At 73.3% G+C, this 46632-nt stretch carries 46 protein-coding genes, 1 other RNA gene and 1 pseudogene; 22 read left to right on the top strand and 26 right to left on the bottom strand.

Annotated elements, in window-relative coordinates; translation table 11 throughout:
• The coding region (locus ABD946_RS11990) for a winged helix-turn-helix transcriptional regulator (protein WP_345282789.1) at positions 1-227 on the top strand (227 nt) is incomplete at its 5' end.
• 13 nt (positions 228-240) lie between these two features.
• Positions 241-642, top strand: an RNA gene (rnpB, locus tag ABD946_RS11985) — RNase P RNA component class A.
• Between the two features lie 131 nt (positions 643-773).
• Here rnpB and ABD946_RS11980 read toward each other — a convergent pair.
• A complete protein-coding gene (locus ABD946_RS11980) occupies positions 774-1736 on the bottom strand; it encodes a hypothetical protein (RefSeq protein ID WP_345282785.1) in 963 nt (320 codons plus the stop codon).
• Between the two features lie 215 nt (positions 1737-1951).
• Positions 1952-2917: a hypothetical protein gene (locus ABD946_RS11975; protein ID WP_345282782.1), complete on the bottom strand. Its 966-nt coding sequence runs from the start codon at positions 2915-2917 to the stop codon at positions 1952-1954.
• A 339-nt stretch (positions 2918-3256) separates the two neighbouring features.
• Here ABD946_RS11975 and ABD946_RS11970 point away from each other — a divergent pair, with 339 nt between their 5' ends.
• The gene (locus ABD946_RS11970) at positions 3257-3574 is read left to right on the top strand and encodes a hypothetical protein (protein ID WP_345282779.1); all 318 of its coding nucleotides are present in this window, start codon (positions 3257-3259) and stop codon (positions 3572-3574) included.
• Between the two features lie 108 nt (positions 3575-3682).
• On the opposite strand, the gene ABD946_RS11965 is transcribed toward ABD946_RS11970, so the two are convergent.
• The 5 genes from ABD946_RS11965 to ABD946_RS11945 form a co-directional block, all read right to left on the bottom strand.
• On the bottom strand, positions 3683-4804 hold the full coding sequence (locus ABD946_RS11965) for a serine hydrolase domain-containing protein (protein WP_345282776.1): 1122 nt from the start codon (positions 4802-4804) through the stop codon (positions 3683-3685).
• A gap of 44 nt (positions 4805-4848) precedes the next feature.
• On the bottom strand, positions 4849-5439 hold the full coding sequence (locus ABD946_RS11960; RefSeq protein ID WP_345282773.1) for a DUF4097 family beta strand repeat-containing protein: 591 nt from the start codon (positions 5437-5439) through the stop codon (positions 4849-4851).
• Positions 5440-5629: 190 nt separating this feature from the next.
• Positions 5630-6103, bottom strand: coding sequence for an NUDIX domain-containing protein (locus tag ABD946_RS11955; protein WP_345282771.1), 474 nt, complete (start codon positions 6101-6103; stop codon positions 5630-5632).
• 73 nt (positions 6104-6176) lie between these two features.
• On the bottom strand, positions 6177-6422 hold the full coding sequence (locus ABD946_RS11950; protein WP_345282769.1) for a hypothetical protein: 246 nt from the start codon (positions 6420-6422) through the stop codon (positions 6177-6179).
• A 50-nt stretch (positions 6423-6472) separates the two neighbouring features.
• Positions 6473-7090 (bottom strand): TetR/AcrR family transcriptional regulator, encoded by a 618-nt coding sequence (locus ABD946_RS11945; RefSeq protein WP_345282767.1) that lies wholly within the window; start codon positions 7088-7090, stop codon positions 6473-6475.
• 113 nt (positions 7091-7203) lie between these two features.
• On the opposite strand from ABD946_RS11945, the gene ABD946_RS11940 reads away from it, so the two are divergent.
• Positions 7204-8202: an ABC transporter permease gene (locus ABD946_RS11940; protein WP_345282765.1), complete on the top strand. Its 999-nt coding sequence runs from the start codon at positions 7204-7206 to the stop codon at positions 8200-8202.
• A gap of 113 nt (positions 8203-8315) precedes the next feature.
• Here the strand turns inward: ABD946_RS11940 and ABD946_RS11935 are convergent, their stop codons facing one another.
• Genes ABD946_RS11935 through ABD946_RS11925 form a run of 3 tightly spaced genes read right to left on the bottom strand, consistent with a single transcriptional unit; the run spans position 8316 to position 11062 of the window.
• Positions 8316-9665 carry an MFS transporter gene (locus ABD946_RS11935; RefSeq protein WP_425558590.1) on the bottom strand — a complete coding sequence of 450 codons (1350 nt, stop codon included), beginning with the start codon at positions 9663-9665 and terminating at the stop codon, positions 8316-8318.
• The gene (locus ABD946_RS11930; protein WP_345282763.1) at positions 9662-10225 is read right to left on the bottom strand and encodes a TetR/AcrR family transcriptional regulator; all 564 of its coding nucleotides are present in this window, start codon (positions 10223-10225) and stop codon (positions 9662-9664) included. The genes ABD946_RS11935 and ABD946_RS11930 overlap by 4 nt, the downstream gene beginning before the upstream one ends.
• A gap of 48 nt (positions 10226-10273) precedes the next feature.
• Positions 10274-11062 (bottom strand): SDR family oxidoreductase, encoded by a 789-nt coding sequence (locus tag ABD946_RS11925; protein WP_345282762.1) that lies wholly within the window; start codon positions 11060-11062, stop codon positions 10274-10276.
• Positions 11063-11141: 79 nt separating this feature from the next.
• Here ABD946_RS11925 and ABD946_RS11920 point away from each other — a divergent pair, with 79 nt between their 5' ends.
• Complete coding sequence (locus tag ABD946_RS11920; protein ID WP_345282760.1) at positions 11142-11765, top strand: TetR/AcrR family transcriptional regulator; 624 nt, start codon at positions 11142-11144, stop codon at positions 11763-11765.
• Between the two features lie 6 nt (positions 11766-11771).
• Here ABD946_RS11920 and ABD946_RS11915 read toward each other — a convergent pair whose 3' ends face one another.
• On the bottom strand, positions 11772-13091 hold the full coding sequence (locus ABD946_RS11915) for a S28 family serine protease (RefSeq protein WP_345282758.1): 1320 nt from the start codon (positions 13089-13091) through the stop codon (positions 11772-11774).
• A gap of 177 nt (positions 13092-13268) precedes the next feature.
• Here ABD946_RS11915 and ABD946_RS11910 point away from each other — a divergent pair, with 177 nt between their 5' ends.
• Both ABD946_RS11910 and ABD946_RS11905 read left to right on the top strand, forming a co-directional pair.
• Complete coding sequence (locus ABD946_RS11910) at positions 13269-14450, top strand: MFS transporter (RefSeq protein ID WP_345282755.1); 1182 nt, start codon at positions 13269-13271, stop codon at positions 14448-14450.
• A gap of 209 nt (positions 14451-14659) precedes the next feature.
• Positions 14660-16084 (top strand): DUF8189 domain-containing protein, encoded by a 1425-nt coding sequence (locus ABD946_RS11905; protein ID WP_345282753.1) that lies wholly within the window; start codon positions 14660-14662, stop codon positions 16082-16084.
• 94 nt (positions 16085-16178) lie between these two features.
• Here ABD946_RS11905 and ABD946_RS11900 read toward each other — a convergent pair whose 3' ends face one another.
• Entirely contained in the window at positions 16179-16733 is a 555-nt protein-coding gene (locus ABD946_RS11900) for an isochorismatase family protein (protein WP_345282751.1), read from the bottom strand.
• A gap of 238 nt (positions 16734-16971) precedes the next feature.
• Between ABD946_RS11900 and ABD946_RS11895 the strand changes: the two genes are divergently transcribed.
• Positions 16972-19299: a glycosyl hydrolase family 18 protein gene (locus ABD946_RS11895; protein ID WP_345282749.1), complete on the top strand. Its 2328-nt coding sequence runs from the start codon at positions 16972-16974 to the stop codon at positions 19297-19299.
• Between the two features lie 249 nt (positions 19300-19548).
• Positions 19549-20805 carry a serine hydrolase domain-containing protein gene (locus ABD946_RS11890; protein ID WP_345282747.1) on the top strand — a complete coding sequence of 419 codons (1257 nt, stop codon included), beginning with the start codon at positions 19549-19551 and terminating at the stop codon, positions 20803-20805.
• 61 nt (positions 20806-20866) lie between these two features.
• Here the strand turns inward: ABD946_RS11890 and ABD946_RS11885 are convergent, their stop codons facing one another.
• The 3 genes from ABD946_RS11885 to ABD946_RS11875 form a co-directional block, all read right to left on the bottom strand.
• A complete protein-coding gene (locus ABD946_RS11885) occupies positions 20867-21985 on the bottom strand; it encodes a glycoside hydrolase family 19 protein (RefSeq protein WP_380150170.1) in 1119 nt (372 codons plus the stop codon).
• 222 nt (positions 21986-22207) lie between these two features.
• Positions 22208-23239, bottom strand: coding sequence for a hypothetical protein (locus ABD946_RS11880; protein WP_345282745.1), 1032 nt, complete (start codon positions 23237-23239; stop codon positions 22208-22210).
• Positions 23236-24474, bottom strand: coding sequence for an MFS transporter (locus ABD946_RS11875; protein ID WP_345282744.1), 1239 nt, complete (start codon positions 24472-24474; stop codon positions 23236-23238). The genes ABD946_RS11880 and ABD946_RS11875 overlap by 4 nt, the downstream gene beginning before the upstream one ends.
• A 274-nt stretch (positions 24475-24748) precedes the next feature.
• Between ABD946_RS11875 and ABD946_RS11870 the strand changes: the two genes are divergently transcribed.
• The gene (locus ABD946_RS11870; protein ID WP_345282742.1) at positions 24749-26230 is read left to right on the top strand and encodes a CBM96 family carbohydrate-binding protein; all 1482 of its coding nucleotides are present in this window, start codon (positions 24749-24751) and stop codon (positions 26228-26230) included.
• A 58-nt stretch (positions 26231-26288) separates the two neighbouring features.
• On the opposite strand, the gene ABD946_RS11865 is transcribed toward ABD946_RS11870, so the two are convergent.
• Positions 26289-26690, bottom strand: a complete 402-nt coding sequence (locus tag ABD946_RS11865) for an ACT domain-containing protein (RefSeq protein ID WP_345282741.1) — start codon at positions 26688-26690, stop codon at positions 26289-26291.
• 231 nt (positions 26691-26921) lie between these two features.
• Complete coding sequence (locus tag ABD946_RS11860) at positions 26922-27254, bottom strand: hypothetical protein (protein ID WP_345282739.1); 333 nt, start codon at positions 27252-27254, stop codon at positions 26922-26924.
• On the opposite strand from ABD946_RS11860, the gene ABD946_RS11855 reads away from it, so the two are divergent.
• The 3 genes from ABD946_RS11855 to ABD946_RS11845 all read left to right on the top strand — a co-directional run bounded on the left by ABD946_RS11855 (position 27235) and on the right by ABD946_RS11845 (position 28636).
• Positions 27235-27642 (top strand): hypothetical protein, encoded by a 408-nt coding sequence (locus ABD946_RS11855; protein ID WP_345282738.1) that lies wholly within the window; start codon positions 27235-27237, stop codon positions 27640-27642. The two genes, ABD946_RS11860 and ABD946_RS11855, sit on opposite strands and share 20 nt — an antisense overlap.
• Before the next feature lie 85 nt (positions 27643-27727).
• Positions 27728-28228 (top strand): sigma-70 family RNA polymerase sigma factor, encoded by a 501-nt coding sequence (locus ABD946_RS11850; RefSeq protein ID WP_345282736.1) that lies wholly within the window; start codon positions 27728-27730, stop codon positions 28226-28228.
• Between the two features lie 9 nt (positions 28229-28237).
• Positions 28238-28636, top strand: a complete 399-nt coding sequence (locus ABD946_RS11845) for a hypothetical protein (RefSeq protein ID WP_345282735.1) — start codon at positions 28238-28240, stop codon at positions 28634-28636.
• A gap of 21 nt (positions 28637-28657) precedes the next feature.
• Here the strand turns inward: ABD946_RS11845 and ABD946_RS11840 are convergent.
• Positions 28658-29556: pseudogene (locus ABD946_RS11840) on the bottom strand (aminoglycoside phosphotransferase family protein).
• Between the two features lie 50 nt (positions 29557-29606).
• Positions 29607-30305, bottom strand: a complete 699-nt coding sequence (locus tag ABD946_RS11835) for an SMI1/KNR4 family protein (RefSeq protein WP_345282733.1) — start codon at positions 30303-30305, stop codon at positions 29607-29609.
• A 127-nt stretch (positions 30306-30432) separates the two neighbouring features.
• Here ABD946_RS11835 and ABD946_RS11830 point away from each other — a divergent pair, with 127 nt between their 5' ends.
• Entirely contained in the window at positions 30433-31161 is a 729-nt protein-coding gene (locus ABD946_RS11830; RefSeq protein WP_345282731.1) for a hypothetical protein, read from the top strand.
• 45 nt (positions 31162-31206) lie between these two features.
• On the opposite strand, the gene ABD946_RS11825 is transcribed toward ABD946_RS11830, so the two are convergent.
• Complete coding sequence (locus ABD946_RS11825) at positions 31207-31599, bottom strand: hypothetical protein (RefSeq protein WP_345282729.1); 393 nt, start codon at positions 31597-31599, stop codon at positions 31207-31209.
• An 86-nt stretch (positions 31600-31685) separates the two neighbouring features.
• Positions 31686-32363, bottom strand: coding sequence for a hypothetical protein (locus tag ABD946_RS11820; protein WP_345282727.1), 678 nt, complete (start codon positions 32361-32363; stop codon positions 31686-31688).
• Positions 32364-32675: 312 nt separating this feature from the next.
• Here ABD946_RS11820 and ABD946_RS11815 point away from each other — a divergent pair, with 312 nt between their 5' ends.
• Positions 32676-33098, top strand: coding sequence for a PadR family transcriptional regulator (locus ABD946_RS11815; protein ID WP_345282725.1), 423 nt, complete (start codon positions 32676-32678; stop codon positions 33096-33098).
• Between the two features lie 7 nt (positions 33099-33105).
• Here the strand turns inward: ABD946_RS11815 and ABD946_RS11810 are convergent, their stop codons facing one another.
• Positions 33106-33354 carry a hypothetical protein gene (locus ABD946_RS11810; RefSeq protein ID WP_345282723.1) on the bottom strand — a complete coding sequence of 83 codons (249 nt, stop codon included), beginning with the start codon at positions 33352-33354 and terminating at the stop codon, positions 33106-33108.
• A 353-nt stretch (positions 33355-33707) separates the two neighbouring features.
• On the opposite strand from ABD946_RS11810, the gene ABD946_RS11805 reads away from it, so the two are divergent.
• Positions 33708-34409 (top strand): bifunctional DNA primase/polymerase, encoded by a 702-nt coding sequence (locus ABD946_RS11805; RefSeq protein WP_345282721.1) that lies wholly within the window; start codon positions 33708-33710, stop codon positions 34407-34409.
• Positions 34410-34479: 70 nt separating this feature from the next.
• On the opposite strand, the gene map is transcribed toward ABD946_RS11805, so the two are convergent.
• Complete coding sequence (gene map / locus ABD946_RS11800; RefSeq protein WP_345282719.1) at positions 34480-35337, bottom strand: type I methionyl aminopeptidase; 858 nt, start codon at positions 35335-35337, stop codon at positions 34480-34482.
• Between the two features lie 95 nt (positions 35338-35432).
• On the opposite strand from map, the gene ABD946_RS11795 reads away from it, so the two are divergent.
• Positions 35433-35660 carry a hypothetical protein gene (locus ABD946_RS11795; protein WP_345282718.1) on the top strand — a complete coding sequence of 76 codons (228 nt, stop codon included), beginning with the start codon at positions 35433-35435 and terminating at the stop codon, positions 35658-35660.
• Positions 35661-35667: 7 nt separating this feature from the next.
• Here ABD946_RS11795 and ABD946_RS11790 read toward each other — a convergent pair whose 3' ends face one another.
• A complete protein-coding gene (locus ABD946_RS11790) occupies positions 35668-36990 on the bottom strand; it encodes an MFS transporter (RefSeq protein WP_345282716.1) in 1323 nt (440 codons plus the stop codon).
• 79 nt (positions 36991-37069) lie between these two features.
• A complete protein-coding gene (locus ABD946_RS11785; RefSeq protein ID WP_345282714.1) occupies positions 37070-37660 on the bottom strand; it encodes a hypothetical protein in 591 nt (196 codons plus the stop codon).
• 47 nt (positions 37661-37707) lie between these two features.
• Here ABD946_RS11785 and npdG point away from each other — a divergent pair, with 47 nt between their 5' ends.
• From npdG to ABD946_RS11765, 4 genes are all read left to right on the top strand, one after another.
• Positions 37708-38406, top strand: coding sequence for an NADPH-dependent F420 reductase (gene npdG / locus ABD946_RS11780; protein WP_345282712.1), 699 nt, complete (start codon positions 37708-37710; stop codon positions 38404-38406).
• Between the two features lie 88 nt (positions 38407-38494).
• Positions 38495-38680: a hypothetical protein gene (locus tag ABD946_RS11775; protein WP_345282710.1), complete on the top strand. Its 186-nt coding sequence runs from the start codon at positions 38495-38497 to the stop codon at positions 38678-38680.
• A gap of 66 nt (positions 38681-38746) precedes the next feature.
• Positions 38747-39412, top strand: coding sequence for a ThuA domain-containing protein (locus ABD946_RS11770; RefSeq protein ID WP_345282708.1), 666 nt, complete (start codon positions 38747-38749; stop codon positions 39410-39412).
• Complete coding sequence (locus ABD946_RS11765; RefSeq protein WP_345282706.1) at positions 39409-40509, top strand: Gfo/Idh/MocA family protein; 1101 nt, start codon at positions 39409-39411, stop codon at positions 40507-40509. The genes ABD946_RS11770 and ABD946_RS11765 overlap by 4 nt, the downstream gene beginning before the upstream one ends.
• Here ABD946_RS11765 and ABD946_RS11760 read toward each other — a convergent pair.
• Positions 40482-41297: a site-2 protease family protein gene (locus ABD946_RS11760; RefSeq protein WP_345282704.1), complete on the bottom strand. Its 816-nt coding sequence runs from the start codon at positions 41295-41297 to the stop codon at positions 40482-40484. The genes ABD946_RS11765 and ABD946_RS11760 overlap by 28 nt on opposite strands.
• A gap of 160 nt (positions 41298-41457) precedes the next feature.
• On the opposite strand from ABD946_RS11760, the gene ABD946_RS11755 reads away from it, so the two are divergent.
• Complete coding sequence (locus ABD946_RS11755) at positions 41458-44784, top strand: AfsR/SARP family transcriptional regulator (RefSeq protein WP_345282702.1); 3327 nt, start codon at positions 41458-41460, stop codon at positions 44782-44784.
• Positions 44785-46632: the final 1848 nt, after the last annotated feature.

Below are 46632 nucleotides of genomic sequence, written 5' to 3'. Positions count from 1 at the left end.
CCCTCCGCCGGCTCCACGTCAACGGTCTGGTCGACCGGCACTCCGCTGACGGCCCGTCACCCCGCCCGGAGTACCGCCTCACCGAGCTCGGCCGCAGCTTCCTGGCCCCGATCGAGGCAGTCGGCGGGTGGGCCTTCGAGCGACGGCGACGAGGTGATGGCCGCCCGGGACGCCGCTCTGCCCCCCGAGCCGCTGTCCTGACCGCCCGGCCCGACCGGCTACGATGACCAGTACGGCGGACGAGCCGGCCGGGCGGTCGCGTCGGGTCCCTTCGGGGGCTCGCCGAGGAACGTCCGGGCTCCACAGAGCAGGGTGGTGGGTAACGCCCACCCGGGGTGACCCGCGGGACAGTGCCACAGAAAGCAGACCGCCACCGACTCCGGTCGGTGGTAAGGGTGAAACGGTGGTGTAAGAGACCACCAGCGACCGAGGTGACTCGGCCGGCTAGGTAAACCCCACCTGGAGCAAGGTCAAGATCGGCGCCCCCGGGCGCCGTGCGCGGATGCACGAGGGCTGCTCGCCCGAGTCCGCGGGTAGACCGCACGAGGCTGTCGGCAACGGCAGCCCTAGATGGATGGCCGCCTCCCCGGGCCGCGCAAGCACCCCGGGAGACAGAACCCGGCGTACAGGCCGACTCGTCCGCCGCCAAGCTGGGGAAAGGCCCCCTGACCTGCGTCTTCGCAGGTCAGGGGGCCTTTCTCATGGCCGATGGGAGGAGTGCGCCCTCCGGCCCGTTCGAGTCCTCACAGCCCGGTGCCGGGGCCCGGGGTGGGTCAGGCCTTGCCCCAGGTGCCGGAGGACCAGAGGGCGCCGCCGGCGTTGGGGCCGCCGTTCTGGCGGTAGAGGACGAAGTTGCCGTCCTCCTGGGCGATGACGTAGGCGCCGGGGTTGCCGTGGGTGTTGGTGCTCCACGGGGTGCCGAACTCGGTGAGGACCTCGAAGGCCCCGTCCGGGTTCATGTACGCGAAGCTCTCCGGCTGGTTCCAGGTGCCGGTGGACCAGATCGGCCGGCCGTCGGACTTGCGGTAGAGCACCACGTTGCCGTCGTTCTGCTTGAGCAGGATGGTGGTGCGGGACTCCACCCACATGCCGCCGAGGAGCCCAAGGTCGGACTCGATCTTGCTGGACGGCTTGCCGGTGTACGCGCCGTTGACGACCTCGGGGAGGGCCCCGGTCCCGTTGCTCCAGAACGGGTCCCCGCCGGTGCGGGGGCCGACCAGCAGGTCGCCGAGGGCGAGGGCGAAGTAGGAGTCGGGGTGGTTCCAGGTGCTGGTGGACCAGAGGCCGCCGCCGGTGGTGGGGCCGCCGCCCTGGCGGTAGACGACGAAGTTGCCGTCCGTCTGCATGGTGGCGTAGGCGCCGGGGTTGTTCCAGGTCCGGGAGGACCACAGGGCCTGGATGCGGGAGCCGTCGGTGGCGACCAGGTAGAGCACCAGGTTGCCGTCGGTCTGCATCACCAGGGTGGTGCTGCCGGCGTTCAGGCTGCTGCCCGACTCCAGCCGCTGGCCCGGCATCAGGAAGGCGACCTGAGGCGCCTCGGAGTCGGACGGGGCCGCGTTGGGAGCGGACTTGAGGGCCTTGGCGGCGGGCGCCTTCGGCATCGTGCGGACGACCGGCGCGGGCTTCTCGGACTTGCCCGCGGCGTGTGCGGCGACGGATCCGGTGGTGCTGGTGGCCAGGATCGCGCCGGCGCCGATCAGGAGCGCGGCGGCACGCTGAAGCGTGCTCTTACGCATGGGTCCCCCTAGGAAAAGGTGAAGAAGCTGTCGAAGACTGGTGTTCGACAGAGAGTTTCTACACCACCCGAGTGACAACCGGACGGGATTTTCCCGGCGCCCGGGGCCGGGAGAACGGCTCGGGACGAGGGGGTGAAGTCCAGGGGTGATTCCCCCCGGCGGGTGGGCCGGGGGGAATCACCGAGGTGGGGGGACGGCTCTGGGGCCGTGGTGGCTCAGGCCTTGCCCCAGGTGCCGGAGGACCAGAGGGCGCCGCCGGCGGCGTGGCCGCCGCCCTGGCGGTAGACGACGAAGTTGCCGTCCGCCTGGGCGATGGCGTAGGCACCGTGGTTGCCCTCGGTGTAGGTGCGCCAGTGGAGGTTGTTGTCGTCGGCGACGAAGAGGACGCCGTCCTCGTCCATGTAGGCGTAGGAGCCCGGACGGTTCCACGTGCCGGAGGCCCAGATGGCCCGGCCGTCGGACTTGCGGTAGAGCACCAGGTTGCCGTCGTTCTGCATGATCAGGATGGTGCTGCGGGACTCCACCCAGGTGTTGGGGTCGAGGCCCTGTTCGGTGCCGATGGTGTCCGACGGGTTCTCCGTGTACTCGCCGTTGACCTCGGTCGGGACGAAGCCGGTGCGGGCGTCCCACAGCGGGGCGTCGGAGCCGGGGACGCCGATCATCAGGCCGCCCCAGGCGAGCACCAGGACCGCGCCGGGGTGGTTCCAGGTGTTGCTGTGCCAGATGGCGCCGCCGGTGGCGTCGCTGCCGCCCTGACGGTAGATCACGAGGTTGCCGTCGGCCTGCATCTCGGCGTGGGCGCCGGGGCTCCACCAGGTGCCGGAGGCCCACAGGGCCTGGATCCGGGAGCCGTTGGAGGCGACCAGGTAGAGCACCAGGTTGCCGTCGGCCTGCATCACCAGGGTGGTGCTGCCGGCCGTCACGCTGTCGCCGGGGGCGAGCACCTGGCCCGGGCGCACCACCGCGGTGAGCGCGGCGGCGGCCGGGGCGGCCTGGGCGGTGGAGGGCGCCGACCGGAGGGCCTTGGCGGCGGGCGCCTTCGGCATGGTGCGGGTGATCGGCTCCGGCTTGCCGGTGAGGCCCGGTGCCGGGGCGGCGACGGCTGCGGGCCCGGCGGTGGCCAGGACGGCGCCGATGCCGACCAGGAGCGCGGCGGCACGCTGGTACGTGCTCTTACGCATGGTTCCCCCTAGGAAAGGTAAAGAAAGTGTGTATGTCTTGAGTGCGACAGAGAATTCATACACCAATGCGAAATCGGCATCCGCGGCGGGGGGTGTGCGACGGGGGATCCTGCCCCGTGGGCCCCGGGCGGTGGTCACCGGGGTACTACGTCCGCGAAGCGGGGTGTGAGGCGACCCCAATGTATCCCGCCGGACCGTCGGTCCGGTAGGACACGGAACACCCTTTTCCGATCTTGTCCGGGCCGGGGGCGCGGGCCCAGACTCGACGCATTCCACGTCTCTTCCCACCGGGCCCCGTCGGGTCCGGCGATCGGGCGTGCGGTGACGAAGGGGGACGTGATGGTGGATCAGGAGCGGGTGCTGCGGGCCCGGATGAGGCTGCTGAGCCTGGACCGCAGGCTGCTGCGCGGGACCGACGGGCTGTGGGTCTACCGGACGCTGGTGCAGGTCAGCCCGGAGGCGTACGGGTCGAGGCTGGCGCGGGTGCTGGTGGAGGCGAGCGGCTCGGAGCGGGTGGCCGGACTTCCCGGGCGGCGGCGGGCGTTGCTGGCGGAGGCCAGGGAGTGGGCCGAGCGGATCGAGCCCGGGCACCCGTACCGGGAGAAGGTCATGGCGCGGCTGGTGGAGGCCGAACTGCGGGAGGGGATCGGCGGCTGACGGCACGTCGGCGGGCCGCGCCGGGCTGGAGGCCCGGCGCGGCCCGGGGCCGTAGGGGTGGATCGTGGGCGGGTCAGGACTGCGCGGGGAGGACCGGCGGGAGGCGGGTCAGGACCGCGGGGGGAAGACCAGCGGGAGGAGGGTCCGCTGGACCTTGGCGAAGGCGGCGGCGGTCTCGGCGAACTCGAGCCGGGCGTCGCCGGTGGTGAGCGAGGCGATCAGGGTGGTGCCGCCGTCGGGGGAGCCGTACATCAGGGCGCCCCAGCCCCAGAAGCCGCCGTTGTGGGTGTAGAGGGTGCCGGCCTCGGTCTCCTCGACGATCAGGCCCAGGCCGTAGGCGAACTTCGTGTGCGGGGTGCGCATCTCGGCCATCAGCTCGGCGGGGAGGAGGCGGCCGCCCAGCAGGGCGGAGAAGAAGACGTGCAGGTCGCGGGTGGTGGAGATCATGTCGCCGGCGGCGGAGATCCACGAGGGGTTGGAGCGGGTGACGTCGACGGTCCGCCACTCCTCGCCGTCCCGGTAGGTGTAGTAGCCGTGGGCGTGCGGGCCGGGCAGCTCGGGCGAGGCGTCCGGGACCAGGGTGCCGGTGAGGCCGAGCGGGCCGAGCAGGCGGTGGTGCATCTCCTCCGCGTAGGGGCGGCCGGCCAGCCGCTCGACCAGAAGGCGGGCCAGCACGTAGTTGGTGTTGGAGTAGCTCCAGTCGGTGCCGGGCTCGAACCGGGCCGGCTTGGCGAGGGAGAGGCGGAGCAACTCCTCGGGGCGGTAGGTGAGGAGGAGGTTGTCCACCCACTCCTGGCCCTGCCAGGGGATGCCGGGGGCGGTGGTGCCGTCCTCGTAGTACTCGCCGGTGTGGTTGAACAGGCCGCTGGTGTGCTGGAGCACCATCCGCACCGTGATCCGGCGGTCCAGCCCGTACCCGGGCAGGTGGTCGTCGACCGGGTCGTCCAGGCCGAGCAGTCCGTCGGCGACCAGGAGCAGGACCAGGGTCGCGGTGAAGGTCTTGGTGTTGCTGCCTATCCGGAAGTGCCCGTCGGTCGGTGGCGGGGCGTCGGAGCCGAGCTCGCCGACGCCGGCGCTGCCGGTCCACTCGCCCTGGCAGTCGTTCACCCGGACCTGGATCCCGGCCCAGCCGTCGGCGGCGATCTCCTCGACGGCGGCCCGGAGTTCGGGGCGGTCGGTGCTGGTGGCGGTGGTGACGCCGGTGGCGGTGGTGGTGAGGTGGTCGGACATGGTGGCGATCTCCTTGCCGGGTCGGGGTGTTGAGGGGTGGCGGGTCAGAGCGAGCGGGCGGTGATGTCGCCGTAGGCGGTGGTGGCGCGGATGGTGAGGGCGGGGGAGCCGTCGTTGCGCAGGGCGTTGACGACGCGGCCGTAGGAGGTGGAGGCGTCCAGTGCGGCGGAGCTGCCGCGGGCGGTGGTGACGGTGATGTCGCCCTTGGCGGTGGTGAGTTCGGCGTCGCCGGACAGCGAGCCGAGCCGGATGTCGCCGGCCTGGAGGGTGATCCGGGCGGCGCCGGTGCCGTCGAGGTCCACGGTGCCGTCGGCGCCGGTGAAGGTGACCTCGCCGAGGCGGCCGGTGGAGTGCAGGGCGCCGTCCGCGATCTCGGCCAGCACCCGGGAGCCGGTGGGCAGTTCGACGGTCACCTCGACCGAACCGGAGGGGCCGAAGGCCCGGTTGGCCGACTCGGGGGTGTGGATGCGCAGCGCGCCGTCCTGCTGCTCGACCACGGTCTGCTCGGCGGCCTTGACGTCTCGGCTGCTGCCCGGGTCGGCCGGGAGGATCCGGACGGTGGCGTCGGTGCGGTCGGTGGCGATGATCCGGAGCCGGCCGGAGGCGATGGTGATGGTGGCGGTGAAGGTGTTCACGGTGGTCCGTCCCTGCGTCGTTGGCGTTTTCTGACATCGCAAACGCTACGTTGCAGTCACGGTATGGGCAACCAGGAAGTTGCATCAAGTAGAGGAAACTGCAGGTGAAGTGGCATAAATCATTGCAACAAGAGTGCTGGCTAACGCAACGTCAGCTGATGCATTGTTGCAATGGGCCGATGGTGAACGCTCAGGTGGCGAGGTACTGGGCGGTGCCGGTGCGGCGGGCCGTGGCGAGGGCGGCGACCAGGGCGTAGCGGGCCGGGGTGAGGATCCGCCGCCAGTCGTCGAGGGCGTACACGCGGACCTCGGTGTGCTCGGCCGGGTCGAGGACCAGGGCCTCGATCTGGTCGGCCGTCAGCAGGCCGCCGTCGAAGGCGAGGCCCAGCTTGGCGGGCCAACCGTCCGCCGGGGCTTGGAAGATGACGCCGAGCAGCCGCGGCTCGCCGCGCAGGGTGTGGCCGGTCTCCTCGCGGACCTCGCGGACGGTGCTCTCCCACGGGTGCTCGCCGTGGTCCACGTTGCCGCCGCCGAACTGCCAGACCTCGGGGTCGTAGACGGACTTGAGCATGACGGGGCGTCCGGCGGTGTCGGTGGTGAACGCGCACGTCCAGACGATGCCGTGGGTGAGCGTCTTCAGGTGTTCGGCCAGAGGTAGCTGCACGAACGATCAACGAGGCGCACGGGCCGCCGGTGGCGGGGAGGTGGATCCGGCCACCCGATCGAGGGCGGGGCTGTCAGTCGAACAGCGGCTGCTGGTCGGCGGGTTGGGTGGCCGGCAGGCCCTCCAGCGGAAGCTGGTCCTGGCGGGCGGCGGCCTCGGCCAGCGGGACGTGCGTCATCGAGCCGGGGCAGAGCGCCAGCGAGCGGCTGTGCAGCTTGTGGTCGTGCACGACGCCGTAGCCGGCGCGGGTGGCCAGGGGCATCAGGGCCACCTGGCGGGAGCAGGACGGCTCCGGGCAGCGGACGCGGGGCAGCTTCATACCGCCAGCATCGCGCAGGGGTGCGACAGTGCGCGGCTCCCCGGCGGCCGCTACTGCGCGGGGGCGGCCGGGCGGAGCACGGCCCGCAGGGCGGCGCCGATCGCGCTGGGGTCGACGTCGCCGAAGAGCGCCTGCTGGGCGATCAGGCCCTGGGCGGTGGCGATCAGGATCCGGGCGAGGTCGGCGGCCGGGACGTCGGCCGGGAGCCGGCCGTCCTGCTGGTACTCCTGGACCAGCCCGGACCAGAGCTCGTGCAGGGCGGCGAACCCGGCGCGCAGGGCGGCGGCCAGGTCCTCGTTGCGCTGGGTCTCGGCCCAGACCTGGAGGATCAGGCGGGTGGAGACCAGCGGGTCGTCGCCGCCGGCGGCCATGTGGAAGACCCGGTCGAGCACGGTGGAGAGCAGTGCGTCGGGCGTGGGCCGGGGGCTGGCGCCGGCGGCCTCGGCGTAGGCGGAGCGGATGGTGTCCACCACCTCCACGGCGATGGCCCGGATGATGTCGTCCTTGCTGGCGAAGTACCGGTAGACCGCCCCGGCGGAGAGTCCGCTCTCGCGCAGCACGTCCTGCATCGAGGTCGCGTGGAACCCGTTGCGGGAGAAGCAGCGGACGGCGCCGTCGAGGATCTGGCGGCGGCGGGCGTCGAGGTGTGCCTGGGATACGCGGGCCATGGTCGCCACCGTAGAACGAACATTCCTTCTTGACAACCGCGCCACGGGCGTCCGACAGTGAGTCTCGTAAAACGAACGATCCTTCTTTTTTGACTTGAGAGCGGAGAACAGTCATGTCCGCCGACCTGCCGCCGACACCGCGTCGGATCGCCGTCGTCTGCCTCGTCGTCCCCCTGCTGGTGGCCTTCGCGCTCTGGGCCTTCGCCTGGCCCGCCGCCCGCCTGGCCCCGCACGACCTGCCGGTCGGCGTGGCCGGGCCGGCCGCCGCCACGGCCGAGGTGAAGGAGCAACTCGCGCACCGGCAAGGCGCGTTCGAGATCCACGAGTACGCCGACGGCCCGGCCGCCCGGGCCGCGATCGAGCAGCGCGAGGTCTACGGCGCGCTGGTGGTGGGGCCGCAGGGCCCCGAGCTCTACACCGCCTCGGCGGCCGGGCCGGTGGTGGCCCAGCTGCTCCAGAGCGCGAGCGGCGGCCGGGCCGCGGTGACCGACGTGGTCGCGGCCCCGGCGGCCGACCCGCGCGGCGCCGTACTGGGCGCCGGGCTGCTGCCGCTGGTGCTGGCCGGGATCGCCTCGGGGGCACTGGTGACGGTGCTGCGGCTGCGCGGTGCGTCGGCGATCGGCGCGCTGCTCGGCGCGGCCGCGCTGACCGGGCTGGTGGCGGTGGCCGTCGGCCACGCCTGGCTGGGCGCGCTGAGCGGCAACTGGCTCGCCGAAGCAGGGGTGTTCGGGTTGACCGCGCTCGCGGTCGGCGCCACCGCGGCCGGGCTGGCCTCGCTGATCGGCATGCCCGGGATCGGGATCACCGCCCTGCTGATGGTGCTGGTCGGCAACGCCTTCTCGGGCATCACCTCGGCCCCCGAGATGCTGCCCGGTGCGGCTCGGGTGATCGGCGCCCAACTCCCGCCCGGCGCGGCCGGATCGGCGCTGCGCTCGGTGGCCTACTTCGACGGCGCGGCGGCCGGCCAGCCGCTGCTCACCCTCGCCCTGTGGGCCGGGCTCGGCCTCGCGGTGGTCGGACTGGTCGCGGCCCGGCGGCGGGCCGCCCCGCCGGTCGGGACCGCTCCCGGGGGCGCCCCCGAGGCGGCTCCCGAGCCGGTGGCGGCGGCCTGACCGGTCGTCAGCGGGCGCCGGTCACGCAGGGCCCGCCGGTCCCGCCGGGCCCGCTGACGACCGCTCGGGTCTTGAGCCTGTGCCTCGGCCTGCGCCTCGGCCGGGCCCGCCGGTCATGCCCGGGGGAGCCCCCGGGTGAGCAGGAGGGCGGCGGCGGCCGTGGCGGCGAGGGCGAGCACGGTGGCGGCGGGGGAGAGGCCGAGGGTGGTGAGGGTGGCCGCGGCCGCGATGCCGAGGGCGGGGCCGAGGTTCATCGCGGTCTGCTGGAGGCCGCCCGCGGTCCCGGCGTCCGCCACGGCGGCCCGGCGCACCACCACGGCGGTGCCGGTGACCATCGCGGTGCCGAAGCCCGCGCCCAGCAGCAGGAACCCGGGGGTGCTTCCCCACCAGGAGGTGCCGGGCGCCAGCCGGGAGAGCAGCAGTGCGCCGAGCGCGGTCAGCAGGAGCCCGGAGGCGGCGGCGCGGCGCGGGCCGTGACGGCGCATCAGGGCCGCGGCGGCCGGGGCCGCGCCGACCATGGCGAGCGCGAGCGGGAGGCCGCGCAGTCCGCCGTCCTGGGCGGACAGGCCCAGGGTGTCCTGGAGCAGGTAGGTGACCAGGTAGAGCGTGCCGAACACGGTGGCGGAGACGCTCACCAGGACGGCCAGGGCCGGTGCGGTGGGGGCCGTGCGCAGCAGGGCCGCCGGGAGCAGCGGGTGCGGCGTGCGGCGCTCGTGCCGCACCAGCAGGAGGGCGGCCAGGCCGGTGAGTGCGGGGGCCACCGGGCCGGGGTGCGGGAGGGCGGTCAGGGTGTGCACCAGCCCGGCCAGGGTGAGGGCCAGCAGGGCGGCCCCGGGCAGGTCGAGCCCGGGGCGGGCGGCGGTGGTCGGTCCGGGGAGCCGTACGGCGAGCGCGAACAGGCCGACCGCGACGGCGGGGACGACGCCGAGGAAGAGCACGGTGCGCCAGCCGAGGTGGGTGGTGAGCACGCCGCCGACCACCGGGCCGGCCGCGGCGGCCAGGCCGATCGCGGCGGTCCGGACGGCGATCGGCGTGCCCAGCCGGTCCGGCGGGTAGGCGGCGCGCAGCAGGCCCAGGGTGGCGGGCTGCAGCAGGGCGCCGAACACGCCCTGGGCGGCTCGCAGGGCGATCACCCAGCCGATCGACGGGGCGCAGCCGACCGCGGCCGAGGCGACGCCGAAGCCGACGGCGCCGACGGCGAAGACCCGGCGCTGGCCGTAGCGGTCGCCGAGCCGGCCGGCGAAGACCAGCAGGGAGGTGACCGCGATCAGGTACGCGGTGCTGGTCCACTGGACCTGGGCGAAGGTGGCGGACAGGTCGCGCCGCAGGGTGGGCTGGGCCACGGTCAGCACGGTGCCGTCGAGGGCGACCACGGCCGCCCCGGTGATGCTGCCGGTGAGGACGAGCAGCTGCTGACGGCGGCTCACGCGCTGGACGGCGACGGAGTCGGTGACGGCGGTCACCGGGCGGCCGGGCCGAGGTGCGCGTCCAGGGCTGCGGTCAGCAGGGGTGTGATCTCCGCCTGACCGGTGGCGAGTTGGAGGCTGCCCCAGCGGTGCAGCTGGGCCAGCCCGTGCAGGTTGGCCCAGAACGCGCCGGCCGCCGCGGTGGGGTCGGTGCCCGGGCGGGCCGCCGCGATCAGGGTGCCGAGCCGGGCGAACAGCGGCAGGCTGGTCTCCCGCAGGCCCAGCTCGCCGCTCTCCAGCAGGTCGTGGCGGAACATCAGCTCGTACATGCCGGGCTTCTCGGCGGCGAACTCCAGGTAGATCCGGGCCAGTTCGGCGAGCTGCTCGCGCGGGCCGCCCGAGGGCGCCCGGTCGAGGCGGGCGGCCAGGTCGGTGAAGCCCCGACGGGCGATCGCCGAGAGCAGGGCGAGGTGGGTGGGGAAGTGACGGCGCGGGGCGCCGTGCGAGACCCCGGCGCGGCGGGCGATCTCACGGAGGGTCAGGGCCTGCGGCCCCTCCTGGGCGAGCAGCTCGGCACCGGTGGCCACCAGGCGGGCGCGGAGGTCTTCATCGGTCATGTAGACAGTGTCTACCAGGTGGGAGTAGACACTGTCTACCGGGGTTGGTCAGAGCCCCGCGCCGCCGGTGGCGTCGATGGAGCGGCCGGTGACCCAGCGGGCGTCCGCGGAGGCGAGGAAGGCCACGATGTCGGCGATGTCCTCGGGCTGCCCGACCCGGCCCAGGGCGGCGAGCGAGGCGGCGTGCGCCTCGGCGGCCGGATTGCCGCGCAGCCAGCCCGCGTTGACGTCGGTGTCCACCACGCCGGGGGCCACCGAGTTGACGGTGATGCCGCGCGGTCCGAGCTGCTTGGCCAGGTTGAGGGTGAAGGTCTCCAGGGCGCCCTTGGTGGCCCCGTAGGCGATCGCCTCGGGCATCGCCAGGCGGGCGGCGCCGCTGGAGACGTTGACGATCCGTCCGTGGTCGCGCAGCCGCTCCAGGCCGTGCCGCACCACGAAGAACGGCGCCCGGACGTTGACCGCGAAGACCTCGTCGAAGCCCTCCTCGGTGAGCGAGGCGAGGTCGGCGGCGTGGGCGATCCCGGCGTTGTTCACGATGATGTCGACCCCGTTGTCCGGCGCGTGGGCGGCGACGCCCGCGTCGAAGGCGGCCCAGAGCGCGGCGGCGTCGCCGTGCCGGCCGAACTCGGCCCGGACCGCGAAGGCCCGCCCGCCCTCCTGCTCGATCCGCCCGACCACCTCGGCGGCCGAGCTCGCGTCGCGGCCGTAGGCGACGGCCACCAGGGCGCCGTCCCGGCCGAGGCGCTCGGCGACGGCCCGGCCGATGCCCCGGCTCGCGCCGGTGACCAGGGCCACCCGGCCGGCGAGCTTCGTCCGCTCAAGAGTCGTTCCACGCATGGCTGTTGCCCCGTCCCCTATTTCTTGGTGGATCGTTCAAGAAAGACCGTAGCACGATTTCTTGAACGATCCACCTACAATGTTCGGCATGACCGAGAGAACGGGTGCCGGCCGCGGCCGGCCGCGTGGCTTCGACCGCGCCGCCGCACTGGAGGCCGCCACCCTGCTGTTCTGGGAACGGGGCTACCAGGCCACCTCCATGGGCGAGTTGACCGAGGCGATGGGCATCAGGGCGGGCAGCCTGTACGCCGCCTTCGGCGACAAGCGCTCGCTCTTCGAGGAGGTGGTGCGGCACTACGGGCGGACCCCGGCCGGAGCCTTCGCCGCCGCCGCGCTCACCGAGGAGCCCACGGCCCGCGGTGCGGTCGCCCGGCTGCTGCGGGAGGCGGCCGAGGTCTTCCCCGACCCGTCCCACCCGGCCGGCTGCCTGACCGTCAGCGCCGCCACCAACGTGACCGCGCAGGACGAGGGGATCGGCGCCCACCTCCGCGAGCTGCGCAACGCCAACCTTGCCGTGATCGAGGCCCGGCTGGTGGCGGCCGGGGCCGCCGGAGAGTTGCCGGAGGGCGCCGAACCGGCCGCGCTGGCCCGGTACTTCGCGTCCGTCTTCCAGGGCATGTCCCAGCAGGCCAGGGACGGCGCCACCGCGTCCGAGCTGCGTGCGGTGGCCGAACTCGCCCTGCTGGCCTGGCCGGCGGCGTAGCGACGGTCAGGCCAGGCCCGCCCAGCGGTTCAGGGCGGTGGTGGCGGCGCTGCGGTCGGGGTCGGTGAGGGAGGCGATCTTCGCCGAGTGGGTGGCGCCCGGTGCCCAGAGGGACAGGGAGTCGCGGGTGCCGGGCCCCAGGCGGAAGGGCTCGGCCACGCTCGGGTCGGCCGCGCCCTGGACGAAGAGCAGGCGCTCGCCCCGCAGGCGCACCCAGCGGTCGATGTCGCGCATCGCACCCGGCTGGAAGCGCAGTTCGACCTCACGGGGCACGAAGGTGCGCGGCTCGGTGGCGCCGGGGTAGCGGATCAGGTCTGCCAGGTGCTCGGTCTCCAGGCCGAAGTAGCCCAGCTGGGTGCCCAGTTGGTAGAAGTACGGGACGAAGTCGGTGGCGAAGCCGTCGGTGAAGGTGAGCAGCCGGCCGGCCTGGTCCAGCCAGTCGAAGAGCTGCCGGCCGGTCGCGTCCGGGCCGGGGACGGAGGCGCAGCCGGACCGGCCGATGCCCTGCCAGAAGGTGAACGGGGTGCGCAGCACGGCGATCTCGAAGGCCTTGTCGGCGCTCCCGATCAGCTCGAAGGTCGCACCCGGGTAGGCGGCGGTGTACTGAGCGGTGAGCTCCTCGCGGTGCAGCAGCGCCCGGCGCTGGACGGCCCGCAGCGCGGCCCGGCACTCGGGGGTGCCCACCGTGGCCAGGAAGTCGCGGTAGGCCGAGTCCTCGCGGTCGTTCACGTTGTTCGGCGCGCCGTAGGCGACCGTCCCGGCCACGTCGCCGGGGTAGAACCGGCGGTGGTAGACGGTGGCCATGCCGCCCTTGCTGCCGCCGGTGGAGATCCACCGGCCCGGGTAGACGGGGCGCAGGGCCTCGACGATCCGGTGGTGGTCGGTGGCGGCCTGCCAGATGTCCAGGGTCCGGTAGTCGCCGGTGGTGCTGGGCAGCGAGGTGCCGAAGAAGCGCTGCTCGGTGGTGAGTTGGTTGCCGTCCAGCAGGGCGGCGGGCTCGCTGCGGCCCTGGCCGGGGCCGAGGCCGTAGCCACTGGTGGCCAGTACCGTCGGGCGGTCCGCCGCGCGGTGCAGCAGGGTCAGGCGCTGCTGGAAGGTGCCCGCCTCCGGGTGGTGGTGGTCGACCGGCTGACGCAGGCTCAGCTCGAAGAAGCGGAAGCCGGCGGCGGCCGGGCGCTCCGCCGTCACGGTCAGGCCGGGGACGGCCTCCAGCGCGGCCCGGACGTCGGGCTCCTCGGCGGCCGCCGCCGGAACGGCCGTCAGCGCCGTCAGCGCCAGCGCCGGTGCCGCCACGCCGACCAGCAACCGCCTGAACCACCTGCTCATGTCGCCCTCCCCGGGGCTCGTCCGTTCGATGGGCACCAGTCAACCGGCGGGGCCCGCTCCGCTGATCCCTCCCGGGCGTGGACGGCCTCCCTCTCCGGAGGGAGTTGACGGACCGTCCGGTGCCGGGAGGGCCGTCGGGCAGGCTGGGGCGGACGGCCGATCGGAAGGGGCGGGACCATGGGCGGGGCGGTGCGGACGGCGGAGGTCCGGGAGGTGCGGGGGACGTGGCAGCGGATGCGCCTGTGGGGAGCGGCGCACGCGGTGGACGACCTGTACCAGGGCCTGGTCCCGGCGGTGGTGCCGTACTTCGTGCTGGAGCGCGGCTACGGCTACGTCGCGGCCGGGGGCCTCACCCTGGCCGCGGCGCTCGGGAGTTCGGTCCCGCAGCCGCTGATCGGGATCGCGGTGGACCGGCACGGGCTGGGCTGGTCGGCGGCGCTCGGGCTGGCGCTGGCCGGCACCGGGTTCGGACTGGCGGGGCTGGCCGGGCCGTACCCGGCGGTCTGGGCGCTGGTGCTGCTCTCCGGCATCGGGGTGGCGATGTTCCACCCGGCGGCGGGCAAGGCGGCCCGGGAGGCGGCGGGGGAGAGCGCGGCCGCGATGAGCGTCTTCGCGGCGGGCGGCAGCGTCGGCTTCTTCCTGGCACCGGTGCTGGCCACCCCGCTGCTGGTGGCCTGGGGCGTGCGGGCCACGGCGTTCTTCCTGCCGCCCGCGCTGCTGATGGCGTACGTGCTGCACCGGCACCGGCGGCGCGCCCTGGCGACGGGGCGGGCCGGGGCCGGTGGCGCGCGGACGGGTGAGGACCAGTGGGTGCCGTTCCTGGTGCTGACGGCGGTGGCGATGGTCCGCTCGGTGGTGTTCTTCGGGGTCAGCACCTTCCTGGGCCTGCACTGGCTGCGGGACCTGGGCGCGACGCAGACCCTGGCCGGGGTGGCGCTGGCCTGCTTCCTCGGCGGCGGGGTCACGGGCACCCTGCTGGGCGGGCGGACCGCCGACCGGCTGGGCCTGGTGCGGACGGTCCGACTCGGCACCCTGCTGGCCGTACCGGCCCTGGCGGGCTTGGTGCTCGCCCCGGGCCCGTACCTCCCGCTGCTGTTCGCGGTGCTCACCGGCGCGGTGCTGAACGTGCCGTTCGCCGTCCTGATCAAGCTCGGCCAGGACTACCTGCCGGCCCGCCCCGGCACCGCCTCCGGCGTGACCCTGGGCCTGGCCCTGAGCGTCGGTGGCCTCTCGGCGCCGCTGCTGGGGCTGCTCGCCGACGCCCACGGGCCGCGCGGCGTGCTCACCGTGCTCTGCGCCGTCCCCGTCCTCGCCTGGGGGCTGGCCGCGTTCCTGCGGGAGCCGCGGGCGGCGGCCTGAGGACGCATCCGTCCATGGCCTCTTCGGTCCGCCGGGGATCCCTTCCACTCGGGCTGAGCTGCGACGAAGCTGTTCTTCGTCAGCAGGAAGCGCCCGACCGGTAGGGAACGAACCTCCGCTGACGGTACGTCAGCCGCGCCAGACCGCCGCTCCTGCAGGGCGGCAGTCCGCGCGGTCCATCCGTCCGCACACCCTCCCGGAGCACAGCCATGACCTCTCGCGCCTCGAAGCTCACCCGCGTCGCCCTCGCCGCCGCCATCACCCTCTCCGGCGCGGTCGCGACCACCGCCCTGGCCACGGTCAACGCCACGGTCGCCCAGGCCGCCTCGTCGGTGGACGGTTCGATCACCCGCTCCGAGGTGATCGCCCGGGCCGACTACTGGTTCCAGCAGGGGAACAGCATCAGCTACAGCTGGACGGGTGCCTATCCGGACTCCTCGGGGCGCAACTACCGCACCGACTGCTCCGGTTACGTCTCGATGGCCTGGCACCTCGGCACCAGCCTGGCCACCGGCACGCTGCCGGGCGTCGCCACCCAGATCCCGCGCAGCGAGCTCAAGCCCGGTGACATCCTCGACTACGAGGCCAAGCACGTCATCCTGTTCGAGAAGTGGGACGACGCGGCCCACACCACCTTCTCCTACTACTCCTTCGGCTCCGACCCGGTGAAGCACGTCACCGGTGTGTCGATCAACGCCGCCAAGTTCGACAGCCACGACAACGGTCTCTACACCGCCTACCGCTACGACAAGATCGTCGACGACAACCCCGTCACCGCCGCCAACAACACGGTGCGCCTGGTGGACCTGACCCCGAACGGGGACCTGTTCAACGCCGAGGGGAACTTCGTCGCCGGGAACTGGAGCCCCTGGAGCAACATGGGGGCGGCCTCGATCAAGGAGGTCGCCAGCGCCTCGACCGGGTCGACCAACCGGGTCTTCGCGATCGGCAGCGACAACCGGATCTGGGAGAAGGACGGCAACTACGCCACCGGGCAGTGGTCCGGCTGGTTCCAGGTGCCGAACAGCCCGACGGTGAAGGCGATTTCGGCCTCCTCTTTCGGCAACACCGTGCACCTCACCGCGATCGGCACCGACGGCCAGATGTGGAACTCGGACGGCGCCTTCCCGAACGGCGGCTGGAACGGCTGGACCTCGCACGGCGGCACCAACCTCAAGCGGATCGCCTCGGTCTCGACCAGCGACAACGTGAACCACGTCTTCGTGGTCGACGCCAACGACCAGCTCCGCGAGATCGACGCCAACTACGCGACGGGGACCTGGAACGACTGGGCGCCCGCGGCGGGCGGCTTCACGGCCAAGGACGTCTCGGCCTCGTCCTTCGGCAGGACGGTGCACCTCACCGCGATCGGCATGGACGGCAACCTGTACAACACCGACGGCGACTTCGCGGCCGGCACCTGGAACGGCTGGAGCAACAAGGGCGGCAGCGGCCTGAAGCGGCTGGCCAGCGCGACCTCCTCGGTCACCAACGTGAACCACGTCTTCGCGGTCAACGGCAGCAACCGCCTGGTCGAGATCGACGCCGACTACACCAAGGGCACCTGGAGCACCTGGGCGGAGCCGGCCGGCGGCGCCGACTCGATGGGCATCGCGGCGTCCTTCACCAGCTGACCCGCAGCACCCGACCCGAAGCACCGGAACGGCCGTGCCCGGCGTCAGAGCAGAACTCTGGTGCCGGGCACGGCCGTTGTGCCCGGGCCTACCGTCAGCCGAGTGCCGCGAGCACCTCGTCGGTGGTGGCGATGTGCCCGATCCGGGGAAAGATCTTCGTGGTGCTGTGGACGTGCGAGTCGCCGTCCAGGTCGGTCATCGCGTCGGTGACGAAGGTCAGCCGGTACGTCAGCTCCCAGGCGCTGCGGGCGGTGGACTCGACGCCGATGCTGGTGGAGATGCCGGCCAGCACGATGTGCCGCACGCCCCGCCGCCGCAGCTGCAGGTCGAGCTCGGTGCCGGTGAAGGCGCCCCAGTGCCGCTTGGTGACCAGGATGTCGCCCTCGGCCGGGCCGAGGGCTGGGGAGAGTTCGGAGAAGCCGGCGGGCGGCAGCGACGGGGTGAACCCGTCCCCGGGGAGCGGGAGGTCGCCGCCGTCGGGATGCCAGCCGACCCGGACCAGGACGACGGGCAGTCCGCGGGCCCGGAAGCCCTCGGCCAGCCGGACGCCGTGCTTCAGGATCTCGCCGGAGTCGTGCGCCGTGGGCATCGCCAGGATGCCCTGTTGGAGGTCGATCAGGACGAGCGCGGTGTCGGGAGTGATCTGCACGGGGTGAGCCTATCCGTCAGGTGCGGCCCGGAGCGGGACAGGAGAGCGGGACAGGAAAGTTTCTTTACCTTGCGCCGCTGTCCGGCCCCTGACCTGTGCGGGGGCGCGGGCCCGGGTAAAGAAAGCCTCCTGACGGGGGCTCAGCGCCCGACAGTGCTCTTGACCGCCCCAATTGGTCCAGTCCAATCTTTGATCCCCTGCACCGCCGGAAACCCCACTCATCCGGAGGACCCCCACCATGCTCGAACGAGCTCTGCCCGAGCGCCCCGCGCTCCGGGCCGCATCGTCACGCCGTAGAGTCGGCGCCCTGACGCTGGCCGCCGTGCTCTCGGCCGGCAGCGTCGCCGTGGTCGCCTCGCTCGGCACCGCGTCGGCCGCCCCGGTCAACCTGCTCTCCAACGGCGACTTCGAGGCCGGGCTGACCGGCTGGAGCTGCGCCGCCGGCAGCGGCTCGGTGGTGAGCAACCCGGTGCACGGCGGCGCCGCCGCCCTGAGCGCCGCCGCCACCGCGGGAGACACCGCGCAGTGCCAGCAGACCGTCGCGGTGCAGCCCAACACCACCTACACGCTGGCCGGTTGGGTGCAGGGCAGCTACGTCTACCTGGGTGCCACCGGCACCGGGGTGAACGCCCAGTCCTGGCTGCCCTCGGCGACCGGCTGGACCCAGCTCTCCACCAGCTTCAAGACCGGCGCGAGCACCACCTCGGTGACGGTCTACACCCACGGCTGGTACGGCCAGGGCACCTACCGGGCCGACGACCTGACGCTGACCGGCCCCTCCGGGCCGACCCAGAGCACCACCCCGACCGTCAGCGCCTCGGCCAGCGCCAGCCCGTCGGGCAGCGCCAGCCCGTCCGCGAGCCCGTCCACCAGCGCGAGCCCGTCGGCCAGTTCGAGCCCGAGCTCCAGCCCGAGCACGAGCCCCAGCCCGAGCGGCACCCCGAACGGCCCCGGCGGCGACGGCAAGGTGACCGTCCCGGCCGGCTTCAAGGTGGAGCGCACCACCCACAACGCGGTGGTGCTCTCCTGGCAGGCCTCCACCGACTCGACCGACAACGCCCCGGCCTACAAGGTCTGGCGCCAGGGCCAGCTGGTGGCCACCTCGATGGGCACCAAGGTCACGGTCAGCTCGCTGCTGCCCGGCACCACCTACACCTTCACCGTCCAGGGCTACGACAAGGCCGGCCACGCCTCGGCCCAGTCCGCGCCGGTCACGGTGACCACCGCCGCCGCCCCGGCGGCCGCCAAGTACCGCTCCGCCTACTTCGACCAGTGGGGCGTCTACGAGAACACCTACTTCGCGAAGAACGTGGACACCAGCGGCTCGGCGGCCAAGCTGGACGTCATCACCTACGCGTTCGCCAACATCCACCCCACCTCGCACACCTGCTTCGAGGCCGTGAAGGCCTCCGACGCGGCCAACGAGAACAACCCCAACGCGGGTGACGGCGCGGGCGACGCGTACGCCGACTACCAGATGGACTACACCTCGGCGACCAGCGTGGACGGCTCCACCGACGTCTACGAGCAGCCGATCAAGGGCAACTTCAACCAGCTGCGCCAGCTGAAGGCCAAGTACCCGAACCTGCGCCTGACCATCTCCATCGGCGGCTGGACCTACTCGAAGTACTTCTCCGACGCGGCCTCCACCGACGCCAAGCGGAAGGCCTTCGTCTCCTCCTGCATGACGATGTTCATGACCGGTGACCTGCCGACCAACGTGGCGAGCGACCCGTCCGGCGGCAAGGCCTCGATCGCCGGCCTCTTCGACGGCATCGACATCGACTGGGAGTACCCGGGCTCGGCCGGCGGCCACGTGGGCAACCACACCTCCACCGCCGACAAGCAGAACTTCACCCTGCTGCTCAAGGAGTTCCGCGAGCAGCTGGACGCCTACGGCGCCCAGCAGGGCAAGAAGTTCCTGCTCACCGCCGCACTCCCGGCCGGCCAGGACAAGATCCAGTACCTGGAGACCGACAAGATCGGCGCCTACCTGGACTACGCCGACGTCATGACCTACGACATGCACGGCGGTTGGGACGCCAAGGGCCCGACCAACCACCAGGACCCGCTGCACGACAGCCCGGCCGACCCGTCCACGCCCGTCACCCCCGGCGCGCGGAAGTACAACGTGGACACCGCGCTGACCGCCTACACCACCGGCCTGCCGGAGTACGGCGTGACCGGCGGCTTCCCGGCCAACAAGATCGTGCTGGGCATCCCGTTCTACTGGCGGGGCTGGACCGGTGTCCCGGCCGGCACCAACTACGGCCTCTACCAGAGCGCGACCGGCCCGACCCCGGCCAAGCCGCTCAGCCAGGAGGCCGGCCTGGCCGCCTGGAAGGAGCTCAACGCGACCGCCGCGACCACCCACTGGGACCCGGTCACCGAGAGCTCCTGGGTCTACGACGGCACCAACTTCTGGACCGGTGACACCCCGCAGGCCATCCAGGCCCGCGGCGCCTACGCCAAGTCCAAGGGCCTGGCCGGAATGTTCGCCTTCTCGCTGGAGAACGACGACACCTCGGCCACCCTGCTGAACGCCATGTCCGCCAGCCTCGGCTGACGCGCCAACGGCTCCGGCACCACGGGCCCGCACCCCCTCGGGGTGCGGGCCCCGCCGTTCGGCGGGGAGGTTTCCGGCCACGACCCCGAGAGGCCTCAGGGGCCGGGTACCCCGTGGGGCGGAGGGGTGGTTCGCCCTCGGGGAGGACCGGTACCGGACCTGAGGGGGAGGTGCGTGCCCGCACCGCGCTGCGAGGGTGGACGGGCCGGAAGGGACTCCGGCGGGTAACGGACCGAGGGGACTGGGGACATGGCCATGGGACTGCGCGGGGCGGGTCTGCGGGCGGCGGCGGTGGCACTGGCCGCCGCGACGGTGGTCGGTGTGGTGGCGCCGGTGGCGGGGGCCGCCGGGGCGTCCGAGGGGGCACGAGGGGCGGCGGTCACGGCGGAGGCGGCACCGGGTTCCCGGGTCGACCGGGAGGCGCTCGACGCGGCGCTGCGCGCGGCGGTGGTGGAGGGCGGCTCGACCGCCGTCCTGGGCCGGGTGGTGGAGAACGGCCGCACGCTCTGGCAGGGCGCGGCCGGCAAGGCCGACCTGGACCGGGGCACCCCGGCCCGGGCCGACGGCCGGTTCCGGATCGGCAGCGTGACCAAGACCTTCGTGGCCACCGTGCTGCTCCAGCTGGAGGCCGAACGCCGGGTGGACCTCGACGCGCCGGTCGAGCGCTACCTGCCGGGCGCGGTGCCGAACGGGCGGAACATCACGGTCCGTCAGCTGCTCAACCACACCAGCGGCATCTTCAACTACACCGAGTCCAAGGACTTCCTGGACTTCGAGACCCCGGAGGCGGCCCAGCGCTGGCTGGACCAGGGCCGCTGGGTGCAGCACCGCCCGGCCGACCTGGTGAAGCTGGCCGTCGCCCACGAGCCGTACTTCGCCCCGGGCGCGGACTGGCACTACTCCAACACCAACTACATCCTGGCCGGGATGATCGTCGAGAAGGTCACCGGCCACGGCTGGGAGTCCGAGGTGGAGCGCCGGATCGTCCGGCCGCTCGGCCTGGGGTCGACCAGCTTCCCGTCCTCCTCGACCGCGGTGCCCGGCGTGCACGCCAAGGGCTACATGCAGCTGGCCGACGGCGGCCGGGCCGACGTGACCAGGCTCAACCCGAGCATGGCGGGCGCGGCCGGGGCGGGCATCTCCACCACCGCCGACCTGGCGAGGTTCAACTCCGCGCTGCTGGGCGGGAAGCTGCTGCCCGCGGCCCAGCTGGCCGAGATGACCACGGTGGCCCCGCAGTCGCTGAAGTACCTGCCCTACGGCCTGGGCCTGATGCGCGAGGACACCCCGTGCGGACAGCTCTGGGGCCACGGCGGTGGCATCCCCGGCTACGGCACCCAGATCCTGGGCGAGCTGGGCGGCAAGCGCCAACTCTCGTTCTCCTACAACCCGTTCGACAACAGCCGGGCCGGCGAGGCGAACCGGACGCTGGGTGAGCTGCAGTCGCTGATGGCCTGCGGCGCCAAGACCGGGACCACCGCCAGGTCGCTGCCCTCGCTGGGCTGACCCGACGGTGGTCCCGGGGCCGGTGCGGTCACGGGGGGCCGCACCGGCCCTGACGGCCCTGTCAGCAGCTCAGGTTGGAGCCCGGGACGGTGCCGAGGATCTGCACGAAGTTCTGGTAGGCGTTGATCCGGCTCTGCACCTGGGCGGGGTTGCCGCCGTTGCACTCCAGCGAGCCGTTGATGGAGCGGATGGTCTCGCCGAAGCCGGCGCCGTTGACCATCGCGTTGTGCGGGGTCATGGTGCCGGGGCCGTTCTGGGTCATCCAGTACCAGATGCCGGTCTTCCAGGCGACGGCCGGGTCGGTCTGCACCAGGTTGGGGTTGTTCAGCAGGTTGATGCCCAGCGCGTCACCGGCGGCCTTGTAGTTGAAGTTCCAGCTCAGCTGGATCGGGCCGCGGCCGTAGTACGCGGCCTGGCCGGCCGGGCAGCCGTACGGCTGGGTGGTGTCGCAGTAGTGCGGGTAGTTGGCGGTGTTCTGCTCCACCACGTAGACCAGGCCACCGGTCTCGTGGTTGACGTTGGCCAGGAACGCGGCGGCCTCCTGCTTGCGCACGGTGTCGCTGCCGGTGCCCGCGAACGCCGGGTAGGCGCTCAGGGCGTTGACCAGGCCGGCGTAGGTGTAGAAGGAGTTCCGGCTCGGGAACATCTGGTTGAACTGGGCCTCGCTGACCGGGAATCCGCCCGGGTTGGTGGTGCCGGTCGGCGTCGGGGTCGGGCTGGAGCCGCCGTTGCAGGCGTACGGGTCCCAGTACCAGGTGGAGATCACCGGGTCGTAGCCCGGGTTGTCGTGCTCGGCGATGTAGTACTTGCCGTCCGTGTACCGGACGATCGCGCCGGTGGTGTAGGTCTGGCCGGCCACCCAGGCGGGGTAGTTGCAGCTGCCGGTGGGGGTGCTGGTCGGCGAGGGGGTGGGGGTGGTGGTCGGGTTGCCACCGCCGCCGCAGACGCCCTGGTCGGCCCAGACGCCGGAGCCGCCGGTGGACGGGGTCTCGCCCTGGGTCCACCACTTGGCGCCCCAGTTGTGGCCGTTGTACGAGACGGTGGCGCCGCCGGTGTAGACGGCGCTGGAGCTGTACGCGGTGGCACAGGTGGCGGCGGAGGCCGCCCCCGGCAGGAACACGGCGAAGCCCACCGCCACGGCTAGCGCGGCGAGCAGGGCCATCAGTCGATTTGTCGACACTTCGTCTCCCCTGGGTGCGGTGGGGGAACCGCACGAGTCGAGGACGGGATCGTCCGGTGTGGGGGACCCGCGGACGTGGGGGCGCGGGCCGGTACGGGAACCGTACGGTGGACTGAACCGCAATGGTCCAGACCTGTCAAGGGGGCCCGATCGGTTCGGGTGCGCCCCGACGGACCGCGCTGACAGACCGTCAGCGTACGGACGGCACGCGGCCGGAGGGCGTCAGCGCAGCACCGAGGGCGACTCCGCGCCGACCACCAGCAGCTCGCCCTGCCCCGAGCCGTCGGCCGGGACGGACCACACCTCGGGATTGCCCGCGCCGTCGCGCACCGTGTAGGCCAGCGTGCGGTCGTCCAGCCAGGCCGCCTGGTCGTCCACGCTCCGCGCCTCGGCGGTGGCGGTCACCCGCAGGGTGGCCAGGTCGAGCACCGAGAGCCGCCAGCCCTTGGCCGGATCGGCGTCCACCGCCTCCTTGAAGGCCAGCCGGGTGCCGTCGGGGGAGAGCGAGGGGCACTCCACGTTCTCCTTGAGGGTGCGCACCGTGCGGGCCGCGAGATCGCCCTCGGCCAGGTAGCGCTTCCCCGCGGTGGAGAGGGTGACGTAGAAGCGGTTGTCGTCGGCGGTGAAGGTGACGCCCCAGTAGTTGACGTCCGGCGACTGGTACGGCCTCCCGTCCCGGGTGATCGCGAACTCCTCCAGGGAGTTCACCAGTTGACCGCTGCGGGTGTCGTAGACGCCGGTCCGGGTGGAGAAGCCGCCGCCGCTGTAGGAGTCGCCGCCGACGAAGGTGGTCCAGTTGACCATCCGCCCGCTGGCCGAGACCCGGGCCCGGCTGGGCAGGCCGGGGACGGGGATCGACCTTGTCTCCGTCAACTCCCGGTCCAGCACCACCATCCGGTAGGACCACTGGGTGTCGGGGTGGGCGCAGATCCCGGTGCCGCCGGCCGCGTAGGAGCGGACGCACTCCAACGCGCCCACCTGGCGCGGCCCGTCGGGCTCGGCCGCCGCCACGGTGTTCAGGTGGCGGTCGCCGACCACCAGCAGCTGCCCTCCGTCGGTGGTCAGCCGGAGCGGGACGGCGTCCGCCGGGCGGTCCGCGGCGGTGCCGCGGTCGCCGGCCGTCAGACCGTAGCCGACCGCGACGCTCGCCAGGACGGCGGCCAGCGCCGCCAGCACGCCGATCCGGGTGCGGGTGGTCATCCCGGCGGCAGGGGCCTGGCCGGTGTTGCGTTCGCTGGTCAACTCGGTGGTCATGAGGCTTCCTTGACGGCGCCGGGCAGACGGAACAGCAGGACGGCGGAGGCGACGATCGCCAGCGCGACCGCCCCGGCGGCGAAGCGGGTCGCGGTGGCCGGGCCCCACAGCTGCCAGGCCAGGCCGAAGAGCAGTGAGGAGACCAGGTAGGCCAGCGCCTGTCCGGTCTGGATCAGCGCGATCCCGGTGGTGCGCAGCCGCTCCGGCAGCACCGGCCCGGCCAGGGCCATCAGCACCCCGTCCGAGGCGGCGTAGAACAGGCCGTACAGGGCGAGCGCCGTGATCAGCAGCGGGGTGCCGCCGAGCGGGCCGAAGAGCAGCAGGTAGACGGCGGCCAGTGCGAGGTAGGCGGTCAGCAGCACCGGCAGCCGGCCGACCCGGTCGGCCAGCGCACCCAGCGGCGCGGCCAGCAGCAGGTAGGCCAGGTTGGTGCCGACCGCGAGCAGCGGGAACCAGCCGATCGCCAGGTCCTCGCGGCGCTGGAGCAGCAGGTAGACGAAGCCGTCCCCGACGGTGGCGGTGCCGAGCAGCACGGCCGCCAGCGTCAACCGCCGCACCGGGGCCGCCCTCAGCAGCCCGCGGACGTCCAGCTTCACCCGCACCGGCGGGAGTTCCTCGCGCTGGTCGCGGACGAAGAGCACCAGGACCACCACGCCGAGCACCGCGATGCAGCAGCTGGCGACGAAGACCGCGTCGAAGGACTGCCCGGCGGCGGCCAGCACCGCCATCGCCACCAGCGGTCCGAGGAAGGCGCCGAAGCTGTCCATCGCCCGGTGCACGCCGAAGGCCCGGCCGAGTGCCTCGGGCGGGGTGGAGAGGGTGATCAGGGCGTCGCGGGGCGCCGTGCGCAGGCCCTTGCCGGCCCGGTCGACGGCCACCACCAGGCCGATGCCGGTGGCCGAGCGGCCGACCAGCAGCAGGCCGAGCTTGGCCGCCGCGGAGAGCGCGTAACCGGTGCCGGCCACCGCCTTGCGCTGCCGGAAGCGGTCCGCCGTCCAGCCGCCGGCCAGCCGCAGCAGAGCGGTCGCGCCGGTGTTCAGACCGTCGATCAGACCGTAGGCCAGCGGGCTCAGTTGGAGGCCGAGCACCAGGTACATCGGCAGCACCGCCGTGACCATCTCGGCCGAGACGTCGGTGATCAGGCTGACGCTGCCGAGCGCCAGCACGTTGGCGCCGACCTTGACGGCGGTCCGGCTCCCGTCGGAGCGGGGCCGCCCGATCGTGGACAGGTACACGGAGCTCCTCCGGGCGGCGCTGCGGGATGGCGTGGACGGCTCATATCGTGGGGTGCGCCGGCCCGGACGGACAACAGGGCCTCGGTAGCGGCTCGGCATGCGATGGGTGAACAGCCGGTGTACGGGTACGAGTTGACCGCGTACATCCCCGGATCCTCATGTCCTGCACGCGAGTTGTTCATCTGCGCGTGCCGGACCCGCCCGGCAGCCCCCCCAGGATTTCCCCGCTCGTGGCACGGGTCACGGGCCTCTCCCCCAGGAAAGGGACTCTCCGATGGGCAAGCGCCAATCCTGGCGAGCCGCGACCGCCGCCTCCGCGGCCCTGGTCACCACCGCGCTCGCCGCGACGCTCCTCACCGCGACCGCTCCCACCGCGGCAGCCGCGACCACCACCTTCACCCCGGTCGCCGACACCTACGTCCAGGACACCACCCCCAGCACCAACTACGGCACCTCCACGCAGTTCGTGGCGGACAACTCCCCGGTGCGGCAGGCGTTCCTGAAGTTCACCGTCGCCGGGGTGACGGCCCCGGTCACCGGCGCCAAGCTCCGGGTCCGCTCGATCAGCGGCAACAGCGGCGCCAGCAAGGGCGGCGTCTTCAAGTCGGTCTCCAGCACCACCTGGAGCGAGACCGGCACCACCTGGAACAACAAGCCCGCCCAGGACGGTGCCACCCTGGCCACGCTGGGTGCGATCACCAAGGACACCTGGTACGAGGTTGACGTCACCTCGGTGGTGAAGGGCAACGGCACCTTCAGCTTCGGCGTCAGCTCGACCAGTTCGGACGGCGCCTACTACGACACCCGCGAGAGCGGCGCCGACGCCCCGCAGCTGGTGCTCACCACCTCCGGCCCGAGCCCCTCGCCCTCGGCCTCCCCCTCGGCCTCGGCCTCGCCGACCGTGACGCCGTCGCCCACCTCGACCCCGACGGTCTCGCCCTCGCAGTCCCCCTCGCCCACCCAGCCGTCCGGTGACCCGGTGCTGGTCGGCGCGGGCGACATCGCGGACTCCGGTTCGGGCGACACCGCGACCGCCGCACTGCTGGACAAGATCCCCGGCACCGTCTTCACCGCCGGCGACAACGTCTACACCAACGGCACCACCTCGGAGTTCAACACCTACTACGAGCCGACCTGGGGCCGCCACAAGGCGCGCACCCGCCCGGCCCCGGGCAACCACGACTACAACACCTCGGGCGCCACCGGCTACTACAGCTACTTCGGTGCCAACGCCGGTGACCCGGCCAAGGGTTACTACTCCTACGACCTCGGCAGCTGGCACGTGGTCGCGCTCAACTCCAACATCGCTATGTCGGTCGGCTCGGCCCAGGAGACCTGGCTGCGCGGCGACCTGGCCGCCAGCACCAAGCCCTGCACCATCGCCTACTGGCACCACCCGCTGTACACGTCCAGCTCCAGCCACGCGCCGTCCACCGCGACCCGCCCGCTCTACCAGGCGCTGTACGACTACAACGCCGAGGTGGTGGTCACCGGCCACAACCACACCTACGAGCGGTTCGCCCCGCAGGACGCCAACGGCAACCGGGACGACGCGCGCGGCGTGCGCAGCTTCGTCGCGGGCATGGGCGGTGCGAGCTTCTACGGCTTCGGCACCATCCAGAACAACAGCGAGGCCCGCAACGCCGACACCTGGGGCGTCCTGAAGTTCACCCTGCACGACAACAGCTACGACTACGAGTTCGTCCCGCAGGCCGGCAAGACCTACAACGACAAGGGCAGCGGCACCTGCCACTGACCTCGACCCTGCTCAACCCCGGGGCACGGGAGGCCAGTTCCCGTGCCCCGGGCACCCCCTAGCCCTGCTCCGCCGCCAGCTCCTCCAGCAGGCGCACCGCGCGCTCCGCGTCCGCCGCGCCGACGAACAGGTGGTCGTGGTGGAAGCCGGCCACCACGTTGCAGCTGATGCCGTGTTCGGCGAGCCGGGTGGCCACCGCCGCCGTCAACCCGACCGCCTCCAGCGCCGAGTGGATCCGCAGCGTGATCCAGGCCGCCACGTACTCGTAGCGCAGCCCGAGCGAATCCGCCTCCTCCTGCGCCACCACCACGGTCGGCCCCTCCGCCTCGGCCACCGTGACCACCGGCCGCAGCCCCGCCGGGACCTTGGTCGGCAGCGTGCAGTAGACGTACCTCCCCGGGTGCAGCTCCGGGCTCATGCCGCTCAGCAACTTGCGCAGATCACTCTCACCGGCCGTCATGCCGCCACGCTAGCCGGTGGGTTCGCGGCGCGGGGTGCCGCCGTGCCGGACCGGTCCGGAGAACCGCGGGCGAGAATTCCGCGTCCTGATGTCACCGGAAGGGACGGCCGACCCGTCCTGAGGGACAGAACCGCGTCAGTGCGGATCCGCATGGCCGGCGTGCGCAACGACGACAGAGAGCCAGCAACAGACATGAAGGACTTCGGCAAGGATCTGGACGAGGAGCTCTCCTCACTGGACGCGCCACCCCTCGGCGATCTGGTCGGCGAGGCGGTCCGGCAGGGGCGCCGGGTGCGGCGCCGGCGCGCGGTCGGCGCGGTGGTCGGCTCGGCCCTGGCGGTGGCCGGGACGGCGCTCCTGCTCGGCGGCCCGCTGCGGCCGCACAGCGGCGGCGCCGGCCCCTCCGCGGTGGTCGCCGCCGACGTGCCGAGCCCCTCGCCGGTGGTGCGACAGCCCGTCACCGGCGCGGCCCTGCTGGCTGCGGTGGCCGGAGTGGTACCGGGACGGCCTGCGGACCGGCGGGTACGCGGCCCAGACCGACGGGGTGAACGGCGCGCAGGTCACCGGGGCCCAGGTCTACCTCACCGGGCCCGCCGGGACGGGGATGATCCGGGTCTTCGTCACCAGCGGGGAGTCGGAGGCCTCCTGCTTCACGACGGAGTCCTGCCGCCGGGACGACCGCGGTCAGCAGGTGGTCGTGGACCACATGAAGGGCAACTGCGTCCAGGACGTCGTGGTGACGTCCCGTCACCACGACGGCACCGTGGTCCAGGTGAACGTGGCGACCTGCCTGGCCTGGACCGAGGCCGAGGGCAACAAGCCCACCGCCCCGGCCCTCACCGAGCAGCAGGCCATCGCCCTGGCGGGGGACCCGGCGCTCTCGGTCTGGATGACCGCGGAGGAGGGCCTCCGGGCCAAGGCCGCCTACCCCGACCTGCCCCGGATCCTCTGACCGCCACGGACCGGCCGCGGCCCCGTCCGGGGCCGCGGCACCACCGTCACCGAGACCTGCACCGCACCACCCTGGGGGCCGAGAAGTGCGCAACGAAGCCGAGTTCGTCAGTTTCGCGGAGGGCAGCACGCTGCGCCTGCGCCAGCTGGCCTACCTGATGTGCCGCGACTGGCACCTCGCCCAGGACCTCACCCAGACCACCCTCACCAAGATGTACCTGGCCTGGCCCCGCCTCATCCGCCGGGACAGCGACCCCTTCCAGTACGCCCGCAAGGTGCTGCTCAACGCCCTGCTCGACCACAAACGCCTGCGCAGCTCCACCGAACTGACGGTGGATCGCTTCCCCGAACGCCCCACCACCCCCGACACCACCGCCGTCCGCCTCGCCCTCCTCGACGCCCTCGCCCTGCTCTCCCCGCGCGACCGCGCCATCGTCCTGCTGCGCCACTGGGAGGACCACAGCGTCGAGACCACCGCCGAGATCCTCGGCATCAGCACCTCGATCGTGAAGTCCCAGACCACCCGCGCCCTCGCCACCCTCCGCACCCACCTCGGCGAGGAGCGCCTCGCCCTCTTCGCGGCCTGACGGGACGTCATGACGACCTCCACCCGTTCGACGGCCGGGCTGTGGGCGGTGCTCATGGTGCTCTGCCTGTGCGCGGCCGGCCTCGCCGCCTTCCTCGGCCTGTCGCTGACCGCTCCCCGGGGCCGGGCCGAGCACGTTGCCCTGACGGCCTGTGAGACCAGGCACGGCGGCCGCGACGGCTACGTCCAGTGCACGGGCCTGCTGGCGGACGGCACCCAGGTTTCGCTACGCCACGACGGCCACCCCGGCGAGAGCGTGGACGCGGTCCGTACCCCCTGGGGCTCCTACGCCGTACCCCGGCCGGACCTCCCGGCCCGGGCCCTCGCCCTCACCGTCCCGCTGCTGCTGCTCGTGGCGGCCGCCGCCTCCGGGGCCGCCCTGCGCTCCGCGCTCCGCCGTCGGCGCTGACCGGCACTCACCGGCGCGGTCCTACTCGTCTTCGAGGAGTCGGTCGAGGGTGCGGCGTCCCATCGCGCTCATGGCCGGGTTGCTCTCGACGTAGTACCAGACCAGGCCCATGGCCTGTTGGAACGCCCAGGCCCGGCCGCGCTCCCACTCGAGGTCGTCGCAGCCCAGTGCCGTCCGCAGCACCTGCCGCGGCCCCCGCTCCAGCAGGTGCCAGGCGCCGACCAGGTCCAGCGCGGGGTCGGCCGGGGCGAAGCCGCCGGTGTCCAGCACACCGGCCAGCCGGCCGTCGGCGACCAGCACGTTGCCGGGGGTCAGATCGCCGTGGCTCATCACGTCGGCGCCCTCGCGCGGCAGCTCCCGAAGCCGGCTCCACATCCCGCGGAGCCGGGGGACGTCGAGCAGCCCCTCGCTCTCCTCGAAGCACAGGGCCATCCACTCGTCGTGGTCGGTCAGGACCCCGCCGCGGCCCCCCGCCGCTGAACCGCCGCCCCCGGGTGTCGGCCCCCCGGAGAGCGGCCAGGAAGGCCGCGAGGTCCTCGGCGAACCGCTCCGACCGGCCGGGATCGGCGGGCCGTGGCGGCCGTCCCGGCCAGCCAGGTCTGCACCGACCAGGGCAGCGGGAAGCCCGCCCCCGGTTCCCCCAGCGCAACGGGCTCCGGCACCGGGAACGGGGACACCCGCGCCAGCTCCGCACTCGCCTCGGCCTCCCGCCGCAGCGCCGCCGACACCTCGGCGGCACCGCCCGCCGCCCGCAGCGGGAACCGCGCCGCGAGGCCGTCCCCGACCCGGAAGATCGCGTTGACGGTCCCCGTCGACGGCAGGAACCGGACCTCCAGCCCTCCCCACTCCGGGAACTGATCCCCGATCAGGCCCGCCACCGTCCCGGTGGTCACGTCCACCTGATCCTCGTGCATGGTCACTTCGCGCGAACTCCTCGGCTCTGATCCGTTGACGGCAGCAGCAGAACAGATCACGCGAGGCTGGGGCCAGTGCTTTTCGCCTGCCGTTCCGCCTGGTCCAGCCAGTCCAGGTACCAGCGGGCGAAGGTCACCGGCCGGCCGCCCTCGTCCAGGAGCGGAGCCAGATCCACCTCGTCGGCCCTGAGGTCCTCCCAGATGCGACCGCTCTCCGGGCCGTTGACCACCAGCCACTGACGGATCGCACAGCCCTGGTGGCAGATGACGATCGCGCCGACGGTGCGCTCCGGATCCCACATCACCTCGCCCCACCGCTCGTCCCACGCCTCGTGGGCGGTGTCGAACTCCTCGATGTCCTCGAAGTCCTCCTCCTCGGGGCACTCCTCCAGCAGCGCCTCCACCACCGCCGGGTCCAGCACGGTCGCCGGGAACGGCTCGGCGAGCCGGGCCCGGTCGGCCAGGTCCGCGCCGTCGCCCTCCCACCGCCACCCGTCCTCCGTCCGCCGCACGGGGAAGACCCCGTAGGCCGGTCCGGCTCCGCCGGAACCCACCTGGAGCAGGAACGTCCGGTACTCCGGCGGCAGTTCGGTGCCGATCTGCGCCTCCAGCTCCGCCAGCTCGGCCGGGGATAGCACCGGGTCGAGGGCGAAGTGATGACCGTTCGACCCGAACACGGCGGACTGCGGCTCCGGCCCGGCCGGTGCCAACGCCTCCACACGTGCGCGCACGCCCACCCACAGTTGATCATCCATGGCGCGGAGCGTAGCCCGCCCGTCGGACACGCTTCCGGCCGCCCGGCAGAAGGCCGGCGTCTGCCGCTTGCGCTAGTCTCCGGCCATGCTCCGCACCGATCGAACCTCCGTCCGACCCCGGCGCGGCGTGACACTCGCAGGCCTCGCCCTCGGCGTCCTCGCGCTGGCCGCCTGCACCCCGGACGGCACCGCCGCCCCGAGCCCGGCCGAAGCCGAGGCCGTGCACACCGCGCCCGCGTCGGCCCCGCCGCTGACCTTCCGTTACCAGGCGCGCGGCGAGCACGAGTTCATCGACCAGACACTCATCATCGGCAACGACGGCCGGACGAGCGTGGCGCCGACCCTGGCGATCACGGCAGTCGACGCCACCGGCAAGGACCTCCCCGACGTACGGGTCACCACCGCGTACGGCAGCGACCGCGGCGGCCTCGTGGTCCAACCCGGCGGTGGCTACGACGTCCTGGCCTTCGGCGGCCCCGGCGCCGAGCAGGTCGCCGAGGTGAAGGTGACCGTCAAGGAGAGCGCCCCGGCGGACCTCCCCGCCGACGCGACCGCCGTCGAGGCGAAGCCGGCCGACGCCTCCGGTCGGCCCATGACCAAGTTCGACCCCTTCGAGCAGGTCCTGCTGAAGAACCCGAACACCACGCCGGTCTCCGTCCGCGTCGTCTACCTGGTCTACGACAAGCCCAAGCCCGGCACGCCCCAGCAGACCACCGCCGTCATCCCGATCGGCGGCCTGACCACCATCCCGCCCGGCGGCACCTCCTCCGTCCCCGTCACGGGCGACGCCGCGGCGGCCGTGCGCCAGTACTCCGACGGCCCGGCCGTCAGCGTCAAGACCTACTTCTCCCGCTAGCGCGAACCGCGTACCGGCCCAAGGCCTGTCCCTCGGCCGCCTCGGTCAGCCCCCACGGTCGGCCGGCTCCGGCTCCGGCTCCGGCTCCGGCACCGCATGGTCGCAGGTGCCGAACTGATCGCCGATGTTGTTCCACATGAAGCCGTCCTGCCAGCCCGGCTTCGCGCCGGCCCAGCCGAGCAGTGCCGTGAGGACCTTCTCCTGGGAGACGGTCAGGGTCTGGAAGTGCCGCTCGGCGACGCCGTCCCGGTACTCGAGTTGATAGGTGTTGTTCTCCCGGAGTCGGACCTGGACGTACCAGCTGCCCGGCAGCTCTCCGCCCACCCGCTCCACCACCAGGTGGGCGTTGCCCCGCCCCAGGTTGGCCAGCATCGTCCCGATGGTGGGCCCGGTGGCGCGCTCCACCACGTGGCCACGCTCGTTGGTCGCGATCAGCATGGCCGGATCATCCAGCAGGGTGCTGACACCGCCTCAGGACATCACCGTCCCACCGCGGCGACGACCGACCGGTCCGGTGCGGTCCGTCAGAGGATCCGGCGCCACCAGGGTGGGGTCACCGGGGGGACCGGTGCCTCGGAGGGATCGGGGCCGGGCCTGCCCTCGATCGGGGTGTCCCATTCGACGAGGGCGGCTGGGAACCAGGTGACGGGCTTGGTGTCGGTGCGGGCGTTGGCCCAGGCGGCCACGCGGACGGCGGACTCCCGGTCGGGCAGCAGGACGCGGTCGGGGTCGGTGGTCACGCCGAGCTCGCGTACGCCGTCCCCGTGCAGGTCGTTGCAGAGCCAGGTGTGCAGGAGGCCGTGGTCGTAGCCGAGCACCTCCCAGCCGAGCTCGCGTCCGGCCGGCTCGGCGGCGGGCAGACCGGTCCGCCGGCCGAGGTGCGCGAGAAGCACCGGCTCGTCGGTGCCGGCCGTGACGACGTCGGCGGCGAAGCCGTCGACGTGGTCGGCGGGCACCAGCAGGGCGTGGAGGCGCGCTCCCTCCGGCACGGGGACGGATCGGCAGGCCGCCAACGCCTCCGACGGGCCGGCGAACCAGTCCCCGTCCTCCGGAAGCCGGTCGACCAGACAGTCGGACGCCGTGGTGAGTCCTGGCCTCCGGGGCACTGCCGAGCCGTTCAACGATGCGGGCACCGCGACGAAGTAGCCGGCCAGCACCATCGCGTCCGGTTCGCCGTCAGCGGCGGAGACACCCTTGATCATCCCCGCACCGTACCTGACCTGCGCCCTCCGGCTCCGCATGCTCGGAGCGTTGACGAGCGATAGTTAGCGATATATCGTCGAAGTATCGAGATGGCTCGATGACAACGTCAACGAAAGTGAGTGATCACCATGCGTGGGTACGGATACGACAGGGGAGAAGGCCGTCGCCGTGAGCGGCGGGAGGGTTTCGGTGGCTTCGGCGGCGGGCGGCCCGGGGGGCCGTTCGGGGGGCCGTTCGGGCACGGGGGCGGGGGTGGCCGGGGTGGGTTTCCCGGGCACGGGCGGCGTGGGGGGAGGGCTCGGCGGGGGGATGTGCGGGCCTCGCTGCTGGCGTTGCTGGTGGAGCGGCCGATGCACGGCTACGAGATGATCACCGAGATCGGTGAGCGCTCGGGCGGGGCCTGGCGGCCGAGCCCGGGGTCGGTGTACCCGACGCTCCAGCTGCTGGAGGAGGAGGGGCTGATCGTCGGCAGCGAGGCGTCCGGGAAGCGGCTGTTCGAGCTGACCGAGCAGGGCCGCGCCGAGGCCGAGGCCGGTGCGCCGAACCCGTGGGAGCAGGCCGGCCGCGGGCTGGACTGGGAGGCGGTGCAGGAGGTCGGGCAGGCGCTCGGGGCGGTGGACCAGGCGATCCGTCAGGTGATGACCACCGGGACGGAGGAGCAGCGGACCAAGGGCCTGGCGGTGCTCACCGAGGCCCGCAAGAAGCTGTACCTGATCCTGGCCGAGGAGGCGTGACGGTCCGTCAGCCCTCGGCGGAAGGAGCGGGGGCCTCGGCGGCCGAGGGGTCCTGGTACTCGTAGACCCAGCGCCAGCGGCCCTTGGGGTCGTACTCCTTGGCGCGCCGGTAGACCAGCGTGACGGCGGGGGTGTCCCCGTGTGCGGGGACCGGGACCTTGTAGACCTTGGGGACGTTGCTGAACGGCGTCAGCCCGACGGGCAGGGTCCGGCCGTCCAGGGGGCCGCCGACGAAGGGGGTGTCCGCGCTCTTCACGCTGCTCAGCCTACGGGTGTGACGGTCCGGTGGAGGTGCCCGGTGGCCGGCGTGAGGGGCCGGTGTGACCAGCGCAGCACCGCCCGCGGTCCGAACGGCCCCCCCGACACCCTTATCCTGCTCTGTACGCCCCTGGGAGTTCCCTGGTACCCGGGCCCCTCAAGGGTCCGCCTCGAACCGTGCCCCGGGCGACTCGGCCGTCCGGCGACACCGGCTCCGGCCCTCGGCGAAGCTGCCGGACCGACCGCACCCCGGGGAAGCAACGGGGTGGGCTCCGGCGTTGCGTCGGATGTTTGCGTCGGTCGCTGTGTCACACCAGGCACGGCAGCTACAGCAGGTGTGGAAGGGGTCCGATGGAAGCCAGCAGCAGGTGGACGGCCTGGTGGCAGCGGCGTGACCGCGAGCGGACCGGGCCGGGTGCGGGGGGCGATCCGGCCGGGAGGCTGGACCTGCTGCTCAAGGCGGTGCGGGCGGGGTTCCCGCTGGCGCCGGCCGCGCATCCGGCGGGGCACCGGTGTTCCTGCGACCGGGTCGGCTGTCCGGCTCCGGCCCAGCACCCGGTCTCCTTCGCCTGGCAGACCCAGGCCACCGTCGATCCGGAGCAGCTGGCCCGCTGGCTCTCCCGCGACCCGCAGGCCAACTTCGTCACCGCCACCGGCCGCGCCCACGACGTGCTGGACGTGCCGGCCGAGGCGGGCCGGCTGGCCCTGGAGCGCCTGGAGGCGCTCGGCGTGCACGGCCCGGTGGCCGCCGTCGGCGAGGACCGGTACCTGTTCTTCACCGCCACCCGGGGGACCCCGGTGGACGAGGACGAGTGGTGGCCGAGCGTGCTGGACAGCACTCCTGACACCATGTCGGACCACCCCGGCCTGCGCTGGCACTGCCGCGGCTCCTACACCCTGCTGCCCCCGGCCTCGCTGCCGGACGGCTCCCAGGTGCGCTGGCTGCGCGGCCCCGAGCTGCCGCTGCCGGACGCGCTGCGGGTGCTGGACGTGCTCACCGACGCCTGCACCGAGGTCGGCGCGGTGGCCCAGGAGCAGTGGCTGATCGGCTGACGGCCGGTCAGAAGGGAAGGGCGGTGGACGGGCCGGAGCCCGTCCACCGCCCTTCCCGCGTCCGGGTGCGTCAGAAGCCCTCGCCCGGGAGGGTGAGGATCTCGGCGCCGTCGGCGGTGACCACCAGGGTGTGCTCGAACTGGGCGGTGCGCTTGCGGTCCTTGGTGACCACCGTCCAGCCGTCCTCCCAGATGTCGTAGTCGTAGGTGCCCAGGGTGAGCATCGGCTCGATGGTGAAGGTCATCCCGGGCTTGATCACCTCGGTGGCCCGCTCGCTGTCGTAGTGCGGGATGATCAGCCCGGAGTGGAACGAGGTGTTGATGCCGTGGCCGGTGAAGTCGCGGACCACGCCGTAGTCGAAGCGCTTGGCGTAGGACTCGATGACCCGGCCGATCACGTTGATCTGGCGGCCCGGCTTGACCGCCTTGATCGCCCGGTCGAGGGACTCGCGGGTGCGCTCGACCAGCAGGCGGGACTCCTCGTCCACGTCGCCGCAGAGGTAGGTGGCGTTGAGGTCGCCGTGCACCCCGTGGATGAAGGCGGTGGCGTCGATGTTGACGATGTCGCCGTCCTGCAGCACGGTCGAGTCCGGGATGCCGTGGCAGATCACCTCGTTGACGGAGGTGCAGACCGACTTCGGGAAGCCCCGGTAGCCCAGGTCGGACGGGTAGGCGTCGTGGTCGCACATGTACTCGTGCGCGACCACGTCCAGCTGGTCGGTGGTCACCCCGGGGGCGATCAGCTTGGCCGCCTCGGCCATCGCCTCCGCCGCGATCCGCCCGGCGATCCGCATCTTCTCGATGGTCTCGGCGGTCTGCACCTCGGGGCCGGTGTACGGGGCCGGCTTCGGCTTGCCGACGTACTCCGGGCGCGGGATGTGCGCCGGGACCTTGCGGATGGGGGACTGGATGCCGGGTACGAGAGCCATGGCCGGAGTCTATCGGCCGTGGATCATCCGGCTCGGCTGTGCGTGCGAACCCGCCGCGCGGGTAGATGATCACCGTACGAGACCAGGAGGACGACATGCCGTTCGGGAAGAGCAAGCCCACCGGGAAGCCCGGTGAGTGGTTCTACTGCATCAAGCACAGCAAGGTCGAGGAGGGCCCGGAGTGCCCGGCCAAGGACCGCCTCGGCCCGTACGCCACCCCCGAGGAGGCGGCGCACGCGCTGGAGACGGCGGCCGAGCGGAACCGGGAGTGGAAGAACGACCCGGCGTGGAACGACGACGCCCAGCAGCAGCCGGGCAGCTGACGGGCCGTCAGGCCGCCAGCGCGTCGCGCTCGGCGGCCTGGGCCTCGTGCTGGGCCCGGACGGCGGCCACGTGCTCGTCGGTGCGGTCGTCGTAGCGCAGCAGCCGCGGCACCGCGGCGGTCAGGGCGACCACGCCGACCACGCAGGCCAGTCCGCCGGCCCAGACCGAGCCCCGGACGCCGATCGCGGTGGCCATGCCGCCGGCCCGGGCCTGGCCCAGCTGGGGGCCGACCGAGTAGCTGAGCAGCTCCACCCCGGCGAGCCGGCCGCGGAACTCGTCCGGGATCGACTGGTTCCAGATCGAGGACCGGGCCACGCCGCTGACCTGGTCGGCGCCGCCGGCCAGGGCCAGGCAGAGCAGCACCAGCCAGATGTTGCCGACCAGGCCGGCCAGCAGGATGGAGACGCCCCAGCCGAGCGCGGCCAGCACCAGCATCCGGCCGTGCCGGTGCACGTGCGAGGTCCAGCCGCCGGTGGCCGAGACCACCAGCGCACCGGCGGCGGTGGCCCCGTACATCAGGCCGAGCGCCCAGTCGGCCTTCAGGTCGGAGGCCCAGAAGGCGTAGATCGCGACCGGGAAGGCGAACAGCATCGCCACGATGTCGATCACGTAGGTGGAGAGCAGGTCCTTGCGTCCCCAGGCGTACTTGATGCCGTTGGCGATCGCGCTCAGCGAGGGCTTCTCCGCGCCGGTGGACGGCGGCACCGCCCGGATCTTGTAGAGCAGCACCAGCGAGGCCGCGAAGGTCAGCACGTCCAGCGCGTACGCGGTCTCCACCCCCGCGACCGCGACGATCACGCCGGCCAGTGCCGGGCCGGCCACCGAGGCGGCGTTGCGGTAGAGCGAGAGCAGGGTGAAGGCGGCGGGCAGCTGGTCGTGCGGGACGATCCGCGGGGTCATCGAGTCCAGCGCCGGGCGCTGCAGGCCGTCGGCGGCCGCGACCAGGGCGGCGACCAGGTAGATCGGCCAGAGCACCGGGCTCGGCAGCAGCGCGTTCAGCAGCAGCAGGCCGGAGAGCAGCAGCAGGCCGACCTCCGAGCAGAGCACCAGCTTGCGCCGGTCCAGCGCGTCGGCGAGGGCGCCGCCCCAGAGGCCGAAGACGATCAGCGGGACCAGCTCGACCGCGCCGATCAGGCCGACCGCGATCGGGGAGTTGGTCAGGTGCTTGATCTGCAGCGGCACCGCGACGTAGGTCAGGAAGCTGCCGAAGGACGAGACGCACCCGGCGCTCCAGAGCAGCCGGAAGTCCCGGGAGGAGCGCCACGGGGTCAGGTCGGGGCGCAGCCGCTGCCAGAAGGACGGGGGAGCGTCAGGGGGTTCGGAAGTCACGTTGAGCCATGCTGCGACGGTGCGTCTCCGAACGGCAAGCGAATTTCGACCCGGTCCGGTGGGATCCGGGCGGATCGGTCTACCAGCGGGAGAGCGGGGAGCCGGCCAGCCGCTCGGCGAGGCGGGCCAGCCGGCCGCGCGGGGAGGGGGCGCCGGCGGCGGAACTGACGAGGTGTTGGACCAGTTCGAACGGACCCTCGGTGTCCTCCCGCGCGTCGGCCGGGACGGTCAGCCGCTCGTGCGCCAGGCCGCCGAGCTCCGCGTCCCCGCCGTCCAGGGCCAGCACGGTGGCCCCGCCCCGACGGGCGTCCCGCACCCGCTCCAGCAGCGGCGCCCCGGCCGCCTCCGGAGCCACCAGCAGCACGGTGGCCCCGCGCCGGGCCTCCGTCAGCCGCCGCAGCCCGTGCGCCAGGTGGGCCGGGGCCTGCGGCTCCACCCGGTGCCGCAGCAGGGTCGGGGCCAGGCCCGGCAGGCCGGTCAGCCCGGCCTCCTCCTCCAGGTGGGCGGCCAGGTGCCAGGGCTCGTACGCCGCGGTGCCGACCAGCAGCAGGCCGGAGGCGGTGCGGCGCCCGGTGGCGCGGCGCAGCGTCCCGGCGAACTCCCCGGCCTCCTCCACCCAGCCCGTCCCGGTCAGGGCGGCCCGGAGTGCCGAAACTCTCATCGCGTCCATGGACCGTCAGCATGGAGAGGGCGCAGCGCATTTGGCAGGATTCCGGCATGACTTCCCACGATTCAGTGAACCCGCCCGTCGGTGCCCCCGCCCTGCCCGACGTCTCCGGCCTGGTGGTCGGCGTGCTCGGCGGCACCGGCGACCAGGGCCGCGGCCTCGCCTACCGGCTGGCCCGGGCCGGGCAGCAGGTGGTGATCGGCTCCCGCACCGCCGAGCGGGCCGAGGGCGCGGCCGCCGAGATCGGCTACGGCGTGCGCGGCGCGGACAACGCGGCCTGCGCCCGGGAGAGCGACATCGTGATCATCGCGGTGCCGTGGGACGGCCACGCCGCCACCCTCGCCGAGCTGCGGGAGGAGCTGGCCGGGAAGATCGTGGTGGACTGCGTCAACCCGCTCGGCTTCGACAAGCAGGGCGCCTACGCCCTGAAGGTCGAGGAGGGCAGCGCCGCCCAGCAGGCCGCCGCCCTGCTCCCGGAGTCCCGGGTCACCGCCGCCTTCCACCACCTCTCCGCCGTCCTGCTCCAGGACCGCGACATCGAGCGGATCGACACCGACGTCCTGGTCCTCGGCGACGACCGCGAGGCCACCGACCTGGTCCAGGCCCTGGCCTCGCTGATCCCCGGCATGCGCGGCATCTTCGCCGGCCGCCTGCGCAACGCCCACCAGGTCGAGGGCCTGGTCGCCAACCTCATCTCGGTGAACCGCCGTTACAAGGCCCACGCGGGCCTTCGCGTCACCGACGTCTGAACCGACCCGCGGGACCCCTGGCCGGGACCGCTCGGGCCGTCGGCGAGAATGGACGGCGTCCCGAGTCCCGGTCTAGGAGTTCCGTGCCATGCCCCGTAATGCCCTGTACGCGTCGATCGTGTTCGTGCTGGCGGTGTGCGCCGCCGTGGTGTCGTTCGTGCAGGGGACCTGGCTGGGGGTCGTCTGGGTGCTGATGGCCGGCGTCTCCAGCAACATCGCCTGGTACTACCTGCGCCGGGCGCGGGTGGAGAAGGCCGCCGCCGGACAGGGCTGACCGGGCCCCTGTGCGAATCCGCTGTGCCATGTAACATTTCACTGTTGCGACGGCCGGGGAGGGCGAATGGCACGGGCGGGTCGGACGGCGCTGGTGGTGCGGGGAGGCTGGGCCGGGCACGAGCCGGTCGCGGCCTCGGACCGGTACGCGGAGCGGCTGGAGCGGGACGGGTACCGGGTGGCCGTGTCGGACACCCTGGACAGCTACCTGGACGCGGAGCTGCTGGCCGGCACCGACCTGGTGGTGCAGTGCTGGACGATGGGCGCGATCACCGAGGCGCAGGCCGCCGGGCTGACGGCCGCCGTGCGGGCGGGGACCGGGCTGGCCGGATGGCACGGCGGGATCGTGGACGCCTTCCGGGAGAGCACCGAGTACCAGCTGATGACGGGCGGTCAGTTCGTCCACCACCCGCGGGAGCACGTCCGCTACCTGGTCACGCCGGTCGGGGAGCACCCGGCCACGGCGGGGGTCACGCCCTTCGAGCTGACCAGTGAGCAGTACTACCTGCACCTGGACCCGGCGGTGGTCCCGCTCGCGGTCACCGAGTTCGCCGCCGACCCGGACCACCCCGAGCTGACCGGCGTCACCGTCCCGGTCGCCTGGGCCCGGAGCTGGGGCGCGGGGCGGGTCTTCGTCACCGCGCTCGGGCACACGCCGGCCGACCTGGCGCACCCGCAGGCCGACCTGATGCTGCGTCAGGGCATGCACTGGGCCACCCGGGGCGCCGCGTGAGCGCCCCGCTGCGGGTCGGGGTGGTCGGGGCCGGGAAGATCAGCGGGGTCTACCTGGACACCCTGACCCGGCAGCCGGAGACCACCGTCACCGCCGTCGCCGACCTGGACCCGGCACGGGCCGGGGCGGCCGCCGCACGGGCGGGCGCGCGGGCCACCACCGTGGCGGAGCTCTGCGCCGCCGAGGACGTCGACCTGGTGCTCAACCTCACCGTGCCCGCCGCGCACGCCGAGGTCGCGCTGCGCGCGATCGCCGCCGGCAAGCACGTCTACGGCGAGAAGCCGCTGGCCGCCACCACCGAGCAGGCCCGTGCGGTGCTGGCCGCCGCGGAGGCCGCCGGGGTCCGGGTCGGCTGCGCGCCGGACACCGTGCTCGGTGCGGGCACCCAGACCGCCCGCGCGCTGCTGGACGCGGGGGAGATCGGCACCCCCTTCGCCGCGACCGCCTTCATGACCACCCCGGGCCACGAACTCTGGCACCCGGACCCGGAGTTCTACTACCGCCCGGGCGGCGGCCCGCTGTACGACATGGGCCCGTACCACCTGAGCGCACTGGTCACCCTGCTGGGCCCGGTCCGCCGGGTCACCGGCCTGGCCGCCACCCCGCGGCCGGAGCGGGAGGTGGCCACCGGGCCGCGGGCGGGGGCCCGCTTCCGCAGCGAGGTGCCCACCCACCTCACCGGGCTGCTGGAGCACCGCGGCGGGGCGGTGTCCACCCTGCTGATGAGCTTCGAGGTCTGGGCCGCCCGGCTGCCGCACATCGAGGTGTACGGCACGGCCGGCTCGCTCTCCGTGCCGGACCCGAACGACTTCGACGGCCCGGTCGCCCTGCACCGCGCCGGCGCCACCGGCTGGGAGCCGGTCGCCCCGCCGGCCGGTGAGTACGGTGCCGCCCGCGGCCACGGGGTCGCCGACCTGGCCCGCTCCCTGGCGGCCGGCACCCCGCACCGCGCCTCGGCCGGTCTCGCCCTGCACGTGCTGGACGTGATGGAGTGCCTGACCGCCGCGGCCGCCACCGGCTCGCCCGTCGAGGTGGGGACCACCTGCGAGCGGCCGGCGGCGACGGTGCGTCAGGACTTCCAGAAGCGGAACAGGTAGTCGCCCAGCGCCACGTAGTTGGTGTCGACGCCGAACAGGCCGATCACGCCGTCCACCACGCCGAAGAACCAGGAGTTCACCTCGGGCTGCCAGAGCAGCAGGAAGACCGCCAGCATGCCGTACGGGGCGATCTGGGAGAGGCTGCGCCGGGTCTGGTACGAGAGCCAGGGCTCGATGATGCCGTAGCCGTCCAGGCCGGGCACCGGCAGCAGGTTCAGCAGGGCCGCGCTGACCTGGAGCATGCCGAGGAAGGCCAGCGCCCCGGCCAGCGGCGAGACGTTGAGCTCACGGCCCATCACCTCGGCGTACACCGTGGGGTCGTCCAGCCAGCCGGCGCCGAGCGGGATCAGCAGGGCCGCCGCGAAGACCACGTTCACCAGCGGGCCGGCGGCGGAGATCAGGCTGTGCTTCAGGCGGCCGTTGATCCGGTGCCGTTCGATGTAGACCGCGCCGCCGGGGAGGCCGATGCCGCCGAGGATCACGAAGACCACCGGCAGCACGAAGCTCAGCAGCACGTTGGCGTACTTGAGCGGGTTGAGCGTCAGGTAGCCCTTGGAGCCGATGGAGATGTCGCCGCCGTGCAGCGCGGTGCGGGCGTGCGCGTACTCGTGCAGGCAGAGCGAGACCATCCAGCCCGCCACCACGAAGAGGAACACCCCGAACCGGGCGCTGCCGTAGCCGGTGGCGACCGCCCAGCCGGAGGTGCCCAGGGTGGCCAGCAGCACCCAGAACACCGGGCTGATCCGGCGCTCCTCGCGGCGTGAACGCTGGGCTTCGGCGAAGGTCATGACGGGCGGGCTCCGATGCGGGGAGTGGCGGGTGTGACGGTCGATCATGCCCGGCGGGCCTGACACCCACAAGGCGCGAGAGGTGAACGGACCGCCACGGGCGACGGTTCCGAAGGATATTCGTACCTGAGCGCGGCCCCGCGTCCCCGAGAATGGTCCGGTGCACTACGGCATCCTCGGAACCACCACCGCCCGCCGCGACGACGGCACCCCCGTGCCGCTCGGCGGGGCCCGGCTGCGCGCGCTGCTCACCGCCCTGGTGCTGCGCCAGGGCCGGCCCGTCCCGGCCGACCTGCTGGTGGACGAGGTCTGGGGCGCCGATCCGTCGCAGGACTCGGCCGCCGCGCTGCAGACCCTGGTCGGGCGGCTGCGCCGCACCGTCGGCCGGGAGGAGATCGGCTCCGGCCCGGCCGGCTACTGGACCACCGCCGCCCGGGCCAACGACCTGGCCGACTTCCAGCGGCTCACCGCCGAGGGCCGGGCGGCCGTGGCGGCCGGGGACTTCCCGCGCGCGGCCGAGCGGCTCTCGGCCGGCCTGGCGCTCTGGCGCGGACCGGCGCTGGCCGACCTGCCGGACCGCGGCGGCACCGCCACCCGCCTGGAGGCCGAGCGGGACGAGGCCCGCCGGGACCGGATCGCCGCCGAGCTGGAGCTCGGCCGGGCCGCCGAGCTGACCGCCGAGCTGGCCGAGCTCTGCGGGGCCCGCCCGCTGGACGAGCCGCTGGCCGTGCTGCTGATCCGCGCACTGCGGGCCACCGGACGCACCGGCGAGGCGCTCCAGCGCTACGAACTGATCCGCCGTGAGCTGGCCGAGCAGCTGGGCGCCGACCCGGGCGAGGCGCTGCGCACCCTGCACCGCGAGCTGCTGGACGGCCAGCCCGCCCCGCCCCCGGCCGCTCCGGCCGCCGCCGCCCCGCCGCGCCGGACCCAGGGGAACCTGCGCCGCCGGCTCACCAGTTTCGTCGGCCGGGGCGAGGACCTGGCCGCGCTGCAGTCCGCCCTGACGACGGGCCGGCTGACCACGCTGACCGGCCCCGGCGGCTCCGGCAAGACCCGGCTCTCGCTGGAGGCCGCGCTGGCCGAGCAGGACGGCGGCCGGTGGCCGGACGGCGTCTGGCTGGTCGAGCTGGCCCCGCTGGAGGACGCCGCCGCGGTGCCCGGCGCGGTGCTCTCGGCGCTCGGCCTGCGCGAGACGGTGCTGCACTCCGGCGGGGCCGTCGGCGAGGCGGCCCGCACCGTCGACCCGGTGCGCCGGATCGTCGAGCACTGCGGCCAGCACCGGATGCTGCTGGTGCTGGACAACTGCGAGCACCTGGTGCAGGCCGCCGCCGAGCTGGCCGACCAGCTGCTGGCCGAGTGCCCGGAGCTGACCGTGCTGGCCACCAGCCGGGAGCCGCTCGGGGTGCCCGGCGAGGTGCTGCTGCCGGTCGAGCCGCTGCCCGGCCAGGTGGCGATGCGGCTGCTGGCCGAGCGCGGCGCGGCCGCCCGTCCCGGCTTCGACCCGGCCGAGGACCAGGCCGCCTGCGCCGAGATCTGCCGCCGCCTGGACGGCCTGCCGCTGGCCATCGAGCTGGCCGCGGCCCGGCTGCGCGGCCTGACCCCGCGTCAGCTGGCCGACCGGCTGGACAGCCGCTTCGCGCTGCTGACGGCCGGCTCGCGGACCCTGCTGCCGCGCCAGCAGACCCTGCGCGCGGTGGTGGACTGGAGCTGGGACCTGCTGGGCAAGCGGGAGCGCGCGGTGCTGCGCCGCCTCTCGGTGTTCGCCGGCGGCTGCACCCTGGAGGCGGCCGAGGAGGTCTGCTCCGACGAGGCCGAGGTGCCCCGGGAGGAGGTCGCCGACCTGCTGCTCTCGCTGGTCGACAAGTCCCTGCTGGTGGCCGGACTGGGGGAGCGGCCCCGGTACCGGATGCTGGAGACCATCCTGGAGTACGCGGGCGAGCGGCTCGCCGAGGCCGGCGAGCCGGAGGTGGCGATGCGTCACGTCCGCTACCACCGCGAGCTGGTGCGCCGCGCCGACCTAGACATCCACGGCCCCGGGCAGCTGGCGATCCTCCAGCTGCTGGAGCGCGAGCAGGACAACGTCCGGGCCGCGATCCGCCGGGCGGTGGACCGGGGCGAGGAGCAGGAGGCGATGGTCCTGGTGCTCGGCATGGGCTGGTACTGGCAGTTGCGGGACTTCCGGGCCGAGGCCGCCGCCTGGTACGACGAGGTCTGCCGGCTCGGCCCGGACCCGTTCGCCGACGACGCCCCGCCGCCGGTGCCGCTGGTCGAGGGGCCGCTGGAGCACCCGCTGCCGATGGCGCCGGAGATGGCGCAGGAGGCCCGCCGCCAGGTGCACCTGCACCGCCTGGTCACGGCCTTCGCGGGGGGCCTGGAGCAGGAGGACCACGAGGTCCAGGTCGCCCGGGCCGAGCGGATCATGGACGCCTACGGTCCCGACCTGCCGCAGTCCTACCGCTTCCCCTCGCTGATGCGGGTCTTCGCGTCCTTCCTGACCGGCCGGATGGACAACATGAAGGGCCTGCTGGACGAGGCGGTGGCGGGCGCCCGGATCCACGGCCGCGAGACCGACCTGGCCTTCCTGCTGCAGATCCGGGCCCGCACCCTGAACGACTGGGTGGGCGGGCTGCCGCAGGCGGTGCTGGACGCCAACGAGGCGCTGGAGATCTTCACCCGGCTCGGCGACCGCTGGGGCCGCTCGGAGGCGCTGGCCGCCCAGGCCGAGGCGATGGGCAACGACGGCGACGCGGCCGGGGCGGCCCGGACGTACCGTCAGTCGATCGAGCTGGCCGAGGAGTTGGGCGCGTACCACGAGGTGCCGATGCTCAAGGTGCGGCTCGGCGAGGCACTGCTGCAGACCGACCCCGACGAGGGCGAGCGGATGGTGCGCGCGGCGCTGGCCGAGGTGGAGCAGGGCGGCACCGGATCCGCCGACGGCGCGCAGCTGTTCGGCCGGCTGGTGCTCTGCGGGCTGCTCAGCCGCCGCGGGGAGCACGCCGAGGCGCTGGCCGAGCTGGACTACCTGACGGAGCACAAGCAGCTGCTCGGGCCGCTGGTGCCCGGGGTCTTCACCGGCCTGGTGCTCTGCATCCGCAGCTGGGTGGTGGCCCGGTCAGGGGACCCGGAGGGGGCGCTGGCCGTGCTCAAGGAGGGCCGGTACCGGATGCGGGACGTCCCCGGCATGGCCGGGGTGTTCGCCGATCACATGACGGTGCTGCTGATCCCGTCCTTCGTCGGCACCCTGCTGGCGGTCGGCGAGCACCGGGGGGACCGCTCCCTGATCCGCTTCTCCACGGTGCTGCTGGGTTCGCACGACGCCCTGCACGGCCCGCGCGGCACCTTCATCGAACGGGAGGAGCGCGAGAAGGCCCACGCCTCGGCGCGGGCCCTGCTCGGTCAGGAGGAGTACGACGCGGCCCTCGCGGAGGGCGCGGCGCTCGACCTCCCGCACACCAGCGAACTGCTCGACCGGGTGCGGGACTTCTAGGAGCTGGTGGCGGTCAGGTCCGCTTGCGGAAGCGGGCCACCGCCAGCGGGGCGGTGGATCGCTTGACGCAAGCAGGACCTGATCGACCACCAGCTCCTAGAAGTCCCGCACCCGCGTACGAGCAGTTTAGTGTGTGGCGGGAGGTCGGCGCCGCGACACCTCCCGATGGGGCCGCGTCGTACTCCTCCTGACCGAGCAGGGCCCGGCCGAGGCGTGCCGCCTTCTCGCGGCTCCTCCCGTTCGATTGAAGGTGCCCGGCAGGGCCGTGCAAGGGCGTCGTGCGAAACCCAGCGAGCACCGTGGAGTGGGAGAGCGGATCAGGGAGCGGGGGCCCCCGCCCGGTGTGTGCCGAGCCGCGAGCGAGGGGTATGCGACGAAAGGACGGGGAAATTCACAACGCCCGATAACCGTGTGTGTATTGTAGTGGGCGAAAACACCCGGCCAGAGAGGGGGGGACGTTCCGCAATCCGGTACCGGCCCTCCTTCGACGCACGGCCAGGCGCCCCCTCCGGTCCCCTGACGCGCGAGCCAACCACCCACAGATGTACGATGGCAGAGCAGCTACAGTGCCACGGTGAAGACCCCGGGCACCAGCGGCCGAGTCTAGCTGCTCTGTGTTCTCCGTCATGGTATTGAGACGCAGACTGTCGTGCCAAGCGCCTCGGCGTGCTCCCCGCGGCGGTCTGTGTAGCAGGCCACCCGCCAGAGCACCAGCCGGCCCGCAACATGCGGCCGTCGGCGGACCCCCCGAGCTTCCGCACCCTGCTCCAACCTCGGCCAGCCGCGCGCCCGCAAGATATTCCGCTCGCTTGCGTCTCGTCCAGGGTCACACGCGTCACCACGTGCGAAGCATTTGTGCCTCGCCGAGCCCACATGCAGCATCCCCGCGCACCCACCCGTCGGTACGCGCCCCAACACACACCTCCGGCCAGCTACGACGACTCGACCGCGCCGTAGACGATCCGGGGCCAGCCCGGCCGCGTCGCGTCGTTGCCATCGCCTCGGCATGGGCGGCCAGCGCCTTGGCGAGGCCACGGCCCCAGCGGTTCGGCCGAGCCGGGTGAAGGATCTCCAGCGCCTCGTTGCGTCCTAGCAGGCGCCCTGCGGCACAGCACGCCCCACCGCAGGTTCGTTCAGCGTGGGCGCCAGTGATCTGTAGGCAGGAAGCCATGGGTCGCGCGTACGTCACGCGGCCCGCTAGGATCGATCGGGCGCCCCGCCGACAGCCCTCGGTCCCAAGCAGGCCCTTATGTTGTCCACACACACACGGCCGAGTTCAGGAAGGACGCGAAGAACCGCCATCAGCGCTGAGGGGGATCCCCCCCCCCCCCAGAGCGCGATCGTAGAGTTGACGTGACGAGGTCGTGGGACCGTAGGCGTCATGCCCATTCCGCTCTGGGCCCGGGCGACCTGACCTCGTGGTCCCCTGCTCCGAGGGCCCCGCCGCGCGATAGGCCCCCGCGGGTCCATAGGCGGTGCATGTGTGGCACCTGTCCGGCGGGCCTCCTGCGGCCATCTGTCCCCGGCGCCATCGGGCACGGTGTGCTCCAGCGGCGTCCGCCTCTCTGGACCAGCGGTGTCACCGGCCGGCGGGGCGTCGTCGGGCGAAACGGGTCCGGAGCCGAGCGGGGCAGACGCTCGTGGTACCAGGCGGCGGGCCTCGGCCACGGAAGTCCCGCAACTGCCAGTACCAGCCCATGCCGCCCCGAGAACGAGGACAATCGCCTCCGGGCTCCTCGCCGGCCCCGGCTCCGATCGGCCCGCCGGGGTATCCGCGGCCCGGACGCGTGTGCTGTTTTCCCATGCTCGCCGCCCTCCAGCACACGCTGGAGGATCCGCCAGCTGCCC

It is taken from the genome of Kitasatospora albolonga, assembly GCF_039535905.1.
In the GTDB taxonomy this organism is placed as follows: domain Bacteria; phylum Actinomycetota; class Actinomycetes; order Streptomycetales; family Streptomycetaceae; genus Kitasatospora; species Kitasatospora albolonga.
Note: the sequence above shows the minus strand (reverse complement) of the source record. Positions and strands in the feature narration are given on the sequence as shown.

Excerpts from the sequence above, each read along its gene's own strand:
- ABD946_RS11980 (WP_345282785.1), bottom strand. The coding sequence starts at position 1,736 with ATGCGTAAGAGCACGCTTCAGCGTGCCGCCGCGCTCCTGATCGGCGCC.
- ABD946_RS11975 (WP_345282782.1), bottom strand. The coding sequence starts at position 2,917 with ATGCGTAAGAGCACGTACCAGCGTGCCGCCGCGCTCCTGGTCGGCATC.
- ABD946_RS11970 (WP_345282779.1), top strand. The coding sequence starts at position 3,257 with ATGGTGGATCAGGAGCGGGTGCTGCGGGCCCGGATGAGGCTGCTGAGC.
- ABD946_RS11965 (WP_345282776.1), bottom strand. The coding sequence starts at position 4,804 with ATGTCCGACCACCTCACCACCACCGCCACCGGCGTCACCACCGCCACC.
- ABD946_RS11950 (WP_345282769.1), bottom strand. The coding sequence starts at position 6,422 with ATGAAGCTGCCCCGCGTCCGCTGCCCGGAGCCGTCCTGCTCCCGCCAG.
- ABD946_RS11945 (WP_345282767.1), bottom strand. The coding sequence starts at position 7,090 with ATGGCCCGCGTATCCCAGGCACACCTCGACGCCCGCCGCCGCCAGATC.
- ABD946_RS11940 (WP_345282765.1), top strand. The coding sequence starts at position 7,204 with ATGTCCGCCGACCTGCCGCCGACACCGCGTCGGATCGCCGTCGTCTGC.
- ABD946_RS11930 (WP_345282763.1), bottom strand. The coding sequence starts at position 10,225 with ATGACCGATGAAGACCTCCGCGCCCGCCTGGTGGCCACCGGTGCCGAG.
- ABD946_RS11925 (WP_345282762.1), bottom strand. The coding sequence starts at position 11,062 with ATGCGTGGAACGACTCTTGAGCGGACGAAGCTCGCCGGCCGGGTGGCC.
- ABD946_RS11920 (WP_345282760.1), top strand. The coding sequence starts at position 11,142 with ATGTTCGGCATGACCGAGAGAACGGGTGCCGGCCGCGGCCGGCCGCGT.
- ABD946_RS11915 (WP_345282758.1), bottom strand. The coding sequence starts at position 13,091 with ATGAGCAGGTGGTTCAGGCGGTTGCTGGTCGGCGTGGCGGCACCGGCG.
- ABD946_RS11910 (WP_345282755.1), top strand. The coding sequence starts at position 13,269 with ATGGGCGGGGCGGTGCGGACGGCGGAGGTCCGGGAGGTGCGGGGGACG.
- ABD946_RS11905 (WP_345282753.1), top strand. The coding sequence starts at position 14,660 with ATGACCTCTCGCGCCTCGAAGCTCACCCGCGTCGCCCTCGCCGCCGCC.
- ABD946_RS11895 (WP_345282749.1), top strand. The coding sequence starts at position 16,972 with ATGCTCGAACGAGCTCTGCCCGAGCGCCCCGCGCTCCGGGCCGCATCG.
- ABD946_RS11890 (WP_345282747.1), top strand. The coding sequence starts at position 19,549 with ATGGCCATGGGACTGCGCGGGGCGGGTCTGCGGGCGGCGGCGGTGGCA.
- ABD946_RS11880 (WP_345282745.1), bottom strand. The coding sequence starts at position 23,239 with ATGACCACCGAGTTGACCAGCGAACGCAACACCGGCCAGGCCCCTGCC.
- ABD946_RS11870 (WP_345282742.1), top strand. The coding sequence starts at position 24,749 with ATGGGCAAGCGCCAATCCTGGCGAGCCGCGACCGCCGCCTCCGCGGCC.
- ABD946_RS11865 (WP_345282741.1), bottom strand. The coding sequence starts at position 26,690 with ATGACGGCCGGTGAGAGTGATCTGCGCAAGTTGCTGAGCGGCATGAGC.
- ABD946_RS11845 (WP_345282735.1), top strand. The coding sequence starts at position 28,238 with ATGACGACCTCCACCCGTTCGACGGCCGGGCTGTGGGCGGTGCTCATG.
- ABD946_RS11835 (WP_345282733.1), bottom strand. The coding sequence starts at position 30,305 with ATGGATGATCAACTGTGGGTGGGCGTGCGCGCACGTGTGGAGGCGTTG.
- ABD946_RS11825 (WP_345282729.1), bottom strand. The coding sequence starts at position 31,599 with ATGCTGATCGCGACCAACGAGCGTGGCCACGTGGTGGAGCGCGCCACC.
- ABD946_RS11820 (WP_345282727.1), bottom strand. The coding sequence starts at position 32,363 with ATGATCAAGGGTGTCTCCGCCGCTGACGGCGAACCGGACGCGATGGTG.
- ABD946_RS11805 (WP_345282721.1), top strand. The coding sequence starts at position 33,708 with ATGGAAGCCAGCAGCAGGTGGACGGCCTGGTGGCAGCGGCGTGACCGC.
- map (WP_345282719.1), bottom strand. The coding sequence starts at position 35,337 with ATGGCTCTCGTACCCGGCATCCAGTCCCCCATCCGCAAGGTCCCGGCG.
- ABD946_RS11795 (WP_345282718.1), top strand. The coding sequence starts at position 35,433 with ATGCCGTTCGGGAAGAGCAAGCCCACCGGGAAGCCCGGTGAGTGGTTC.
- ABD946_RS11785 (WP_345282714.1), bottom strand. The coding sequence starts at position 37,660 with ATGGACGCGATGAGAGTTTCGGCACTCCGGGCCGCCCTGACCGGGACG.
- npdG (WP_345282712.1), top strand. The coding sequence starts at position 37,708 with ATGACTTCCCACGATTCAGTGAACCCGCCCGTCGGTGCCCCCGCCCTG.
- ABD946_RS11775 (WP_345282710.1), top strand. The coding sequence starts at position 38,495 with ATGCCCCGTAATGCCCTGTACGCGTCGATCGTGTTCGTGCTGGCGGTG.
- ABD946_RS11770 (WP_345282708.1), top strand. The coding sequence starts at position 38,747 with ATGGCACGGGCGGGTCGGACGGCGCTGGTGGTGCGGGGAGGCTGGGCC.
- ABD946_RS11760 (WP_345282704.1), bottom strand. The coding sequence starts at position 41,297 with ATGACCTTCGCCGAAGCCCAGCGTTCACGCCGCGAGGAGCGCCGGATC.